Source organism: Soonwooa sp. (assembly GCF_030151385.1).
In the GTDB taxonomy this organism is placed as follows: Bacteria; Bacteroidota; Bacteroidia; order Flavobacteriales; family Weeksellaceae; genus Soonwooa.
The window spans coordinates 57,672-115,342 of record NZ_JASLDS010000049.1 but is presented as its reverse complement, the minus strand read 5'-3'; the positions used below and the strand labels follow the sequence as shown (position 1 = coordinate 115,342).

Annotated in this window: 41 protein-coding genes (2 of these 41 cut by a window edge); 13 read left to right on the top strand and 28 right to left on the bottom strand. The window is 35.0% G+C overall.

Features of this window, described 5'->3' with window-relative positions; genetic code table 11:
• A protein-coding gene (locus Q1V95_RS09310; RefSeq protein ID WP_300673023.1) for a S8/S53 family peptidase crosses the window boundary here: on the top strand, nucleotides 1-726 show its 3' end. Its footprint begins 870 nt before the window's first position; the window shows 726 of its 1,596 coding nt (coding positions 871-1,596); its start codon lies beyond the left edge, outside the window; its stop codon occupies nucleotides 724-726.
• Between the two features lie 36 nt (nucleotides 727-762).
• Here Q1V95_RS09310 and Q1V95_RS09305 read toward each other — a convergent pair whose 3' ends face one another.
• The 3 genes from Q1V95_RS09305 to Q1V95_RS09295 form a co-directional block, all read right to left on the bottom strand.
• Complete coding sequence (locus Q1V95_RS09305) at nucleotides 763-1,134, bottom strand: response regulator (RefSeq protein WP_300673021.1); 372 nt, start codon at nucleotides 1,132-1,134, stop codon at nucleotides 763-765.
• Nucleotides 1,135-1,151: 17 nt separating this feature from the next.
• Nucleotides 1,152-3,365 carry an ATP-binding protein gene (locus Q1V95_RS09300; protein WP_300673019.1) on the bottom strand — a complete coding sequence of 738 codons (2,214 nt, stop codon included), beginning with the start codon at nucleotides 3,363-3,365 and terminating at the stop codon, nucleotides 1,152-1,154.
• 81 nt (nucleotides 3,366-3,446) lie between these two features.
• Nucleotides 3,447-5,996, bottom strand: coding sequence for a phosphoenolpyruvate carboxylase (locus Q1V95_RS09295; protein WP_300673017.1), 2,550 nt, complete (start codon nucleotides 5,994-5,996; stop codon nucleotides 3,447-3,449).
• Nucleotides 5,997-6,098: 102 nt separating this feature from the next.
• Between Q1V95_RS09295 and Q1V95_RS09290 the strand changes: the two genes are divergently transcribed.
• On the top strand, nucleotides 6,099-6,545 hold the full coding sequence (locus Q1V95_RS09290) for a DUF1648 domain-containing protein (RefSeq protein ID WP_300673015.1): 447 nt from the start codon (nucleotides 6,099-6,101) through the stop codon (nucleotides 6,543-6,545).
• Here the strand turns inward: Q1V95_RS09290 and Q1V95_RS09285 are convergent.
• Nucleotides 6,526-8,013 carry an NAD(P)H-hydrate dehydratase gene (locus Q1V95_RS09285; protein WP_300673013.1) on the bottom strand — a complete coding sequence of 496 codons (1,488 nt, stop codon included), beginning with the start codon at nucleotides 8,011-8,013 and terminating at the stop codon, nucleotides 6,526-6,528. The two genes, Q1V95_RS09290 and Q1V95_RS09285, sit on opposite strands and share 20 nt — an antisense overlap.
• 139 nt (nucleotides 8,014-8,152) lie before the next feature.
• Here Q1V95_RS09285 and mscL point away from each other — a divergent pair, with 139 nt between their 5' ends.
• Nucleotides 8,153-8,542: a large conductance mechanosensitive channel protein MscL gene (gene mscL / locus Q1V95_RS09280; protein ID WP_300673011.1), complete on the top strand. Its 390-nt coding sequence runs from the start codon at nucleotides 8,153-8,155 to the stop codon at nucleotides 8,540-8,542.
• A gap of 67 nt (nucleotides 8,543-8,609) precedes the next feature.
• Here mscL and Q1V95_RS09275 read toward each other — a convergent pair whose 3' ends face one another.
• Nucleotides 8,610-11,006: a prolyl oligopeptidase family serine peptidase gene (locus Q1V95_RS09275; protein WP_300673009.1), complete on the bottom strand. Its 2,397-nt coding sequence runs from the start codon at nucleotides 11,004-11,006 to the stop codon at nucleotides 8,610-8,612.
• Nucleotides 11,007-11,342: 336 nt separating this feature from the next.
• Between Q1V95_RS09275 and Q1V95_RS09270 the strand changes: the two genes are divergently transcribed.
• The 3 genes from Q1V95_RS09270 to Q1V95_RS09260 all read left to right on the top strand — a co-directional run bounded on the left by Q1V95_RS09270 (nucleotide 11,343) and on the right by Q1V95_RS09260 (nucleotide 15,732).
• The gene (locus Q1V95_RS09270; RefSeq protein ID WP_300673007.1) at nucleotides 11,343-13,481 is read left to right on the top strand and encodes a S46 family peptidase; all 2,139 of its coding nucleotides are present in this window, start codon (nucleotides 11,343-11,345) and stop codon (nucleotides 13,479-13,481) included.
• A gap of 66 nt (nucleotides 13,482-13,547) precedes the next feature.
• On the top strand, nucleotides 13,548-14,579 hold the full coding sequence (locus Q1V95_RS09265) for a polysaccharide deacetylase family protein (protein WP_300673005.1): 1,032 nt from the start codon (nucleotides 13,548-13,550) through the stop codon (nucleotides 14,577-14,579).
• 79 nt (nucleotides 14,580-14,658) lie between these two features.
• Nucleotides 14,659-15,732, top strand: a complete 1,074-nt coding sequence (locus tag Q1V95_RS09260; protein WP_300673003.1) for a GNAT family N-acetyltransferase — start codon at nucleotides 14,659-14,661, stop codon at nucleotides 15,730-15,732.
• Here Q1V95_RS09260 and Q1V95_RS09255 read toward each other — a convergent pair.
• Complete coding sequence (locus tag Q1V95_RS09255) at nucleotides 15,729-17,174, bottom strand: hypothetical protein (protein ID WP_300673001.1); 1,446 nt, start codon at nucleotides 17,172-17,174, stop codon at nucleotides 15,729-15,731. The two genes, Q1V95_RS09260 and Q1V95_RS09255, sit on opposite strands and share 4 nt — an antisense overlap.
• 347 nt (nucleotides 17,175-17,521) lie before the next feature.
• The gene (locus Q1V95_RS09250; RefSeq protein WP_300672999.1) at nucleotides 17,522-20,437 is read right to left on the bottom strand and encodes a M16 family metallopeptidase; all 2,916 of its coding nucleotides are present in this window, start codon (nucleotides 20,435-20,437) and stop codon (nucleotides 17,522-17,524) included.
• A 451-nt stretch (nucleotides 20,438-20,888) separates the two neighbouring features.
• Here Q1V95_RS09250 and Q1V95_RS09245 point away from each other — a divergent pair, with 451 nt between their 5' ends.
• Nucleotides 20,889-21,947: a DUF5004 domain-containing protein gene (locus Q1V95_RS09245; RefSeq protein WP_300672997.1), complete on the top strand. Its 1,059-nt coding sequence runs from the start codon at nucleotides 20,889-20,891 to the stop codon at nucleotides 21,945-21,947.
• A gap of 77 nt (nucleotides 21,948-22,024) precedes the next feature.
• Here Q1V95_RS09245 and Q1V95_RS09240 read toward each other — a convergent pair whose 3' ends face one another.
• The 4 genes from Q1V95_RS09240 to Q1V95_RS09225 all read right to left on the bottom strand — a co-directional run bounded on the left by Q1V95_RS09240 (nucleotide 22,025) and on the right by Q1V95_RS09225 (nucleotide 32,692).
• Nucleotides 22,025-25,105: a GEVED domain-containing protein gene (locus tag Q1V95_RS09240; protein ID WP_300672995.1), complete on the bottom strand. Its 3,081-nt coding sequence runs from the start codon at nucleotides 25,103-25,105 to the stop codon at nucleotides 22,025-22,027.
• Nucleotides 25,106-25,252: 147 nt separating this feature from the next.
• Nucleotides 25,253-27,694: a T9SS type A sorting domain-containing protein gene (locus Q1V95_RS09235; RefSeq protein ID WP_300672994.1), complete on the bottom strand. Its 2,442-nt coding sequence runs from the start codon at nucleotides 27,692-27,694 to the stop codon at nucleotides 25,253-25,255.
• A 640-nt stretch (nucleotides 27,695-28,334) separates the two neighbouring features.
• Nucleotides 28,335-31,160: a choice-of-anchor Q domain-containing protein gene (locus Q1V95_RS09230; protein WP_300672992.1), complete on the bottom strand. Its 2,826-nt coding sequence runs from the start codon at nucleotides 31,158-31,160 to the stop codon at nucleotides 28,335-28,337.
• Nucleotides 31,161-31,657: 497 nt separating this feature from the next.
• Complete coding sequence (locus tag Q1V95_RS09225; protein ID WP_300672990.1) at nucleotides 31,658-32,692, bottom strand: acyl-CoA reductase; 1,035 nt, start codon at nucleotides 32,690-32,692, stop codon at nucleotides 31,658-31,660.
• Nucleotides 32,693-32,742: 50 nt separating this feature from the next.
• On the opposite strand from Q1V95_RS09225, the gene Q1V95_RS09220 reads away from it, so the two are divergent.
• From Q1V95_RS09220 to Q1V95_RS09205, 4 genes are all read left to right on the top strand, one after another.
• Complete coding sequence (locus Q1V95_RS09220) at nucleotides 32,743-33,093, top strand: 4Fe-4S dicluster domain-containing protein (RefSeq protein ID WP_300672988.1); 351 nt, start codon at nucleotides 32,743-32,745, stop codon at nucleotides 33,091-33,093.
• A gap of 36 nt (nucleotides 33,094-33,129) precedes the next feature.
• Entirely contained in the window at nucleotides 33,130-34,188 is a 1,059-nt protein-coding gene (serC, locus tag Q1V95_RS09215; protein WP_300672986.1) for a 3-phosphoserine/phosphohydroxythreonine transaminase, read from the top strand.
• 179 nt (nucleotides 34,189-34,367) lie between these two features.
• On the top strand, nucleotides 34,368-35,327 hold the full coding sequence (locus Q1V95_RS09210; RefSeq protein ID WP_300672984.1) for a D-2-hydroxyacid dehydrogenase: 960 nt from the start codon (nucleotides 34,368-34,370) through the stop codon (nucleotides 35,325-35,327).
• Nucleotides 35,327-36,571 (top strand): DUF1015 domain-containing protein, encoded by a 1,245-nt coding sequence (locus Q1V95_RS09205; protein ID WP_300672982.1) that lies wholly within the window; start codon nucleotides 35,327-35,329, stop codon nucleotides 36,569-36,571. The genes Q1V95_RS09210 and Q1V95_RS09205 overlap by 1 nt, the downstream gene beginning before the upstream one ends.
• A gap of 226 nt (nucleotides 36,572-36,797) precedes the next feature.
• Here the strand turns inward: Q1V95_RS09205 and Q1V95_RS09200 are convergent, their stop codons facing one another.
• The 8 genes from Q1V95_RS09200 to Q1V95_RS09165 all read right to left on the bottom strand — a co-directional run bounded on the left by Q1V95_RS09200 (nucleotide 36,798) and on the right by Q1V95_RS09165 (nucleotide 47,544).
• Nucleotides 36,798-37,514 (bottom strand): hypothetical protein, encoded by a 717-nt coding sequence (locus tag Q1V95_RS09200; RefSeq protein WP_300672980.1) that lies wholly within the window; start codon nucleotides 37,512-37,514, stop codon nucleotides 36,798-36,800.
• 361 nt (nucleotides 37,515-37,875) lie between these two features.
• A complete protein-coding gene (locus tag Q1V95_RS09195; protein ID WP_300672978.1) occupies nucleotides 37,876-39,927 on the bottom strand; it encodes a M13 family metallopeptidase in 2,052 nt (683 codons plus the stop codon).
• Between the two features lie 425 nt (nucleotides 39,928-40,352).
• Nucleotides 40,353-40,733, bottom strand: coding sequence for a hypothetical protein (locus Q1V95_RS09190; RefSeq protein WP_300672977.1), 381 nt, complete (start codon nucleotides 40,731-40,733; stop codon nucleotides 40,353-40,355).
• A 227-nt stretch (nucleotides 40,734-40,960) separates the two neighbouring features.
• Entirely contained in the window at nucleotides 40,961-44,365 is a 3,405-nt protein-coding gene (locus Q1V95_RS09185) for a glycosyltransferase (protein WP_300672975.1), read from the bottom strand.
• A 146-nt stretch (nucleotides 44,366-44,511) separates the two neighbouring features.
• Nucleotides 44,512-45,180, bottom strand: coding sequence for a superoxide dismutase (locus Q1V95_RS09180; RefSeq protein ID WP_300672973.1), 669 nt, complete (start codon nucleotides 45,178-45,180; stop codon nucleotides 44,512-44,514).
• A gap of 90 nt (nucleotides 45,181-45,270) precedes the next feature.
• On the bottom strand, nucleotides 45,271-45,954 hold the full coding sequence (locus tag Q1V95_RS09175; RefSeq protein WP_300672972.1) for an SCO family protein: 684 nt from the start codon (nucleotides 45,952-45,954) through the stop codon (nucleotides 45,271-45,273).
• A gap of 1 nt (nucleotide 45,955) precedes the next feature.
• On the bottom strand, nucleotides 45,956-46,219 hold the full coding sequence (locus Q1V95_RS09170; RefSeq protein ID WP_300672970.1) for a YHS domain-containing protein: 264 nt from the start codon (nucleotides 46,217-46,219) through the stop codon (nucleotides 45,956-45,958).
• A gap of 71 nt (nucleotides 46,220-46,290) precedes the next feature.
• A complete protein-coding gene (locus tag Q1V95_RS09165) occupies nucleotides 46,291-47,544 on the bottom strand; it encodes a CinA family nicotinamide mononucleotide deamidase-related protein (protein WP_300672968.1) in 1,254 nt (417 codons plus the stop codon).
• A 160-nt stretch (nucleotides 47,545-47,704) separates the two neighbouring features.
• Here Q1V95_RS09165 and Q1V95_RS09160 point away from each other — a divergent pair, with 160 nt between their 5' ends.
• Nucleotides 47,705-48,472, top strand: a complete 768-nt coding sequence (locus Q1V95_RS09160; protein WP_300673086.1) for a methyltransferase domain-containing protein — start codon at nucleotides 47,705-47,707, stop codon at nucleotides 48,470-48,472.
• On the opposite strand, the gene Q1V95_RS09155 is transcribed toward Q1V95_RS09160, so the two are convergent.
• From Q1V95_RS09155 to Q1V95_RS09130, 6 genes are all read right to left on the bottom strand, one after another.
• Nucleotides 48,473-48,685, bottom strand: a complete 213-nt coding sequence (locus Q1V95_RS09155) for a hypothetical protein (protein ID WP_300672966.1) — start codon at nucleotides 48,683-48,685, stop codon at nucleotides 48,473-48,475.
• A gap of 84 nt (nucleotides 48,686-48,769) precedes the next feature.
• Complete coding sequence (locus Q1V95_RS09150; protein ID WP_300672964.1) at nucleotides 48,770-49,144, bottom strand: septal ring lytic transglycosylase RlpA family protein; 375 nt, start codon at nucleotides 49,142-49,144, stop codon at nucleotides 48,770-48,772.
• 535 nt (nucleotides 49,145-49,679) lie between these two features.
• Nucleotides 49,680-50,981 carry a 30S ribosomal protein S12 methylthiotransferase RimO gene (rimO, locus tag Q1V95_RS09145; protein ID WP_300672962.1) on the bottom strand — a complete coding sequence of 434 codons (1,302 nt, stop codon included), beginning with the start codon at nucleotides 50,979-50,981 and terminating at the stop codon, nucleotides 49,680-49,682.
• Nucleotides 50,982-51,045: 64 nt separating this feature from the next.
• On the bottom strand, nucleotides 51,046-51,594 hold the full coding sequence (gene rfbC, locus Q1V95_RS09140; RefSeq protein ID WP_300672960.1) for a dTDP-4-dehydrorhamnose 3,5-epimerase: 549 nt from the start codon (nucleotides 51,592-51,594) through the stop codon (nucleotides 51,046-51,048).
• Nucleotides 51,594-52,037: an adenylyltransferase/cytidyltransferase family protein gene (locus Q1V95_RS09135; RefSeq protein ID WP_300672958.1), complete on the bottom strand. Its 444-nt coding sequence runs from the start codon at nucleotides 52,035-52,037 to the stop codon at nucleotides 51,594-51,596. The genes rfbC and Q1V95_RS09135 overlap by 1 nt, the downstream gene beginning before the upstream one ends.
• 67 nt (nucleotides 52,038-52,104) lie before the next feature.
• Nucleotides 52,105-53,064, bottom strand: a complete 960-nt coding sequence (locus Q1V95_RS09130) for a glycosyltransferase family 4 protein (protein WP_300672956.1) — start codon at nucleotides 53,062-53,064, stop codon at nucleotides 52,105-52,107.
• An 86-nt stretch (nucleotides 53,065-53,150) separates the two neighbouring features.
• Here Q1V95_RS09130 and Q1V95_RS09125 point away from each other — a divergent pair, with 86 nt between their 5' ends.
• Nucleotides 53,151-55,097 carry a hypothetical protein gene (locus tag Q1V95_RS09125; RefSeq protein WP_300672954.1) on the top strand — a complete coding sequence of 649 codons (1,947 nt, stop codon included), beginning with the start codon at nucleotides 53,151-53,153 and terminating at the stop codon, nucleotides 55,095-55,097.
• A gap of 103 nt (nucleotides 55,098-55,200) precedes the next feature.
• On the opposite strand, the gene Q1V95_RS09120 is transcribed toward Q1V95_RS09125, so the two are convergent.
• The 3 genes in view from Q1V95_RS09120 to Q1V95_RS09110 are tightly spaced (at most 5 nt apart) and all read right to left on the bottom strand, a layout consistent with a single transcriptional unit that may run on beyond the window.
• Nucleotides 55,201-56,109 (bottom strand): NAD-dependent epimerase/dehydratase family protein, encoded by a 909-nt coding sequence (locus Q1V95_RS09120; RefSeq protein WP_300672952.1) that lies wholly within the window; start codon nucleotides 56,107-56,109, stop codon nucleotides 55,201-55,203.
• Nucleotides 56,110-56,114: 5 nt separating this feature from the next.
• The gene (locus Q1V95_RS09115) at nucleotides 56,115-57,296 is read right to left on the bottom strand and encodes a glycosyltransferase family 4 protein (protein ID WP_300672950.1); all 1,182 of its coding nucleotides are present in this window, start codon (nucleotides 57,294-57,296) and stop codon (nucleotides 56,115-56,117) included.
• Nucleotides 57,289-57,671, bottom strand: partial view of an SDR family oxidoreductase gene (locus Q1V95_RS09110; RefSeq protein ID WP_300672948.1) — the final stretch only. Its footprint extends 478 nt past the window's final position; 383 of the gene's 861 nt are visible here — the last part of the coding sequence; its start codon lies off the right edge, out of view — the gene reads right to left on this strand; it ends in the stop codon at nucleotides 57,289-57,291. The genes Q1V95_RS09115 and Q1V95_RS09110 overlap by 8 nt, the downstream gene beginning before the upstream one ends.

The window sequence follows — 57,671 nt, the reverse complement described above, 5'->3', positions numbered from 1 at the left end:
AGATACGATTACACCTATGCTGATATGAATGGAACCACAACCTTCATAGCACGAGGAGCACAAATTGCCTATGAGAAAGGAATTTTTGTAAGTTTTGCAGCAGGAAACGAAGCCACATCTGCTTGGCATTATATTACTTCACCAGCAGATAATGCAAAAGTATTTTCCATTGGTGCTGTTGACGAAAGTGGTACAAGTGCTTCCTTTTCTTCTTTCGGACCAAATTCAGTAGGCGTTATAAAGCCCGATGTTGATGCGCGTGGCGTGGCTACAGCAACAGTCTTTGGAAATGGAGTCAATTATGGAAACGGAACATCTTTAGCCAATCCAGTAGCGGCGGGAGGTGTTGCTTCCCTACTCCAAGCGCTTCCAAAAAACATTAACCTCGATGTTGTAAAGTCCAAATTGAGAGCAACTGCCTCTCGAGCGAATGCGCCAACCGACCAACAAGGTTATGGAATTTTGAATTTTGGTTCTGCAATTAATCAACTTTTAAGCGTTAATAATCTGGAGCAGAAAAAAATGACGATTTATCCAAATCCTGCCAAAGATGTTATCGAAATTCAGTCCAATTCTAAAATAGAATCAGTACAGATTTTTGACAATCTTGGACGTTTAATAAAAACAGAAAATGCATCAAAAATAAATGTTTCAAAACTCGAAAAAGGTGTTTATTACTTAAAAATAAATGGCGGCGAAAAGATTGAAAAATTTATAAAAGATTAAACCAAAAAGACTGTCTATGTAGGCAGTCTTTTTTTATTAATTGCAGTACTTTTTTATTTTTTCTAAAACCTCAAAAAGGTCAAAAGGCTTGGCAACAAATTCGTCTGCTCCACTATCAATTGCAGACTTGGCAAGTCCACGACTCGCAGACATAATAATAACGGGAAGACCATCAAGATCTGTATTTCCGCGAATTAAACGACAAATATCACGACCATCTTCACCAGCCAACCACATATCCATTAGTATTAGATTTGGGAGATTATCTTTGTCGAGTTGTTGGTACATTTCTGAGCCTTTTTCAAACAGCTCAACATTGTAACCTTCCAAATCCAACATCATCTGTAGCGAATCCAATATTGCAGTATTGTCATCAACAATGATAATTTTTTTATTTTTTTCCGACATTTGAGTAAAGATTGTAATTAGTTTTTCACGGGAAGTTCAAAACAAAAATTAGACCCTTTTCCTCTTTCAGAATTGACATAAATAGAACCTTTACTTCTTTTAATAATTTCCGACGAAATATAAAGCCCAAGTCCCAAACCTGGAATAGTATGCTCTTTACTACCGCTGACGCGATAATATTGTTTGAAAACATGCTGGATTTTTTCCTCTGGAATTCCGATTCCGTAATCTTGAACACAAAATCTCAGCTTGTCGCCGACACGCTCCGCTGTCACAACAATTTCGTCTGCGTCTGGTGAGTATTTTATGGCGTTTCCGATAAGGTTACTCATCACTTGTGCCAATCGATGACGATCCGCTTCCAGCTCTCCAACGGAATCCGCATTAACAGTAATTTTATGTTTGGTTGCCAGCTGTTGTTCTTCTACCACTTCATTAATCAAATCATTAAAATTAAACGTCATGGTTTTTAATTCGATTTGACCATTTTGGATTTTAGTAACATCTAACAATTCACCAATAAGTTCAGTTAATTTGTTAATCTGTTCATCCATTTTTTGGGCAACATTCGCATTCGCCAAATCGCCTTGGCTACGAAGATTTCGTTCAATATATTGTGAATATAATTTAAGACTTGTCAAAGGCGTTTTTAACTCATGACTGGCAATGCCCAAGAAATCATCTTTCTGTTGCTGAAGTTGCTTGAAGTCGTCAATATCTGTACAAGTCCCAATCCACAAATCGATTTCGTTTTCTTCGTTATAGACAGGAATCGCACGCACCAAAAACCAATGCTTTTTACCCGTTTTTTTATAATTATCAAAAAGCATTTCTTTCTCATAGACTTGCTTTTTTTGGATGCACGCTTCCCACTCTTTTTGGATATGATCTGCTTCGCTTTGAGAAATACCCAAAAGACAAGTTATCTGTCCCCACGGATTTTCGCCTTTTTTAATACTGGTGAACTCATACCAATTGCTATTAAAATAGGTAGCATGTCCATCCTTGTCAGTTGTCCAAACCAATTGTGGCATAGACTCTGCGAGCATTTTGAATTTTTCTTCGTTTTCGCGAAGCTGTCTTTTATGTTTTAAATCTTCCGAAACATCATAACCCAAAGTCATCACATATTTAACAACACCTTCAGAATCTCGAATAGGCTGAAAAATATAATTAATATATTGAAGTTCACCATTGGCGTCGGTATATTCATGCTCTTTTTTCTCCAATAAAATACCTTCCCTAAAGACTTTCTGAAGATCTTCGTAGATAGGACGGTCTTCAATTCCTGGGACTGTATCTTTAACTCGTGTTCCCAATTCGATTTTGAAACCCCAAACTTTTTCAGATGCTTTATTGGAAATTCTATACACGAAATCTTCACCTTCTACAACATTAATTGCTACAGGCACATTCTCGATAAATTGTTTTAACAAAGCTTCTCGATCGTATACTTTTTGTTTTGCAATCTCTAGATCAGTAATATTTAACAATGATAACAGAACAGCCTGAAACTCGCCTGATTCATTAAAAATCGGTTTTAAAGCAACTTTCAGAAAAAAGGTTTTCGGTCCCGTTTTAAAATTAATTTCAACAGGAAGCGATTTTTCAAAAATTTTGACTTTTTCTTCTAAACATCGATTGTAAAGCTCAATAATTTTTTGATTTTTTATTTCGGGAAAAAGCTTAAACATGGACGTTCCCAACACATTATGACCTTTACCAAGTGCCAAAATCATCCTTTCGTTAGCGATAACAATTTTCGCATTTTCGCCTTTCAGAATAGCTTTAGAATGCAAAGTTCCCGCAACTTGCTCACCATATTTATTTTTATATTCTGCTAGTTTTTTTTCAAAATACAATCGCTCTCCAATTTGTCGTAGACTGAGCATTAATGCATACTTATCTTCAAAATCTAGCCTAGAAATTTCTAACACAAAAAAGCGGTCTTCCGTGTTCTCCTCAACTAAATGTATAACATGAGTGTACTTGTCACCAGACGTTATCACCTGTGAAATAGCGTCATGATTTGCCGCAAAAATTTCTTTTGGAAAAACCACGTCCGCCTGCCTTCCAATATCCGTTTCATTAAGATTTAAAAAACTGCTTAGCGCAGGATTAAAAGTTCTAATTCTAAAATCATCAACATTAATCCACGCAAATCCGATGGAAGTATTCATAAAAATACTTTCGAAAAGTTCTCTAGGAACCTGAGTTGTTAAATCCATCATAGCTGATTTTTTCTAAATTAAATGCGACTAAAGAAAAGCGGTGTAAATCTACTTAAAGAAACTTAAATTCGATTAAAAAAATTAAGCAGAATTACGACTTGCATTAATATTACCAAATAAAGACCTGATTACCAACTTTTCATAAAGTTCTTTATTATCAGGATTCTTCTGAATCTGCATTAATGCATACTGCTGGATGCTCAAAAGTGGCAACACAATCTTCTCACGAATCAAAACCGATTTTCTGTTCAGTGGTTCTTCTTGCATCAACACTTTGAAGCCCGTTAATTCTAACATCAAATCTTTCGATAGGTTAAATTCTTCAAACAAAACATTCCAAAATTCGCCGAATTTTTTATTTTCTCTCATATAAAAAGTCAATGGGAAATAAGTCTTATTCATCGACATCATCGAGTTTAGCACCAAAGTTTTGAAGAAATCCGAATGTTGATATAAGAATCTAACGTCATCAAATTTACCTTCGTCTTTCAATATTTTTAACGCAGTTCCAAATCCATAAAAACCAGGAACATTTTGCTTAAGTTGCGACCAAGAACCAACAAATGGGATTGCACGCAAGTCTTCAAATTTCAATTCACCATCTGCGCCACGTTTGCTTGGACGACTTCCAATATTGGTTTTTCCATAATATTCGAGTGTGCTCATCTCTTGCAAATACGGAACAAACATTGGATGCGCTTTTAACTCCGAATATTTTTTATAACTTAATTCAGCCAAGGTATCAATCAGTTGGCGTTCTTTTTCGGTTAAATCTTTTTTAGAATTTTCGAAAACATCATTTTCAATTCCAGCAGTTAAAAGTTGTTCAAAATTGTATTTCGCTTGGTCTTTATTACCAAAAACGCTGGTAATCGTTTGACCTTGTATTGTTAATTCTAACTCGTTATTTGCGATCGTCTTGCCTTGTGAAGCATAGAAATCATGCGTCTTTCCACCACCTCTTGCTGGCGGACCTCCACGACCATCAAAAAATATAACTTTAATGCCAAATTCTTTAGCAACTGCCGTCAATTCTTCTTTGGCGCGGTAGATTTCCCAATTCGCTTTTAGGTAACCGCCATCTTTAGTTCCGTCAGAAAAACCGAGCATGATGTATTGTTGGTTGCCACGATTCTTGAGATGTTGCTGATAAATCGGCGATTGATACAAATCTCGCATAACCTGTTGCGCATTGTCGAGACCTTCCATCGTTTCGAAAAGCGGAACAATATCCATTTTGATGTCACTTTCTTGATAACCGCAAAGTTTAAAAAGCGCATAGACATTCATCACATCTTTAACTTCATCCGAATTCGAAATAATGTAACGATGCAATCCACGTTCGCCATTATGTTTTTGAATTTTAGTAACATTCAAAATATTTTGCAAAGTATCTTTGACAATTTCTTCATCGAAAATCTCTGGTGTCACAACATCATTTGATGCAATTAACTTTTCGAATTTCTGTTGATTAGAAATTTCAGAATTTTCTTCATTTTTAAATAAATGATTAAAGATTGTATCAATTATTTTTTGATGAATACGACTATCTTGTCGAATATCTAAAGTCGCAAAATGTGTCCCAAAAATCCGAACCCGATCGCGATAATCGTCCAACAAATCTCGGAAAAGTCCTTGGTGTGATGTCATTAAGATATGTTCAGCTTCGTCAATTTTAGCAATAATATTCGCTTCCGAAATTTCGAAATCATTTTCAAAAATAGCTTTATACAATTTATGGCTTAAGTCTTCCAAAACCTCCGAAACACCTCTAAAACTCAAGCGTCGTCGAATGTTTTTAAGATGTCCATAATAACATTTTAGGATTGAGCTTCGCAGTTCGTTAGCCACTTCCAAAGTTACATTCGCGGTTACAAATGGATTGCCATCGCGATCGCCACCTGGCCAAAAACCTAACTTAATAACATCAGGATGAAGATGGAAAGACTCTGTACCAAAAGTTTCTTTTAACTTTTTATAAAGGTCGCCAATGCTTTGGTAATAGACATAACGCAAATAATACATAATGCTCATCGCCTCATCCAAAGGTGTTGGACGCTCTTTGTTAACGAATGGCGTTTTGCCCAATTGCTGCAACAACACATCAATTTCTGTCACAGAATCGTCCTGAATGGCATTGCGCAAATCATGAATAATTCTCTGAACAGCATTTGGATAAAACTGTGTTGGATGCGCTGTAAAAACGATTTTCACAGAAAAGTCTTTTAACTTTTTGCGAACTTCCGTCAAACGATGGTCTTGTAAAGCACGTTCGTAAAGATTAACAATTGTCCCCGCATCCGCTTCCGAATGCAAATCCTGAAAAGCTGCATCCTCAATACTATCGAACAAAACAACTTGCCGCTCGATATACTGAACAATTTTAAAAAGTAATTCTAACTTTTGCTCTTCGGTTTGCAAATCGGTATGATTTTTAAAAAACGAATTAATAATCTCTTCCGGAGACAAAGCTTTGTCGTAACCTTCTTTACTTTCTTCGTATAAAAACGGAAGCAACATTCCGATATTGGTCATCTTATCATAAGGCAAACTCATGAAAAGTGAATTGTATATTTGGAATTTATTTTCAACTAATTGTCGAAAAATTTCATTCTTTTTGTCATTTATCATACTAACAAATTTAATAATAATTGGATTCCATTGTTGTTAAAAAAGTTTTAAATTGCTATAAAATTTAGAAAATCATCGACCTCATCCTCTTATTTTATAGAAATGACATTACTTTTAATTCTTATAAACAGCATATTGGTTTTTGCATTGTTACTTTTTAGCGCTTTAACCTATCGCAATCTGCCAAAAAGAATCCCGATTCATTTTGGGATTAGTGGTACAGCTGACGGATATGGTAACAAATTGTTCTATTGGTTGATGCCGATTTTAGGTTTGATATTTTTCGCAACATTCAGTACACAGATTGCAGATTTAAAATCTTTAAAAATAGCTGACATTTATTCGCTTATACAAAACTGGAATTTGGATTTACAAACCTCTTTTGGAATGTTAATCAACACTTTTGTATTGATTTTATTTTTGGAAATCCAATCGAGCATTTACAAAGTTGCATTGGGTCAAAAAACAAAAATGTCCAAATCGATATGGATCTGGACAATATTAATTGTTATAGTAAGTGTAATAATTGCTACTTTGAAAGGTAGTTAAAAACTTTGCCGACGCTTTCGATAACATCTGAAGCCAGAAGGCTTTCTTTGGATTGACCTTTAAGAGCCAAATCCGCAGCCTTACCATGAATCCAAACACCAAAAATCGCAGCTTCTTTTGGACTATATTTTTGAGCTAAAAGTGATGTAATTATTCCTGTCAAAACATCGCCACTTCCGCCTTTAGCCAAACCAGAATTACCTGTCACATTGTAGTATACCTCACCTGTTGACAGAATAATTTGCGAATGATGATCTTTGAGAACGATATTAACTCCATACTTTTTTGCCATTTCTTTTGCTAACTCTAATCTATCAAAAGAATTTAGTGAAGCACCAAAAAGTCGATCAAATTCTTTAGGATGTGGAGTCAGTATCGAATCTTTCGGCACCCATGATAGCAAATTAAAATGACTAGACAAAAGCATTAAAGCATCAGCATCTAATACAATTGGCTTGCTGTGGTTTCGCAAAAAATTCTCCAAAGCAGAACGGGCTATATCACTTTTACCAAAGCCTGGTCCAATTCCATAATCAGCATTTTCTACAGTGTTGATCTGTTCGACTTCACGATTACCACCAAACTCAAACATCGCTTCTGGGATTTGCAATAAACATGCAGAATACGCACATTCTGGGGCGTTAATATAAGTAAGTCCCGCGCCAGTTCTTGCCGCCACACGACCAGCTAATACAATTGCGCCTGTCTTACCATAACTACCACCCACTAGAACTGCTTTACCAAAATTCCCCTTATGACTGAATTCAGGGCGCTTTTTGTAAATATTTTTTATTTCTCTTTCATCAGCAACAAAAGAATCTACTTTTACTTCTTTTATATAAATAGGACTTAAATCAACATTCAAGACATGAATCTTTCCACAATAAACACCAGTTTCTGGATGAAAGAATATTTTTTTGTAAAACTGGAAACTAATCGTATCATTTGCTTTTATGAAAACATCACTATTTCTATCTCCATCTGGACTTAATCCAGAAGGCATATCAAGTGCAATAATTTGATTACTTAGAGTGTTAATTTCATTAATTATAGCTTCCCAAGGTTGTCCAATATTTTTGTTGAGACCTATACCAAAAATAGCATCAATGATAACCGTTGATTGTCTAACTATGTTAGTTGAAAAATCGCTAGCATCAATAATAGGAACATTTTCGGGAATCCTTTGAAGATTGGTTACAGCATCTTTTGAGAATTTTTTGCCATAATTGACAACCACTTTAACTTTTCTATTAAATGTTGACAACAATCTGGCTAATGCTAATCCGTCACCACCATTATTTCCGTTACCACAAAAAATGATAAAATCCTCGTTAACATCCGAGTTTTTGAGAATCCATTCACAACTTACTTTCGCCGCTTTTTCCATAAGATTAATTGAAAAAATAGGCTTATTTTTTATTGTAAATTGATCACATTCCTTTAATTGATTAACATTTAGTATTTTCATCGGCTTGTTTTTGCGTATTTTTTAAAGAAACAATATACAAATATCGTTCAATAAATAAAATATTACAATAATTTTAGAATATATCTATCTATCATTAAGAAATTTTAATATTTTTGTAGCCTATAATAAACAAAACACTATGGGATTTTTTAAAGAATTTAAAGAGTTTGCTGTAAAAGGAAACGTAATTGACTTGGCTGTCGGTGTAGTTATCGGTGGTGCATTTGGAAAAATTGTAACTTCATTAGTAGAAGATATTATTACACCAGCTATCCTAAACCCTGCATTAAAAGCAATACATGCAGATAACCTATCTCAGCTTGTAATTCCAGGAACTGCAATTAAGTATGGTAACTTCATCTCTGCTGCTATTTCTTTTATTGTTGTAGCTTTTGCATTATTCTTAATGATCAAAGGTATCAACAAACTGAAAAAGCCAGAACCTGTTATAGAAGCAGCTCCAGCTGGTCCTACTCAAGAGGAACTTTTAGCTCAAATTAGAGATTTATTAAAAGAAAAGAATTCGTAATTTCTTTTAATATAAAAACATAAAAACCATCGGAATCCGATGGTTTTTTATGTATCAAAATCTAAATTTATTTACTTTTCAAACATTTTTCTAGGAATTGGTCTTGCTCCCAAAGAAGATGTAAGACATTTTCTTTTGCAACATAACCGTGCGATTCTTTGGGTAACAACACCATTCGCACTGGCGCTCCAAGATTCTTTAAGGCTTGGAAATAACGCTCTGTTTGTAGAGTGAAAGTCCCTGGATTGTTATCTGCTTCACCATGAACAAGCAATAATGGTGTTTTCATTTTGTTAGCATTCATAAAAGGTGACATTTCGTTGTAGATATTTGGGATATCCCAATAATTACGTTGCTCACTCTGGAACCCAAAAGGCGTCAAAGTTCTGTTATAAGCTCCACTTCTCGCAATACCGCAAGCGAACAAATCCGAATGTGTCAAAAGATTTGCTGTCATAAAAGCTCCATAAGAATGTCCACCAACTGCAACTTTCTTTCTATCGATGTATCCTAATTTGTCTACAGCGTCAATTGCCGCTTTTCCATCCGCCACCAATTGCGTGATAAAAGTGTCGTTTGGCTCCGTTTTGCCTTCTCCAATAATTGGGAATGAAGCGTCATCCAAAACTGCATAACCTTTGGTTACCCAATAAATGAAAGAACCATAACTTGGGAAGGTAAACTCATTTGGGTTTTTGGAGTTTTGTCCCGCTGTTGCTTTATCTTTAAACTCTTCTGGATAAGCCCAAATCAACAATGGCAACTTGTCTTTTTTGTTATATCCAGCAGGCAGATAAAGCGTCCCTGTCAAATCTACATCGTCATTTCTTTTATAATGAATCACTTCTTTAGTAACATCTTTAATACTTGCAAAAGGATTAGCAAATTGTGTAACTGGCGTTAATTTTCCTGATTTAAAATTTTTGATATAATAATTTGGATACTCGTTTTTGGATTGCTCACGAACAAGGATTTCGTTCTTTTTAATATTAAGAATATCGATTAAATCTTCTTTTTTGTCTTTAACATTAGACGTGTATAGTCTTGTTGATTTCAAAGTGTTCCAATCGAAAGAATCGATAAACGGAAATTGTCCTTCTTTGGTAAAACCTTCACCTAAACGATAAGATTTGTTAGCTTCTATATCGATAATATCGCGACCAAACTCATTTCTTTTGGTTTGGAAATTCCCAGGATCGCTATAGATATCTTGGAAATTTCGCTTCGAAATTAGTTTTGTTTCGCCTGTCGTTGGGTTAAGAAACTGAGTCGTTAGATTTCTCGTGTCATACCAAGAATCACTAATAATCGCATGTTGATCATCTCCCCATTGGATGCCTCCAAAACGATCTTTTATTTTTACTAAAGATTTTGGTTCAGCATTAAATGGTGCTTCCCACGTGAAAACCTCATCGCGAAAATCTACATTTTTTGCAGGATCACCACCATCCAAAGCTTGGACAAAATACAAAACTGCAGGTTTGTCCGAGCGCCAAGTCATATTACGTTTTCCTTCACGTGTTGCAGAAAAACCTTTTGGCATAATCTCCGTTAAAGGCACAGTATTTACTTTTTTAATTTCGTTGCCTGCATCATCATAAACAATACTTGTCATCGGAAATCTAGAATAAGGAACGATGTACGAAAACGGCTTTTGCAATGTTGTAATATTGACATACTTTCCATTAGGAGAAAAACTTTGTCCAACATACAAATCAGCTTTTTTGAATAGGCTAGAACCACCATCAACGCTAACTTTGTACAATTCTGAAGTTACTAGCATTTCAAAATTCTTCTCGTCTTGCGGATTTTTCAAAAGATCTTGATAGGTTCGGTTTTGCGACACTTTCCCGTCACTTGTCGACACTGTTGGACCAGTCGGAAGATTATTTTTATCATCCAAAAGCGCTGGACGATTTGCGACCATCTGATTCACTAATAAAGCTTTGGAATCTCTATACCAAGAATATGGTGATCCCATGTTAGCATTCAAGTTATCTGAAGTCAATTTTTTCGCTGTTGCCGAAGCTAGATCTACAATCCAAAGTTCGACACCTTTAGCTGTGGTATTGGTGAAAGCCAACAACTTTTCGTCTGGTGACAATTGAAAATAAGCTAAACGTGGATTTGCAGGAAGTCCCTTAACTTGGGTTTCGGATTTATCAGTAACTTTTTTAAGTTTTAAGTTGTTAAAATAAGTAATCGTACTCGAAATATTGGTTACTGGATTTATCCTAAGTCCACCCAACTTCATTTCGTCTTGGTTAAGGTCTTCTAAAGTTTTGTAGGTTGAACGATAGGTTAAAATGATATTTTCGCGTTTGCTATCCATCATTATTGTTGGTGGACGATTGTAGTCCGCCAACTGCAATATTTCTTGAGATGGTTTTTGGTAGGTAACATTTTCTTGCGCAAAGCCAAGTGCCGCTACTGCCAAAAACAATAAGGAAAATCTATTCTTCATAAAACTTTTATTTCCTTCGAAAATACGAATAATTGGTTTTTAAAAAAAATGAGGTTGTTTTCATAGAACTTATTCATGAAGATTCTGTGTGAAAATATTGTTTCAAAAATTGTTAAATAGACTTTAAAATGGGAACACGTATTCCCTAGCCCCGATAGAAGCGGCATCCTTTGGGATTGGCGTGAGGCGGCGGAGCGGAGCGGAGCCGTCCGAGCGACAAGACTAAAGATACAGCTGATAGCGGGATTGGCTCCTAAAAAACAAAGCGGTTCTCAAACGACAAAAAATCCCGTTCCGATAAAAATGCGTAAATTGGCTCAATTTTAATGCTAAGAAATGAAAAGTAAACTTCTATTATCAGCAATCTTATTACCTGCTGCAATGGCTTTTGCCCAACAATACGGCGGTATGTGGATGCCTACAGAACTTAATGAAAAGGAAATGAAAGACTTGGGAATGAAAATCTCTGCGAAAGATATTTTTGACCCTAGTAAAGCGAGCATCAAAGATGCTGTGGTACAGTTCGATGGAGGATGTACAGCCGAAATTATTTCGGGACAAGGTCTATTGTTGACCAATCACCACTGTGGTTATGACAATATCCAATCACACTCAACGGTAGAAAATGACCTTTTAACGAATGGTTTTTGGGCAAAAAATATGGAAGGCGAACTTCCAAATCCTGGTGTAACAGTTGATTTTGTGGTTGACATCATGGAGGTAACTCCAGAAATCTTAAAAGGTACCGACAGTCTTACTGGTAAATCTTTAGACGATAAAATCAAACAAAACACAGACAATTACATCGCGACAAGAGAAACGCCAAAAGATCAAAAAATTGTTGTAAAATCGATGTATTACGGTAACAAGTATTATGCTTATGTTATCGAAACCTTCAAAGATATCCGCCTCGTTGGTGCACCACCACAAAGCATTGGTAAATTCGGAAGTGATACTGACAACTGGGTTTGGCCACGTCATACAGGCGATTTTTCGATGTTCAGAATCTATGCGGACAAAAACAACAAGCCTGCAGAATACTCTAAAGATAACGTGCCTTACAAGCCAAAACATTTCTTGCCAGTTTCTATTAAGGATAAACAAGAAAATGATTTCACGTTTGTATTTGGATTCCCAGGAAGAACTACGGAATATCTTCCAGCAATTGCTGTAGAAAAAATTATGAACGAAACCGATCCAGCAATGATTTCGGTGCGTGATGTTACTTTGAAAGTTCTTGACGAAAAAATGAGAACGGACGATGCTACAAGAATTAAATATGCTTCTAAATACGCTCGTATCGCCAACTCTTGGAAAAAATGGATTGGTGAAGTTGAAGGTCTTAAAAAATCAAATGCTGTTGGTAAAAAACAACAATATGAACAATCTTTGATTTCGAAAAACCCTCAAATTAAAGCGACTATTGATGGACTTAATAAAGCTTATAATGAGCAAGCACCTTATGCGTTAAACAGAGCTTACTATTCGGAATTACCTAGAAATGCTGAGACTTTAGCTTTGGCAAGTTTGTTCTCTAGCTATGTTGAAGCTATTGATAATGGTACTTATAATCCAAAATCTTTGGATGCTTTTAAAACCAAACTTACAGACATCTACAAAGATTACGAAAGCAACTTGGATGCGAAAGTTACGGCTCAAGTTTTAGCGCTTTACGCAACGAAGTCAGCGCCTCAGTTTTTGCCAAGTGGTTTAGAAAAATTCAAAGATGCGAAAGCTAATGTTGCGGTTTTGGAAAACTATGCTAAAAACTCTATCATTACTGGGCAAGCAAGCGTAAACGGCGCAACAACATATAGCGACATCAACAAAGTATTTGCAGACCAAGCAAGTCTTGTAAAAGCTTTGAAAAATGATCCGTATGTTCAACTTTGGAACAATATCAAAAATACTTACGTTAGCACAACGCACGGGAAAGTTACGGGTCTACAATCTGACATCGATGCTTTGCAAAAGACCTTTATGGCACAGCAAATGGCAACGGATAAGGATAGAAAATTCTTCCCAGATGCTAACTCAACTTTGCGTGTGACTTATGGTAAAGTAAAAGGGTCTAACCCTCGCGATGCTGTAACTTATGGCTACCAAACGCATCTTGCTGGTGTTATGGAAAAATATGTGCCTGGAGATTACGAATTCGATGTTCCGAAAAAATTGATTAATCTTTACAACACGAAAGATTACGGTATCTACAAAGACAAATCTGGTGATGTACCAGTTAACTTTACGGCAACCAACCACACAACAGGTGGTAACTCTGGTTCGCCAGCTTTGGATGCTTATGGTAACTTGGTTGGTCTTAACTTTGACAGACAGTGGGAAGGTACGATGAGCGACATCAACTACGATCCTAAGTTCAGTCGTAACATTATGGTTGACACAAAGTATATCTTATTCATCATTGATAAATATGCGGATGCTAAATGGCTTCTTAACGAAATGAAGATTATTAAATAATTTTTGAAATACCTTACAAGTATTAAATAATATTTTCTTAACATTGTCAGGGCGAAAGCTCTGACAATGTTTTTTTTTATAGTGAGCGCAAAATCTATCTTTTACAAATCGGCATCAACTTTACTTAATTCTTTTTCGTTAAAGAAACTTGCAAAGTATCTTCCCTACCGAGATGTTGTTATCGTCTACCACAGCGTAAGTGATGAAAAACTAAAACATGCTCAACATCTTTTCCCATATCGAAGTTCGAAGGCATTTGTTAAAGATTTGGACGAGCTTTCCAAGGATTTTGACTTTATTGATTGGAACACATTTTTAGAAAGAAAGAATACTAAAAACAAAACCGGAAAACCAAAATTACTATTAACTTTTGACGATGGTTACAGCGATTTTTATGATGTAATCGCTCCTATTTTAAAACAAAAAGGCATCTACGCAACCAACTTTATCAATCCAAAATTTATTGATAATAAAGATCTCATGTGGCGCTGTAAAGCCAGTCTTTTAATTTCTGAAATTGCAGATGATAAAGATTTCCAACAACAAGTTTTAGGTTTTAAAAATTTAAAATTACATCCTGGCTTATCGAATCTTAAAGAAATTCTTCTTTCTATTAAATTTGAAAATCAACATCTTTTGGATGAACTTGCCACTTTTTTGAACATCGATTTTAAAACTTATTTAGCGCAAAATAAAGTTTATCTCACAACCGACGAATTATTAAAATTAAAACAGGATGGCTTTGGGATTTCGGCGCACGGTTGGGATCATCCTTTGTATCATGAATTAAGTCTTGATGCACAACTTGACAACACTCAAAAAGCTTTGGATTTTCTAGAAAATTTAGGATTGAATAGTGATTCGTTTGCTTTTCCATTCACCGATTTTGGGATCAAAAATGAATTCTTTGAAAAGCTATCAAAAGCCAATCCCCAACTTCAATATGCATTTGGAGCTGCTGGACTCAAACTTGATTCGCGCTTCAAAAACTTGCAAAGAATTCCGCTGGAAGTCGACAATTATTCTGCGAAGCAAGTTATCAAAAATGAAATCGTGTATTTCAACTTGCTAAAATTATTCAACAAACACCGAATTTAATCAGAAAGCATCAGCCTTTTCCGATTTTTAGTTTCGTTTTAAAAATCAAGTTTGTTATATTTGTTTAAAATTGAAAACTGTGATAGAAATTGTCGGACTCAACAAGAAACAACTTAAAGGATTTACAACATCAGAAGCCTTTGGGAAGTTTGAGTTTGCGCCAATTTCTGAACTTCGCGAAATCTCGCACATCGCAAATCCTCGTGCGACGGATGATGACATTCTGTTATTTTTGGCTTATGAAGGCGAAGAACTAACAGGTTATCTTGGGATTTTGCCAGACGACATCGCAAAACCAAACGGCGAAGTTTTTCATTTCGGATGGTTTTCGACTTTGTACGTCAGCGAAAAGCATCGAGGCAAACAGATTGCGCAAAAACTTTTGTATGCCGCCGAAGCAGCTTACAATGGAAGAATGATGATCACCGAATTCACAGATAGTGCGCATGGACTTTATAAAAAAATAGGACTTTTTGACGACCTCGCTCCAAAACAAGCTGTTCGATATTATTTTAAATCCAATCTTGCAGAAATTCTACCTGCTAAAAAAGAAGTTTTTAATCGAAATAAAAAATGGATTTTAAGATTTGATAAGTTAATAAACCCTGTAATTCCCTATCTTTCTAAATCATCAAAATTGAGTTACTCAGTTACATCTGATTGGGATAAAGATTTGCAAAATTTCATTGATAAACAAATCAAGAATCCTTTATACAGAAGCTCACGAGAGTTCGAGTGGATTCTTAGATACCCTTGGTTGTCAACCCAAAAAGAACAGCCAAATTATTTATTTTCATCTTTTTCCAAATCTTATCAAATGTTTTGGGTAAAGCTTTATGAAAATGGAATTTTGACAACTTGCTTTTTATGTTCTATTCGAAATTCGCATCTTAAAGTTCTTTATTATTTTGCGGATGATATTTCGAAAGTTGCAATTTCACTTCCGGCAATTATCAAAAGTTACAAAGTGAAAATGATGACAATCTATGACGATCAACTTAATAACGAATTAGCAAAAGGGAATTCGGTAAAAGCTTTGTATAAGCGATATTTCAAAAGAAATTATCTTATTACGAAAACGCTGAGACAAGAACTTGGCAGTGATTTCCGATATGAATTCGCAGACGGTGATGGCGATTTCAGTTTTACCTAATCACAATTACATTTTTCGCGGCGATGACGCTTGAACTCACTATCCCAAAATGGATAAAGTTTTAATCCTATAAAAAAGTTAGCAGCATGCAATTTTTCGTGCTTGAATAAAAATGGAAACATATTCTCACTTCCCAAAATAAGTGGTCCAAGTCGCAAATAAGCTCCAAACTGCAGATTACGATAATCATACAAAGCGCTTGAAAAGCCATAAGCTATTGTACGTTTCTGAATTGAATAGGTGGCCGAAAGAGCGTTAATACGTTTAAGGCTATTTTCAAAAATTGGCATTCGCTGTATCCAATTAAAACTTAAATATTGATTATCGACAATATTTTTGCTCAAAGCTAAATGAATGCTTGTTGGCAAACCAATTTTGAAACCATCAGAAATGTGGGATTTATTTGGGTCGCCATAAACTTCAGAGCTCAACAAACCTAAATACTGCTTAACAGACTCAAATTTGGTATCATCAAAAGTCGGATTATCATCTAACAAAACTTTTGTATCACCAACAAAAGAGTGATTTTCTCCATTAAATTTGACATAACCAACATCCAATATATTGAAATCAAACTTAAAATCATAGTGCTCGGAATCAGGATATTGATTGATAAAACTTAAGCCAAAATCTAAGCCGACACCGCTACCTTGCTGCTTGAAGTCATATTTTTTCTTATCAAAATTATAATTGGTGGCATAACTCCCTGCAAGATCATAAGAAGTTGCGGTTGTCTGGTCGTTACCTTCCGCATTAACTTCTGTGCTTAGGTGTAATTCTTTGTTATTCTGAAGATTGAAAGCATCAAAACCCATTTCATATTTTAAGTTGATACCCAAAACCCATTTGTAGTCTGACTGACGAAAAACTTGTGTTGCAAAATTAAGTCCTAATTCACCCCAATTCATAAAACTGGTTTTGAAAGGACTTACAGCATATTCTATCGGTCGAGATACATCTTGATCTTGAAATCTAAAATAGTTATCTAAATCCGTTATGGTAGTTTGGGTTCTCAACCTCGTAAAAAGACCAACATTAAAATCTGTATCGCCTATTTTTGATTTAAAAGAAAATGAGGGTCCCATAATATCTGAGCTAAAATACAGATTCGCCAAATCCTTGTTATAGTAATCGAAAACATTGGCTTGATTAGCACCTGTAATTCCTTTTTTAGGCTCTGCTGCAATTATTTTTCCTTTGGTAAGACCTAATAGACTTTGTTTTGAAACATAGCCATAATCGTTATAGACATTGACATCTTCGGAAAAAATCTGAATGTCCCACGGATTTGGATTGATATAAGTTTGTGTCGGCGAAAGTGAACTCGAACTGACTCCACTATAAAGATCGTTAGAAAACATTATGTTTTGTTGTGCCTCAACTTTTTGCAAAGCCAACGTACATCCTACTAAAAACAGTTTTAAGAAAATCCGTTTTTCCACTCGCACACAATTTCACTTTTTAGGAAAACGAATTTAAAACAAATTTCTTTTATTTTTACTAATAATTTAACTTTTATTGATTTTAAGTAAATTTCAATCAAATTGAGAATCTTCCTAATTATCACGACTTTGCGTGAGGGCGAAGCGCATTGTTGGAGCTCGTGATGTGAGGCGGCGGAGCGCAGCGGAGCCGTCCGAGCATCACAGCGACTGCGCGCAGACCGACCTGAAGCGCGAACGTGGGCGACGCGGAGCGTCGAACCAAGTGAGCGTAAAAGGGCACGCCATAAAAAAAAAGCGACTCCTAACCGAATAGAAGTCGCTGTAGTTAAAATACCAAAATAAAATTAGTAACCGAAAATCTCTTCCAAAGTTACCTCTTTGAAGTCGCCCATCTTGTTGATAGCGTCCATATTTAGGTTTTCCTTTTTCCCGATGATTGCGGTGTTATATTTCAATGGTTTGATTTCACCGTTGTAGAAATTAGTCAATTGCGGTAAAGTCAACGACTGAATTTCTGCGTACGTGTCTTTTCTGATGTCGTAGTTAATTCCCAACTTCGCCAACGCCAATTGGTTGAAATAAATGTTGGTTCTGTTGATTCTGTTAGATGCAATCTGCTTAAGCGCTGACCCTTTTGCATTCTCGAACTGTGCCGGAATTTGTGGGAAATCCGCCATCAAATCATTCATCGCACTAACTGCTTGTGGCAATTTGTTAGCCTGTGTCCCGATGTAAGTCGTCACATAATTCGGGTGATTCAACAAGTTACTTGGCGAGTAAGAAACGTAAGCAGAATACGCCAAAGACTTACTTTCTCGAATCTCTTGGAAAACAATTGATGACAATCCACGTCCAAAATATTCGTTAAATACATTGATTTTTCCGAAGTCTTTTGTGTTAACATCACTTCCCTTTCCAATTTTTGACATTTCGGTTTGTACCATATCGTAATTGGTAAAGTATACGTGACCTGCTGTTGCTGGCTCTGGATATTCTTTAGCTTTTGGCGCGGTTAAGCTTGCCATTTGGATGAAAGGTTTAACACCATTTTTCAAAGACTTTTCGTCTTTTCCGTACAAGAAAACTTCGTAAGGATACTTGTTAAGGTTTTTGATTTTTGACATCAAATCAGCAACTTTGATACTTTCTAAATTCTGCTTAGAAATAACATCGCTGAAACGGCTTTCTTTTCCGTATTTCGCGTAGTTGCTAAGAGCAGACATAATTCTTGTTTTGTCCTTTTTCGCCACTTCGCGACCTTCAAGAATTGTTTTAACCGTTTGGTCATAGATAGCTTGGTCTGGCTTAACATCAGAAATCCAATGATTAAGAAGTTCAACACCTTTTTTCATGTTGCTTTCTAGACCTGTCAACGTAATGATAATTTGGTCATTCCCAGTTCTGAAACTGTTAGCAATTCCCAACTTATAGAACTCACCTTTTAACTGCTCAGGTGTATATTTCGAAGTTCCTAAATACTGTAAAACCGAAACTGCTAAAGACATTTCTTTGTCATTATCCGATCCCATTGGATAGACATAACTAACTTGCGCAACTTCATTGTATTTGTTATCAACAAAGCTGATTTTCTTGTCTTTAATTTTGTCAGTTTTTATCGCAGTTTGATAGTCAATAAATACTGGTGCAATATCAGCTACTTTTGAGTTAAGAATATCTTTTAGGAAAGGCGATTGCGCATCTCTATTTAGTTTAATTGGTGTAATACCTGGATTCTCAACACGAACCAATTTATCATTAACACCTTTTTCTTTATAGACAATTGCGTAGTTGTCTTTGAAGAAGTCGTTTGCGAATTTAACAACATCAGCTTTAGTAATTTTTTCGTACTCGTTGATGTCGTTTAGTTCATCTTCCCAATTTACATTTTTGATGTAAGCATTGTAAAGTGTTGTTGCAAGACCATCCGCAGTCTCCCAACCTTTAAGACGCTGAACCTTCATATCATTGATAATCGCTGGCAACATCCAATCTGGGAAATCTCCTTTTTTAACCAAGTCGATTTGATTCAACAATAGTTTTTTAGCATCTTCCATAGATTGTCCTTCTTTCGGAACAATCGCCATGGTCATATTTCCATAATATTTGAAAGGCGATGCATAAGCATAAGCTCCCAAAGCTTTTTGTTGTTGATTGATGTTAAGGTCGATAAGTCCAGCCTCACCATTGTTACTCAAGATATTGGCAACCATATCAGCAAGACGCGCTTCTTTAGTACCGTAAGAATCCGTTCTCCAAGCCATTGTTAAACGTGGCGTAGATGGACTTTTCACAGTTCTAGAAACCACCGAAGTCATTGGCGCTTCTACTGGCAATTGCTTTTTCGGAAGCTCTTTGTATTTGAAACTTCCAAAATATTGATCGACCAACTTAATCGTTTTGTCATAATCGATATCTCCAACCAAAACAACCGCCATATTATTAGGCACATAATAAGTATCAAAATACTTGTGAATAGCCTCCATAGATGGATTCTTCAAGTGTTCTGATGTACCAATTGTTGTTTGTTGTCCGTTAGGATGTTTTGGAAACAAAGCGTCCATTAACTCATAGTTAACCAAACGACCATCGTTATCTTGTGCACGGTTGTATTCTTCATAAACGGCCTCCAACTCGGTGTGAAATAATCTCAACACCAATTCTGAGAAACGCTCTTTTTCAACTTTCAACCACTTTTCTAATTCGTTAGACGGAATATTATTTTTATAAACCGTTTCGTCTAGCCAAGTGTGTGCATTGGTACCAGTCGCTCCCAAAGACGAAATCGCTTTGTCATACTCGTTGGCAATGGCATACTTTGAAGCTTCTTGCGAAACCTCATCGATTTTCTTGTAAAGCGCTTTCTTTTTCTCTGGATCTTTCTCAGCCTTGTGTTGCTCATAAAGGTCCGAAATCTGCTGTAGCAAAGCTTTTTCCTTTACCCAATCTTGCGTCCCCAACTTGGAAGTCCCTTTGAAAACCATGTGCTCCAAATAATGCGCAAGACCTGTGTTGTCCGCAGGATCTTGGTTAGAGCCCGTTCTTACAGGAATGTAAGTTTGGATACGTGGTGCATCTTCGTTTCTCGCAAGATAAACCTTCAAGCCATTTTTTAGGGTATAGATTCGCACGCCGTTGGCGTCATTCTTCACGCTGTCATACTGATATCCGCTAGGATCCGTAAGGTGCTGAAGTTCGTATTTTTGTGCATTAACTGCTGTCATCATTAATAGAATTGAAACGGTAGTAATTAATTTCTTCATACTTTTATTTAGCTTATGTAAAGTTACTTATTTTTTTTGGCGTGTCCCGTTGTTCGCCTTACAAAACCTCATAGGTTTTCCAAAACCTATCAGGTTTCTCCTCCGCCAACAAGCGGGTCGCTACGTCCGCTGCTATCTTTTAGTGTGCCGATCGGACGGCTCCGCTACGCTCCGCCGCCTCGCGCCACCCCAAAAGGATATCCGCTAGCATCGCTCACGCGACTATGCAATAGTCATTGAGCGGCGTCGAAATCAAAATCCAAAAAAGGCACTTCGATTCCGCTCAGCGACCAACAAAACTGAATCACAATACCAAATCATAATTCAAAATTCGTCAGTCGTAAAATAATAAGACGCTTGAAGATGCCTTTTTGTTACATCCTCCAAGAAATATTTTAATCCAGCGAAAAGACAGAAATGCTTATATTTAATTCGATGAAAAAATAACAATATGAAACTCAAGATACTTTTCCGAGTTCTACTTTTTGTCCTACTATTGGGAATAGTTTTATCATGCAGCAAAAAAACTGAAAACAAAACTGAAAATCAAGCCAAGCCAACGCCACAACAAAAAGAAATAAATCCCGACAAACTTGTCGGTACGTGGATACTCTATGGACAATTGCAAACCGACAATACATTCCATATCGAAAAGGATTGGAAAACGAATCAGGAAAATATAATAAGAGGCGATTCTTTAGAAAGTTATTATCTCCTTAGAGGTGATATCTATACAAAGTTGAATCTACAAACAGATAAGCAATTCTCTATGCAGCAATTTCAAATTAACACAAACCAAGCACGTTACACGCCAGTTACTGGAACTTGGAAAATTGAAAATAACCATCTGCAACTTTCAGCAAATGCCAATCCAAATCAAATCAGTGTAGAACAAACTTTTGATATTACTGACAACAATGATAAAATTTTGAAACTTAAATTCATTAAAGAAATAACATCAGACCAAACCAAAATAAATCCAACTTATGATCTTGCAGAACGACAAAAGAAGTTTGACAACATCATCAAAGAAATTGGTATCAACCAAAGTGATTTGACAACAAAAGATTCAGAATATTATTCCGATTTTTGGACCATCATTAATTTTAAAGACTATCAAATTCTTAATCGACAAATAAGAGAACACGATGACCTTTCTAAATATTCAGAGGATGCTCAAAAAATGATGTACGGTCAAGCATGGAATTATCTACCATATTACAACCCTATCGCCGAAAGTCGCAATAGCCGATTTATATTTTTACCAAATGCTAAGCTTAATGTGCGCTATCAAGTTGAAGGTTCTGCTACAGGTTGGTGTGGCACGTTATCACAAGCAGATTATTTAGCAAGCTACCAGTACGACAAAAGCAACAATCTTATGGAGATTGCATTTAGCAATCCTAAAATCCCAATGGAAGTCCAACGCGTTTTTCCATTTGGCACAAAACCTCAAAAGTATAAAATCCTCGCCAAAAACGACTACATTATGATTTGGAAGAAATTGTAAATCTCAACCAAGCTCCTAAATAAAAAAGCAGACCGCCTTGGCGGTCTGCTTCAATAAAATATACTTACAAAAAATCGCTATTGTTTAGTAAACTTAATCGCTTCTGTTTTTGTTTCTGTTTTTACCTGAATGATATAAACACCTTGAGGAAGATTATGGACATTCAGTTGGTTATTAGTATTTACCCGTGCTTTGTTCATTAGTTTTTTACCATCGATACTAAAGATATCTACACTTTCTATTTTTTCATCCGTTTTTAGATTAATAATATCCTTAACTGGATTAGGATATAATATCATTGCTTTAGTCTTATTGTTAGCACCAACTGCTAAGGTCGGATTGTAAGCTTTTACGGCTAGTGCGGCATTAGACTCACATTGTCCAACAGTTTGTGTTGCGTAGTAAGTCGTATCATTAATGATAACTGTTGTGCTTGGTAAAACATTGGTGTGCGATTGAGCATCCGCTTGCGTAGCATACCATTTGATATTTTGACCATTAACTACAAGCGCAGCCAAAGTGTCATTCTGGTTAAAGCTTTGCGTTGCATTACCTGTTGGTGCAGCTACAGCTGCAGGTTGAGTAATCGTTACTGATTTCGTCATACTATTTTGATTAGCATCGGTTACTTTTACACTATAATTGCCAGCTATTAATCCTGTTGCAGTTGCAGTTGTCTGTGCCGCCGCATCATCCCATAGATAAGTATAAGGTGCAACACCTCCACTCGCAGCTACAGTTGCGGTTGCATTATTACCACCATTACAGTTAAGGTTTGTCGAGGACATTGTTATTGACAATGGTGCAACAATATTAATTGTATAATCTTCCATTTCCCCAAAGCTTATATTTGTATTTTTTGGACCACAAGCGTAATCGTTAGTCATCTTTTCAGTTCCTATAAGAACGACACGCATTCTAGTTTCACCAGATAAAGCTGTGGAAGGTATAAGTATGTCTTTTGTTAATACTTGGTCGAGTCCTGTTCCAACGTTAGTAAATTCGCCTTCTGACTCATCCAGAACCCCATTATGATTATAATCTATCCATACACCAACCGACTCATACATCCAACCATCACTAGACGGTCCTACTTTTACCGAAATAGGCACAGTAGATCCTGCAGCAACAATAGCTGGGGCTACAGTTGTTGTATAATTAGAATATCCTGTTGTTGTATTACCACACCCTGAGTTGTTGTTAATATTACCAAAGGTCACATTACCAATAAAGTCTCCTTCTCTACAATTAAGTGGAATGGTGTTAGTACAATAACAATTTTGGGTAGGACTTAAACCAACACTAACAGGTGCTGTAGTAGAAGAATTACCAGATAATGTACAAGTAACAATTGCTTTGTATTGAGAAGCCGTAGCTTGCCCATTAACTGTTAGCACATTTGTAGCTTGACTCGACCCTAGATTTTGCCATGTAACACCATTATCGGTCGATTTTTGCCATTGTACCGCCAAGCCGGTTTGTAATGTAAAGTCTTTTATACTCAAAGTAAAAGAACTTGCAAGACATGTCGTTGGTACGCTAGATTGCGCTATCATGTTGGTTGGTACAGCTGCACAATTGGGCGGTAGAGAGTAGGTAATCCTAATCTCTGATAATCTATTTTCAACCGCTAAAGTCGTACTATCACCAGGATCGGTGTCATCATGGCAACTAAAAGCTTGCCTTCGTAAGACACTTTCTGACTGATTGTACCCCTTCGCACTTCCTTCACCTCCCCAGGCATCATACACCATAATCATTAGATTTCCGTTGCTGCCATCGTAGTTGTAAGCATTTGTAAAGGTCAACATCTTCCAACCAGTTGTATCTCCTTGATCTGTATTAGCATCAAGACACAATTGCGCATTTCCGGTATAGTCTGTAGAATTCCATAGCTTACCCCCTGCCAAAGTATTGGCGGTAGTGGATTTCATATAAACTTTTGTAGGCGTGCTTCCTGCGACACCATTGTCTGTAGAATTATATTCTATCGCTGTTATTATTCCAGAAGAAATACCAAGTTCTGACTGAAGGTATATGTTAGCATAACGTTGATAACCATACCAATGCGTTAGAGGTCCAGCAAAATAACCTTCTGAATTTGGAGGCATAATAGTAACTGTTGGATCAATGGTTACAGGGAAGCTACGGTGAGATACCTTTAACCAATCTACTGGTAACTTCGCTATTACCTTTACACCACCATCTACAAAAATAAGTCTATAAGAAATTTCTAAAACATTGTTCTTATGGTTTAACTTTTGTTGTGCTGTTAATTTATCTGACGGAAGATTAACTAACAAAGCATCTTCTTTAGTTGTATTAGCATCAAAGACTAAGATATTACCAAAATAAATATGATCTGCTGGATCACCTAATTCTATTGAAAACTGCTTGGTATCAAAATCGGATTTCTTCACTTGTCCTTTAGCGTCAATAACTTTGTAAGTATTTCCTAGTGGAATAAATTGACTAAATTCTAAAGTAGCACCTTGTTGTGCATTTTTAATATCAGAAGACAACTTATCAATAATCGTGTTATGCTCTACACCATTATCTAGCATTACAAATTCTTCAGAAATACCGTCATGGACTTGCGGATATACAATGCTTTCACCCTTAGCTTTAGCTTGTTGCACTATAGCTTTTTTAACATCTTTTTGAGAGCCATTACTATTAATACTCAAACTAGGATTTCTCCACCAACTAAAATCTTTTCCACTTTCCAAGTTCATGATGAGACCATCGTTATTGGCATATTGCGGAAAATAGCTTTTCACTTTATTTTTAACGCTTTTGTAAGAATATCCTGTACGCTCTGACACGCCAGATTCAATACTAAGATCTATGTCTTGCCATTGACCCTGTTGATCTTTGTAGTGATAATTACCTCCTATTTGTGCAGTAAAACTACCATCTGGATTTCGGAAATGCTTAACATTCTCAGATCTTTTCGACTGGACTTCGGCTTCACGAGAATATGTACCATAGATACGTTCGAGCCTAGTAGTTTGGTCTTTTTTAGTAGATACTTCAAGAGCTGCAACTTTGTTATTTTCAATTCTGCGTTGTTTAGACATTTGTTGTTGTGCCGAAAATGTAGAGAGCGCAGAACTCCACATTAAAATAAGATAGGCACATAAAACTGAATTTCTCATAGTGTTATTAATTTTAGAAATAGTTGTGTTATTTTTTTTCATCTTTCAACGAAACCGAAAAAGCGTTCTATAATTCAAAGAAAATATTAGACTTAGCAATAAGATAGACTGCTTTCGCAGCCTACCAATTGTTTTACTGCTGATTCATTATTGTTTAATAAACTTAATCGCTTCTGTTTTGGTTTCTGTTTTTACCTGAATGATGTAAGTACCTTGAGCTAGGTTATGCACATCCAGTTGGTTATTAGTAGTTACCCGTGCTTTATTGATTAGTTTTTTACCATCGATACCAAAGACATCTACACTTTCTATTTTTTCATCCGTTTTTAGATTAAGAATATCTTTAACAGGATTAGGAAATAGTTGGATTGCTGCAATCTTATTATTAACACCAACTGCTAAGGTCGCATTGTAAGCCTTTACTGCTAAAGATGAAGTAGACTCACACTGCCCAATTGTTTGAGTTGCATAATAAGTAGTACTATTAACAATAATGGTAGAACTTGGTAAAGCATTAGTATGCGTCTGAGCATTGGTTTGAGAAGCATACCATTTGATATTTTGACCATTAACCACAAGAGCAGCCAAAGTATCATCTTGGTTAAAGCTTTGCGTTGCATCACCTATTGGTGCTGACACCGCTGTTGGTTCCGTTATAGTTACTGATTTTGTAGTTACGCAGCCTTTAGCATCTGTAATAGTACAAGTATAAGTTCCTGCAACTAATCCCGTTGCTGTTGCAGCTGTACCACCACTTGGTGACCAAGAATAAGTATAACCTGAAGTACCACCTGATACTGCTACACTAGCTGTACCATTAGCTCCTCCATTACAACTAACATCTGTCTTTGATGCAGTAGCTGTTAATACTGCAGGTTGCGTTATCGTTACTGATCTTGTAATTGTACAAGCATTAGCATCCGTGACTGTTACAGCATAAGTTCCCGCAACTAATCCTGTTGCTGTTGCAGCTGTACCACCGCTTGGTGACCACAAATAAGTATAACCTGAGGTACCACCTGATACTACTACACTAGCTGTACCATTAGCTCCTCCATTACAACTAACATCTGTCTTTGATGCAGTAGCTGTTAATGCTGTTGGTTGTGTTATCGTTACTGACTTTAGAATTGTACAAGCATTAGCATCCGTTACTGTTACAGCATAAGTTCCCGCAACTAATCCTGTTGCTGTTGCAGCTGTACCACCACTTGGTGACCACAAATAAGTATAACCTGAAGTACCGCCTGATACTGCTACACTAGCTGTACCATTAGCTCCTCCATTACAACTAACATTGGTAGACGATGTTGTAGCAGATAAAGCGGTTGGTTGCGTAATTGTTACTGACCTTGTAATTGCACAAGCATTAGCATCCGTGACTGTTACAGCATAAGTTCCTGCTGCTAATCCTACTGCTGTTGCAGCTGTACCACCACTTGGTGACCACAAATAAGTATAACCTGAGGCACCACCCGATACTACTACACTAGCTGTACCATTAGAACCGCCATTACAACTAACATTGGTAGACGATGTTGTAGCAGATAAAGCGGTTGGTTGCGTTATCGTGACTGACTTTGTAATTGTACAAGAATTAGCGTCCCTTATTGTACAAGTATAAGTTCCTACAGCTAAACCTGTTGCTGTTGCAGCCGTACCACCACTTGGTGACCAAGAATAAGTATAACCTGAAGTACCGCCTGATGCTTGAACACTTGCTGTACCATTAGAACCGCCATTACAACTAACATTAGTCTGAGATGTAGTAGCTGTTAATGCAGTAGGTTGGGTTATAGTATATGACCCACTTCCCTTACCTCCATTAGCATCTGTCACTGTAACAGTATATGTACCAGCTGATAATCCCGTTGCTGTAGCAGATGTTCCTCCACTTGGTGACCAAGAATAAGTATATGGTGTTGGAGTACCAGAAGCACTTACGGTTAATGAACCATTGGTTCCACCATTACAACTGACATTAGTTTGGCTAGTTAAAGAAACCGAAGGGCCCAATATCACATTAGAATCTTTAACCCATGTGAAGGCATCAAAACTTGCATAAGTAAATGCACCACCAATCGTAAGCACCAACTCATCAATAACAATATTAGAATAATTTTGCCCATTAAGATTAGTCAAATCAATTAGACTAAAACCATTAGTACTCCCTAGCGAGGTTGCAAAACCATTAGTCTTTGTCTGGGTAAATTTAGTAACACCACTCAATTTTCCAGTTACTGTTAAAGTTCCGATTACATTCAAGTTAAGATCTCTTGTTGATAGGAACATCCAAAACCTGTTCACTTTAAAAAGATTAGAGGTTGTTTTGATGCTAAAAGTCGGAGCATTTGGTGCCTCATTATTATCAATGTACTGATTGTCATAAGCGGTACCATTCCAACCAGTACCAGGAAATCTTACAATCTTATAATAATTAGACGGCGAAATAATTTTAAAAGTAACACCATTATTAGTAAACGAAGTACTTCCAACAACTCCTTCCTCAAAAGTCTCTGTACTGGCTTGGCTGTAGCCCAATAGACTCATCATCATAAAGATGAGGCTTAAAATGTAGTTTTTTTTCATAGTCTTTTAGATTTTATTGTATTATTATAGAATTTTTAAGTGTGGTTATTAGAGCTTTTATTATGATTGCAAAAATTTTCTAAGCCTATTTTCTTCAAATCAACAATTATTTATTAAAAAAAGAAAAAAATAGGGGTGGACAAAGGGGTGGACAAATTATTTTACAAAAAATAACATATGACAATCAACAACTTACAAAAAAATCACTTTACTGCTTTGGCTTATTTTTTTATTAAGAACATCCTTTTTTGCCTAAAAAAATATCTTTTAACACTAATTATAGACTTAAAAAATACCCAAAAATCATCAGTAAGAGTTTATATTTTAAGTTTATTAACAAAAGCCTTTGTTTTCTCTATCTTCAAAATAAGCACGCTATTAAAGAAGCAAAATTCACCAATCAAACTAAAAAACAATAGAGGTCCTTACCCCATTTTTATTTATAGTAATTACACCTAATACTTAATATTGCCAAGAGATCTTTTAGAATTACATTGTAAGTAACACAGTAATTGAGCGGAGCCGAAATCACACTTCGACACTTCGGCTACGCCAAGTGACCACTTTAACGTCTTATACAACCAACAAAAAAAGCAGACCGCCAAGGCGGTCTGCTTCATCAAAAAAACTAAAAAAACTATTACTGTTTAATAAACTTAACCGATTCGGTTTTGTTTTTGGTTTTCATTTGAAGGATGTAAACGCCATTTGATAAACTTCTAACATCCAGTTGGTTATTGGTATTTAATTTTAGATTCGTCATTGTTTTTTTACCATCGATACTAAAGACATCCACACTTTCTATTTTTTCATCCGTTTTTAGATTAAGAATATCTTTAGCAGGATTTGGAAATAGTTGGATTGCTGCAATCTTATTATTAACACCAACTGCTAAGGTCGCATTATAAGCTTTTACTGCTAGTGAAGTTGCAGATTCGCATTGACCAATAGTCTGTGTAGCATAATAAGTGGTATTATTAACAATAACTGTTGTGCTTGGCAATTCATTGGCATGTGATTGAGCATCTGCTTGTGTAGCATACCATTTGATGTTTTGACCATTAACTACAAGAGCAGCCAAAGTATCATTCTGGTTAAAGCTCTGTGTTGCTTCGCCTGTTGGCGCTGGAGTATTGCATTGGCGTTCAAAGGCGCCCATATCAATATTAGAACCTACTAAACGTGGATTATCGGCTAAATCTTTATCAGTACTAAAATTACCGCCATTGGAAATGTAAAGCTCATTACTTCCTTGGTTAATTGCAGGACTATCAGCTTGTAAACTAAAATCGCGATTCGCAACATCACTAAAGCTTGGGTCAACATCAAGGTTATTACCACCATCTACACCAAAGCTACTTTGCCAATTGCTACTACCACTTTCCTGCATAATGCTATTCGATATCGTTGGTACGGCAGAACTGTTCACCATATTACTAAGACTAACATTATCGACTTTGGTATTCGCCCAAATTATGCTATTGATTATTTGAGGTTTGGACTCAGCAAAAGAGTTAGAAATTCCCCCAGCATTCACATCTCCCATATTCTTTGTAACCGTACTATTGATCAGTGTATAAGAACTACGATCTGTACAGATTGCACCTCCATATTGTTTTGCAATATTATTGGTTAATAAACTGTTGACGATGCTAGGTTTAGAACTTCCTAAATCCATATAAATTCCACCACCATATTTTGCGACATTGTTTTCTATTTTTACATTTTTGAAGACTGGTGAAGAACCAACAATATAAATCCCACCTCCATTATTACGATAGACAATATTATTATTAATACTTACCGAAGCCGTTTGTGTATTATTAATTGCATTTCCTCCAGTAATAGTGAATCCGTTTAGGCTAGCTGTTCCAACATCATTTGCCGAAACAACAACATGATAAGCATTGTCTGTAGCATCATTCGCAACACCAAGGTCACCGCTCAGAATACTAGGATTATGTGCAGGATTACTTTGAGTATTTGCCGTTTCTGTTCCCACAAAACCACCATAGATTTTCACATCTTTTACCAATAAAAATGTATTATCGAAATCATTGACATTGCTATTGTCCATATTATCTCCTCTATAGCTTGGATAATAAGTCCCAGCTGCCACCCAGATTTCTTTGATGTTCGGATTTGTATTTGCTGCCATTAATGCTATTGAAAGTTCAGGCGTTGCATTGTCCCAACTTGTCCCGAAACAATTACCAGCTCCTCCTTTTTTTACATAAACTACATTATTCTGTCCAGCAACAGGAATTGGGTAGAATGGACTTTCGTAAGCGCCTATGTCAATAATATTGTACTGCTTTCTGATGTTGCCAGAAGGATCAAGATCGGTGTTCAAACTACTGCCATAAGAGGCATTATCACCTTTATTAATCAAAATACTTCTTTGCGAAAGCGCCAATCCATCATCTGCGGTTCCCCATATCCCATCATCGCCTAGAGGTTTATTAATATTTACAAAAAGGCTGTTAACATCTACAGTGCTGTAGTCTATATTTCCGTTAGTTGTTGAATTACTTTTGCTAAGTAAACTATATCTAACTGTTGGAGCATTACCATTTTGTACAAAAAAATTATTAATTGCAGTACCGCCAATCATTATTGTGTTAATAATACTCAAATCAGTTTGATTGAGATATAGCATTTCTGACTGTTGTTTGTTATTGTAAAAGCTACAATTAAGCAATGTCAAAGGCTTCACACTACCAAAACTGCTATAAATATCAGCACCTCGAGAAGCGGTATTATTGACGAAAATACAATTGGTAATATTAGTGTTGACATTATTACCTGTCAAATAGATAGCGCCTCCACCATTACCAGTTCCATCTGCTGTCGAATTACTATCAAAAATACAATTTTTGATTACTGCCGAAGAACTTTCATTATAGATTGCACCTCCTTTGTTGGATGAGTTTTGTTTAAAAATACAATTGAAAATAATAGGATCTGAACTATAATTGTTAATTGCTCCGTTAGTATTACTTTCAAAATAACAGTTGGTAATTGTTGGTGACGCTCCATTTGTATTTGAGATTGCAACATTAGCTCCTGTTAAATAAAAACCATCTAAAATACTCTCGCTATTAATAAGAAGATTATTATTAAAAATGGTGTTGCCATTGGCTTTAAGTTTTGTTTGGTTAGTTTTCCAATTTCTATCACTAAAGCTAGGCGTACCAGTTGCGGGAAAACCGCCATAGATTTTAACCCTAACCTTCATCGTAATCGAACTTGTAGCGGCATACTCTCCTGCTGCCACCCAAATTTCATCGTTGCCCTTGGATAAACTAAGTACACTTCCAATACTAGGACTAGCTAGTTCCCACGTACTGCCATCGCCTGTTCCATTGGCTTTTACATAACGTATTGTTGCTTTAGAAAGTTGACTTCCTCCCATAAAAAGGAGTAAAAGCATAAACTTGAGGTAGAATAAGTAATTTGTTTTCATGATTTATTAGTTTTTTGTTAATATTTATCTCAAAATATGACGATAAAATTAAAAACGCTTTCACACAAAAACTTAAAAATGTTCTAAAACCCCTATTTTTTGTTCTTAATTAAATTTCTCTATTTCACTTCGAAAAATCAAGACCAAATATTTTCTAATTCTAGCTTCAAAAAGATTATTGAAATTAAATGGATTATTGATAATGTAAAGTCTTAAACTGGAGTGAATTAACACAGTACAAATTTGAACTAAAAAATAAACTCCCAATTAAAAAAGAATAAAAACTCTTTTTCAACATCTTGGCATTGCTCAAATTTTTCAACTAAAAAAAATTCCCAACATTTATTAATGTTGGGAATCGTTTTTTAAATAGTTTTTTTCGAGGTTTTAAAATGGATAGAAATTTATTCTTCTATCAGCGCCGTAAAAAATATAAACTAAAAGTTATTCATTAATTATGAGCAAGAACTGGGAAGTTGGCAAGCTTTGATTTAGTTTTACAATCCTGCCAAAAATGCCATAGTATCAACATTATCAGCATAAGTATCCAACGAAGGTTGTTGCGCCTCTCCTAGTTTTACCGTATCTGCACCAAGCTCTAGATTAGTAACCACCGCTTGGATATCCGCTTCATTATCGTTTATAAAAGACTTGACCTCATCTAAGTTTTTGTAACGACTAAAATTAACCACAGCTAAAGGACTAAACAGTTTCTCGTCCTCTTTTAACATCACGAAATTATTATCCCAAAAAAGATCTTTATTTAACAAAAAGACCGCGCGATTATAATCGTAGTTATTTGCATATTTGTTATGGTTGATCACAGACTGATGATTGACAAAGTTTTCAAAAAGTCGGTCAAGTTTATAATCTTCTGGAATTAATAATCTTGTCACATTTCGACAACCTAATCCATAATAGACAAAAATATCATTGGCCAATTTTCGGAGATCCTCATCACTATCATTCTCCGATACAACCGCTATCGAAGTTCGGTTCTTTCTGATAATACTGTTATGATCTTTGAAATAATATTCTAGATAACGTGCTGTATTGTTGCTACCTGTCGCAATTACAGCATCAAAATTTTCGAGTTTTTCTACCAACTCATAGCTAATGCCACCTTCAGTATTGTCATTCCATAGTTTTAATAAAAATGGAATTAACCAACGGTCTTTAGATGATAGTTTAATAATCGGAATATTACCAGATAATATCACCGACATCACATCATGCCAGCCTACCATAGGGATATTGCCAGCTAAGATTAATCCAACTTTTTTATCTTTTGATTCAAAATTATATTTCGACAACCAAGTTTCCAAAGCCGAGGTATTAAGCAATGAAGCCCAACTTTCTAAAGCAAATCGCATATTAACCTCATCGAACCAAGGGTTTTCGACCTCCGATCGTTTTAATATCGCTCGCAATTCTTCCTGCTTAGCATCGTAACTATCAGGTGATTGTGTTAAATAATTGTTTAAAAAATCGCCAACTTTTGTGAGGCCATAAATTTTATCTTGATTAATCATTACTTATCTTATTTTTCGTAATTTTGCACAAAATTATAAATAATATAGCAATGGCTATCAAAATAACAGATGAATGTATTAATTGCGGGGCGTGCGAACCAGAATGCCCAAATAACGCAATCTATGAAGGTGCAGTAGACTGGAAAGCTTCCGAAGGAACAACTCTAGAAGGACGCGTAACGCTTACATCAGGTTTAACCATTGATGCAGATGCGCCGCAAGAGCCAGTTAGTGATGATGTGTACTTCATTGTATCCGACAAATGTACTGAGTGTAAAGGCTTCCACGAAGAGCCACAATGTGCTGCAGTTTGCCCTGTAGACTGCTGTGTTCCAGATGACGACCATGTTGAGTCTGAGGAATCTTTATTAGCAAAAAAAGCTTTCTTACATAACGAGTAATCGTTAACTTTAGACACCGAAATCTAATAAAATAAAATGAAAAAACACAATTTCAGTGCTGGGCCAAGTATCCTTCCTCAAGAAGTCTTCAAAAAAGCTTCAGAAGCGATCTTGGATTTTAACGGCATGGGGCTTTCTTTGCTAGAAATCTCACACAGAAGTAAAGAATTTGTTGCCGTAATGGACGAAGCAAGAGCCATCGTAAAAAGATTAATGAATCTTGGCGATGACTACGAAGTGCTATACCTACAAGGTGGCGCTAGTCTTCAGTTCTTAATGACACCAATGAATCTTCTAACAGAAAATGGTAAAGCCGCTTATACCGATACAGGAACTTGGGCAGCTGGCGCCATTAAGGAAGCTAAAAAAGTTGGAAACATCGATGTGGTTGCATCTTCCAAAGACGCTAACTATAGCTACATCCCAAAAGACTACAAAGTTGGTGCAGAATATGACTACTTCCACTGTACGTCTAACAACACCATCTACGGAACACAGATGAAGACTTTCCCAGATGTGGACACATTAATGGTTTGCGATATGTCTTCAGATATTTTTAGTCGCCAATTAGACTTTTCAAAATTTGATTTAATCTATGCTGGTGCTCAAAAAAATATGGGACCTGCAGGCGCTGTTTTAGTTGTTGTTAAAAAAGATATCCTTGGCAAAACTGGGCGTAACCTGCCATCTTACTTAGATTTAGGTTTACACATTGCTAAAGAATCGATGTTAAATACACCTCCTGTATTCCCTGTTTATGTGTCTTATTTAACACTTAAACATCTTGAAGAGAATGGTGGTATCGCTGCTGCTGAAGCTAAAAACGAAGCTAAAGCAAAACTTCTTTATGATGAGATTGACAACAATCCATTATTCGAAGGTTATGCGGCTAAAGAAGATCGTTCTTTAATGAATGTATCTTTCAAATTGACAGACGAGAGCAAAAAAGAAGCTTTTGATGCCGCTTGGAAAGCTGCAGGCATTAGCGGACTTAACGGACACAGAAACCTAGGTGGCTATAGAGCAAGTATCTATAATGCCATGCCAATCGAAAGTGTACAGGTTTTGGTTGATGTTATGAAAAACCTTGCTTAAAATTTTAAAGATAATACAATTAATCGCCCTCTATTTTCAATAATAGAGGGCGTTTTTATATATTAATATGAATTCACAAAAAAATATTGGCTAGTTTTTTAAACTTTCGTATTTTTGTTCAATTTTAAAACTAAACACATTGTATCAGTCAAGTGATACTCACCAACAAATATTAAACAATGAAAGTTCTAGCAAATGATGGGATTTCTCAATCCGCAATTGACAAACTAACTGCAGCAGGCATCGAGGTTCTTAACAACCGTGTTGCACCTGAGCATTTAGCAAAGTTTATCAACGACAACCACATCGACGTATTATTGGTAAGAAGTGCGACACAAGCACGTGCTGAACTTATCGACGAGTGCCCCAGCCTAAAGATTATCGGAAGAGGTGGTATTGGTATGGACAACATCGATGTAGAATATGCCATTGAAAAAGGTCTTTACGTTATCAACACGCCGACAGCTTCTAGCAAGTCTGTAGCAGAGTTGGTATTCGCGCACTTTTTCTCATTAGCAAGAAATCTTCATGAGTCTAACAGACTTATGCCACTAGAAGGTGACACTAAGTTTGAAAGTCTTAAAAAATCTTTTGCTAAAGCTTACGAACTTTCGGGTAAAACATTGGGCGTTGTAGGTCTAGGTAAAATAGGTCTAGAAGTCGCTAAAATCGGGATTGCTCTAGGCATGAACATCGTTGCTTACAACAGAACACCAAAAACTGAAGCTGTAGAACTTAAGTTTTTTGATGGTCAAAGTTTAAAGTTTGAAATAAAATCTGTAACTTTAGATGAAGTCTTACAAAAAGCTGACTATATCACGGTTAACACAAGCAAGCTGAAGTCTTATATTATCGACACGCCACAATTCGAAATGATGAAAGATGGTGTCTTTATAGCCAATGCAGCACGCGGTGGTGTTATCAACGAAGTAGCGCTAGTAGACTTTATAGAGAGTGGAAAAGTAGCAGGTGCGGCTTTGGACGTCTTCGAAAGCGAACCAAAACCAGAACTGCCGCTACTTATGAATCCTGCGCTTTCTCTATCGCCGCATATTGGTGGCAACACGGTAGATGCACAAGAAAGAATAGGACTAGAACTTGCAGACCAAATCATCAACATCAAAAAGGAATTAGAATAATGCCTACTTTTAAAGCTTTCCGAGGTGTAAGACCACGTCCAGAGATTTTGGACATCTTCCCAACACCTTCTCTAGATAACTATTCGCAGGACGAGATTAACAACAAAGCCAATGTTGAGGACTCTTATGTCCAAATGATAAAACCTGCTGTTGTTAGCAAATCCAAAGATGTTGACCGCAACCTGAGGAAGGTGCGCACCAACTTCGAAGAGTTACTAGAAGCTAAAAAGTTAATGCAAGATGATTCTTCTTACTACCTTTACGAGCAAATTATGCCTAATAAGCATAGTTTCCGCGGACTTCTTGGTTTAGTAAGCGTTGATGACTTCTTTAATGGTAAGATTAAAAAACATGAATCTACCATCACAGAACGCAAAATGAAAATGGCACATTATCTTGAAAAAGTACACATCCAAGCAGAGCCTGTACTTTTAACTTATAATGCCAATGCTAAAGTGGAACTTCTAATGTCCCACGAGCAAAAGAATGTGCCAATTCTTAACTATCTTGACGATCGTGGTGTAAGACATAAAATGTGGAAAATAGACAACCGTCTAAAGCTTCAACAATTTAAAGAAGTCTTAGATCCAATTGATTCTTTCTACATTGCTGATGGTCATCACCGTATTGGAAGTGTTGGTGAACACGCGAAGCGCCTTCGCGAAAAGAATAAAAAATATTCTGGTAGCGAGCATTTCAACTTTGTGTATAGCTTTATTGTATCGAACCAATCTATAAAAATCCACGATTACAATAGACTTCTAAAAGATCTAAATGGCGTTAGCAAAGAGACTTTACTAAAAGCTCTGGAAGAGGATTTCCAAATCCACGAAAAAGGTGACGAAATCTACTACCCTTCTCAAAAGTTCCATATTAGTATGTACTTGGATGGTAAATTCTACAGTCTACATGTTAAGCACGAACTTCGCTTAACAGAAAAAGACTCGAATGATATGGATCATTATCTTTTAGAAAAGTATGTTTTCGATAAAATTTTAAAACTAGATACTGAAGAAAAACGCGCCGAAAAAACAGATTACATCAAAGGCAATTCGACGAAAGAAAGCATTGAAAGAATCAAAGAAAAAGTAGATTCTGGTGCTTACAAAGTTGGTTTCGGAGTTTATCCTGTAAGTTTCCAAGACTTGATAAAGATTTCGGATAAAAAGATAAAGATGCCGCCAAAATGCACCTATATCGAACCAAAACTTATCACCGCATTAATGATGTACGATATGAAGTAATTTTACTTTTATTATAAACCTAAAAAGGATAACAGCGTTTGCTGTTATCCTTTTATTTTTTAATAGCACTACATGCTATACTTGAATAATGTGCCCTTTTAGGGATTGTATTATTATAACATAATTTCAAACCAGATTCTTCGCTTCGCGTTGAATGACATTATATTCCGAATTTAGGCAATCGAGCGGACAATCAATTTTACTTATGAATGAAAAAATACTATTTCTATCTTTTTCTTTTGATTTTAAAAAACTGAGGATTATTTTTTAGAAATTTTAGTGGCGACATCCCAGCCTTGAAACTCGAGTAACTCACAACACAAAAGATTGTAATCGACATTATAATAATAAGTGAAAAAAGCGCCTGAGCAAATAATGAATACCTAAAGTTAAACCACGAAGTCAGCAAAAACAGTCGCGATTCTTTAGGATTTTTTTGATTTACGAACAGAACATATTTTCCTGCGTGCATCGTTTTTTCAGTTATGACTTTGGAAGCCGCAACAAGTTCTTTATTACTTTTAAATTGAAAAAAATATTGGATATATTTAATGGCATACTTCGTTTTGTCTTCGTATTTATCATTTCCAAAACTATAACTATACTCAATATCTGTCGTTGGAAAACCACCTTTGGAATTTCTAGCATAATAGGCAACCAAACTATAGCTATCTATATTTTTTACTTTCCAAGTTGGATGCATTAATTTAAACTCTTCAATTTTTAAGGCTGGCGAGACGGAAAAAACAAAGCTTACTAAAAAGAAAGAACATAATAAAGCCATAAGTGATGTTGTTACATCACTTAAGTTTTTCTTGACTGCATATCGGATTACAACATACAAAAGCCAAATACCAAGCGAATAATAAATATAGTTGGGGTTGCTAAGGCTATATATAAACAAGCCAACAGCAAATATCCCGACAACTATGTAAATTATCATTAGCCAGTCTTCCTTATGTTCTGTTTTATCTGAATTCAAATTTTTAGAAAAGGTTAAATAGGTTATACAAAAAACTTTAAAATCTCTTTTTTTGTTTTAAAATTATGAATATCCGGAACAATGCCTAAGTCATTTTTTTAAACAAAGTTTGTCATTCCGACGTAGGAGGAATCTCTGATAATCAATTGTTTGAGATTCTTCGCTTCGCTCTGAATGACAGCATTATACCAATTTAGATAATTATACGGACAATCAATTTTAAAAAAATCAAAAATTGTCTTTTACGAAAATATTAAAACCCAAATGACCAAACAAAAAAACCACCCTAAAAAGAGTGGTTTTAATTATTAAAAAGAACGAATTACCAAATTTTAACTCTTTCTTCTGGTTTTTTATACAATTTATCGCCTGCTTTAACATCGAAAGCTTTGTAGAAAGCATCTGTGTTAACCAACGGTCCAAAACTTCTGAAATAACCTGGAGAGTGTGGGTCTGTTTTCACTTGGTTTGTCATGTATTTTTCACTTGACAAAGTTCTCCAAACTGTAGCCCAGCTCAAGAAGAATCTTTGATCTTGCGTGTAACCGCTGATTGTTCCAGGGTTTCCTTTATCTTTTAAATACATTTGTAAAGCGTCGAAAGCGATATTAACACCACCTAAATCCGCGATGTTTTCACCGTTTGTAAACGTTCCGTTTACGAAAGTTCCTTTTACCGGCTCATACTTGTCGTACTGCGCTGCTAAAGCTTTTGTAGCTTTTTCGAAGTTAGCTTTGTCAGCTGGCGTCCACCAATCTACTAAGTTTCCGTCTGCATCGAATTGCGCTCCAGAATCATCGAATCCATGTGTGATTTCGTGACCGATAACTGCTCCAATTCCACCAAAGTTAACCGCAGCATCAGCATTTGGATTGAAGAAAGGTGGTTGAAGAATAGCAGCAGGGAAAACAATTTCATTGTTTACTGGGTTGTAGTAAGCGTTAACCGTTTGTGGCGTCATTCCCCACTCTGTTTTATCAACTGGTTTTCCGATTTTTGCTAAATCCTTATTATACTGCCATTCTGAAATATTTTGTAGGTTTTTGTACAATGTTCCACCTTGATTTTCAGAAAGGATTGTCAGTTTAGAATAATCTTTCCAAGTGTCTGGATAAGCTACTTTAACGGTGAATTTATTTAATTTTTCTAAAGCTTTAGTTTTAGTAGTTTGAGACATCCAAGAAAGATTTTTGATGTGTACATCGAAGCTCTTTTTAAGATAATCAATCAATTCTACCATTTGCGCTTTCGCAGAAGCTGGGAAGTATTTCTCAACATATAATTTACCAAAAGCTTCACCCAACACACCATTAATTAACTGGTAACCTCTTTTGTTTAAAGCTCTTTGCTCTTGTTGTCCACTTAGATATTTACCATAGAATGCAAACTTCATATCGCCTAATTTTTGGCTTAAATAAGATGCGTTTCCATGAATCATGTGGAACTTCAAATAATCTTTAATTAAAGGTAAATTTTTGTCATTAAAGAATTTATCAAAACTCTTGTAATAACCCAATTCACCGATAATCGCTTTATCAGTTGTTACACCAACACTTTTAAGGTAAGCAGGAATATCTACGTTTTTAACCAAAGCCTTCAATTCTGCCATTGTTTTTGGATTGTATTGAAGCGTATTATCGCGGCTTTGCTCGTTTGTTAAATAAGTTTTAGCGATTTGCTTTTCAAAATCAACAATTTTTTTAGCAACTTCGTCAGCGTTTTTGTAACCGATTTCTTTTAACATTGAAGAAACATATTTCTGATACTCAGCTAAAGTTTCTGTGTTTTTCTCGTTTACTTTTTGGTAATAATCTCTTCCCAATCCCAAAGAAGCGTCACCAAGATAAATGGCATTCATTTTAGAATCCTTCAAATCTGCATCAACGCCCCAACCGTACAATGTATTTTCGCCATCTTTGGTAACTGCAATCATGTATTTTTGCAAATCAGCCATATTTTTGATAGCATCAATTTTGTCTAAGTTAGTTTGGATTGGCTTAATTCCGTCTGCGTTACGCTTATCCATATTCATATAAGTCGCATACAAATCTTGGATTTTTTTACCTTCACTTCCGTCAGCGAATTTATCCTTCAACAATGAATTCAAAATCGTCATCGAGTTGTTATCCGTATCTTCAGCAAGTTTATTAAAACTTCCCCAAGTTGGTTTGTCTGCTGGGATTTTTGCAGTTTTCATCCAAGAACCATTTACATAATTGTAGAAGTCATCCTGTGGACGAACCGACTTGTCCATTGCAGAAAGGTCTAGACCGTTTTCTTGTGTTTGGCTCATCGTAGTTTTATTTTGTGCATGAACTAAAGTCTGTGAACAAACTCCTGCTAACAGAAATAGTGAGATTGTAAGTTTTTTCATTTAATATAATTTGTTGAAATATGTCGTTCAAATTTTGTTTTTGTTACGAAACCAAATGTAATTTTTTTTGAAATATTTTCGGATGTTTTTGACTTGATTTTTATTTTAAAGCCAAAACAAGTCAAATCACAAAAGTTTAACTCATTTTCAAAGCTACAAAAACCGCCATTGGTTCAAGTTGTTTTTGAAAAAATCGTATCGAGAACTTCTCTTAAAAACTTCTCAACACACCTCGTTTTGCTTTACTACGAAGTGACGAAATGTTTAAATTGATTATTTTAAGTGCTTTTCGAAAAAGCTCCGTAGGAGCATACTGTTAGTAGATATGTGAGAGTTAATGCAAAAAGAGCTCCGTAGGAGCGACCTGATAATTTGTAAGTTAGTTCCTACTGAGTTCAGTATAAGTTTTATCAACGCCATTATTTTTATGAGACATAAACAGAGATGATATCAATAACATAATTATTATTTTGCTCTCGAATCTCAAGGTTAAGGATTAAATCACTTAAGCCTTCATTTTTAGTAAAAAGATCAATTATTGCTTCCCAGTAATCGCCATAATAAATATAAACTGAACTATTCCAAGTTTCATCTGGCAAATCGACAAGTTCTTCTCCATAATCATCAATATATTCGCGTATTTGCTCAGCAGTTTCATCAGAAACAAAATTTACATTGTTTAATCCTGAACTTATTTTATAGTCCCGATTTACAAATGACTTTACAATGTCTTTGATAATTGGTCTCCAAATATTGGGTATTGGAAGCTGTTCTTCTCCGTTTTTTTCTACTAAGATTTTATCCATTGCTTTTGAAATTTGATTACTAAAAAAATCAGAACTTCGACTTATAAAAATATCTGATTAAAGTATTTTTTGAATCTCATAAATTTAGAAAAAAAGATAATTTTTTGTAAAAAAAACATTCAATTACTGTTCGATTTGTAACCTTTGTATCTAATTATATGCTTCACAGTGCCAAATAAAAAAAACGAGAAACCACCTTCATGATTCCTCGTTTTATATTTAAAATTCTATTGCGGGTTGGTGGCAATATCTTTTACGTTTCCGGTTCGTTTTAGGAAGCCCCAAGTTTGTAATTCGCCTTGTAAAGCTTTTCTTAAACTTCGGAACAAAACAATGTACATCAACCATCTGTAACCAAATCTCTGCGGAATGATGTAGAATAAATCTGTCCATTTTTCCTTTTGCATAAAGAATGCAATAAAGGCTAAAGCAGCATCCACAATCAAAAACAATAAATAGTAGGTGAAAATCTTACTACCATTCCCTGACAAAATTCCGAAAAACATAATTAAATCTGCCAATGGCGAGAAAAACGGAATAATGTATTGGAACAACAAAATATTTGGCATCGCCCAAAGTCCCAAACCTTTGTATTTTGGATTGAGGAAAGTTTGACGTTGCTTCCAGAACATTTGCATAATGCCATAAGTCCAACGGAAACGCTGTTTCAGGAACTGTTTTACGCTTTCTGGTGCTTCGGTAATCGCAACGGCTTTGTTTTCGTTGGCAATCGTGTAGCCGTTTTTCAAAACTTTAACCGTTAAATCGCAATCTTCCGCCAAAGTATCCGACGAATAGCCTCCCACTTCGTCAATCACAGATTTTCTGAAAGCACCAATCGCACCTGGAATTACCGTAATCGCATTGATGTTGGCATAAGCCAATCTATCAAAATTTTGGCTCGTGGTATATTCAATCGATTGCCATCTTGTAAGCCAATTGACGCGGTTTCCAACTTTTACATTTCCTGCAACAGCGGCGATATTTTCGTCTTCTTTAGCATTTAAAAATCGAGCAATTAAATATTTTACAGCATTTTGCTCCAATTTGGTATCTGCATCGATACAAACCACATATTCGGCGTCAGTTTGCGAGATTCCATAGTTGAGCGCGGTTGCTTTTCCTCCATTTATTTTAGTTAAAATTTTAAGTTTAGATTCATTGGAAAAAGCTTCTTTCACCTTTTCCAAAGTTGCATCTTTACTGCCATCATCTACAAAAACAATATCAAAATTAGGATAAGTTTGATTCAATAAATTTCGAAGTGACGAAACAATATTCACTTCTTCATTATAAGCAGGAACGATAATCGAAACTTTAGGATAGGTTTCCAAAACAGGGAATTCGCTAAGTTTTTTCTCTTTTTTATGTTCACGAATTGCCCAATAAAGCATGAGTAATAATCGGATGATTCCAAGGCCAATAAAAATTGCAAATAATGCCACCAAGAAATGGCTTACACCATAAATAATGGTTGCCAAAACCAAGTTTAGCTGCATAATATAGTAAGCTTTGGTTTTTGGAACTTCGGGCATTAATTCGCTTTTACTTTTGTGCAAAATACTTTCAAGATTCGCAAACTGATAACCTTGCTTTTGCAACATCGGAATTAAAATTTTTAAAGCTTTCACAGTTTCTGCACGCGAATCGCCGCCAGCATCGTGAAGTAAAATGATATTTCCACGTTGGTGTTTTAAACCATCCAAAACTCGGGCTACAATTTGGTCGGCTTTTACGCCTGGTTCCCAATCTTCAGGGTCGATATTTTCGCCAATATCCAAATAATTTTGTTGTCTCGCCAAAGCCACGGGAATAATCTCCTCGGGCGTTGTCGGCTCAGAATCCGCGTTATAAGGCGCACGGAACAAAATCGTGCTATGTCCAGTCACACATTCTATAAGAAGTCGTGTAAGTTTTAATTCCATTAAAGCACGCTCTGGATCCACTTTCGCAATGTTTTCGTGCGTGAAAGTGTGATTCCCAATTTCGTGACCTTCTTTATAAATACGTTTTACGAGCGGTAAATTTTTCTCGGCATTAATTCCCACCAAAAAGAAAGCTGCCGGAACATGATATTTTGACAAAACATCCAAAATCTGTGGTGTATACGTCTCATCTGGACCATCATCAAAGGTTAAAACCAATTGCTTTTGCGGCGCAGCTCCATATTTTTTAACCTCATAAGAACTTGGATAAGTCACATAATTTTCGTCGGTAATAATCTGAAGTGATGGGTCAACTTCCAATTTTATTTTACCATCATGAGGCGTATTTAGAACATCTAAAACCTCGCCATCCCCGATGTAATCGACCATGGTTTGACCTTTCACATTTTGAAGTTTTTGCATATTAAACTTCGTTAAACCTTCCAAAGTCATATCTTGATTGTAGTACAACCAAGTTCTGCTGTCCTCACTTCCCAAACGCCACAAAGCCGTTCCTGCCAACGGATATTCCGAAGCGAAACGCATCGTATTGAACAACGAAGCTGCATCATTAAAATAAACGGTATGTGTATTTTTCTGACTATCCTGATAAGAATAATTGAGGTTAAAAGTATTGTCATCAAAATTAATAGAAGCCTTACTGGCATTGGCTTTTGTAATAGCTTGCATGTAAGTTACCGACGTATTTTGATCTTTGTTAGAACTCCAATCGTAACCATAAGCTCCAAGTCCCAAAATCACTTTTTGAGGACTTGTCTTTTTAATCATTTTGTCGGTTTGCGCTTCAATCCATTTTTGTGAAGAAACTGGTCCAGCATCGCTGCTTGCCGAATATTCATCATAAGCCATCAACACAAAATAATCTACGTAAGGGTCGAGTTTTTGAATGTTATAATCGTCGTTATCCGTCATGACATCCATCGTAATCAAGAGGTTGTTTTTCTTGAAAACTGTACTCAAATCCTTCATAAAATCCACTAAAACTTGGTCTGAATTAAGATTTAAGTCCTCGAAGTCGATATTTATTCCTTTAAAATTATTTTTCACACATTGTGTCGCGACTTTATCAATTAAAGCCATGCGTTTTACAGGGTCGCCCAAAATCTTCCCAATCCCTTCTGAGTGGAATTCCTGATTGGAGTTGTTACTCAAAATTGGCATAACGGCAACGCCAGTTCTTTTGATGACTTTGTAACCTTCGGGGTCCATTTGTGTTTTTAAATCACCTGTTTTTGGGTCGATAAAAAACCATTCTGGAAATACAAGATTTAGGTTTTTGATATTTCTTTTTAGAGACATCAAAGATTGTGGATCCCATGCAACATAGAAAGCCGAGCGAATTCCCGCAGGAAATTGATACCAGTTTTTGCTTTGATTTTGAAGACGTTCTTCACGAGCTTTCGTGATTTTTTCTTCGTTGGTTTGCATTTTTTTAGCATGAATAAAACTTCGGAAACCTTGGTATTCTTTAGAAATTTTGTTCTCTTGTAAAAAAGGCTTGTTCGCTGAAATTACAGCTTTGAAATCTTCATGAAAAGGAAGTTGGGGATTTTTATCTAATTTCATCATTAGCGCTAAAGCCCCGAAAAGTAGCACGATACAGAAGATGATGATTCGACTACTCCATTTTACATTTCTCCAACGTTTTGTATTTTCCGTTTGAAAAATTTGTCTTGATTTGTCCACAGTTGTTCTCTCAATTTTGATGTGCAAAGTTACAAGAAGTGTGAAATAATCGTGTTTTGGAACTTAAAATAAAATTAAATTTTAACAAAAAAACTCGCTTCCTAAATTTGAAAAGCGAGTTGATATTTTTGTTGTGAAAAAATAATTTACTTCACAGCAGTTTCATAACGTTTTGAGATTTCATCCCAATTGACAACATTCCACAATGCCGTTAAATAATCTGCACGTTTATTTTGATATTTTAGATAATAAGCATGCTCCCAAACATCAATTGCAAAAATCGGTGTTCCCTTAACTTCTGCAATATCCATCAACGGATTATCTTGATTTGCCGTTGAAGTAACCACTAATTTTTTGTCTGGTGTAACAATTAACCAAGCCCAGCCAGAACCAAATCTTTCAGCGCCAGCTTTTGCCATTTTTTCTTTAAAAGCATCTATACTTCCGAAATTATCTACAATAGCTTTTGCTAATTTTGCAGAAGCTTTAGTGTCTTTTTTCGGTGTTAAAACTGTCCAAAATAACTCGTGGTTATAATGTCCACCAGCATTATTTCTCACGGCTGGCGACTCTTTAGAAATATGAGAAAGAATAGTAAAAAGACTTTCCTTTTCCATTGGCGTTCCTGCGATAGCTTTGTTGAGATTTGCTGTATATCCTGCAGCATGCTTGCTGTAATGAATTTCCATGGTTTCTGCATCCACAGCAGCTTCCAAAGCATTATAAGCGTAAGGAAGCGGTGCTTGCTTAAACTGCGCCGACATAAAACTTGAAGCCATCAAAAAACCGACAGCTGCTATTTTTAATACTTTCATTTTTAAAATTTTCGATTAAAAGTTAATTAAAAGATGCCTAAAGATAAAGATTGACGGACAATTCAAGGTATCCTTAACATTAATTAACGTCTATTTTAGAAGCTTCTTGATATCTTCAATCAAAAGCTCGCGGTCTGGATGATACTTACCAACCAAACTGGCTTTGGTTCCCGCTTCGTCTTCGTAATTGAGCCCAGAATAATACAAAATCGGCATCCCATCTTTCCCAAAACGACATCTGATATTGCCATCTTTATCCACCAAAGCGATTTCGCCGCTGTGATTAAGACTTTCGGCTTTGTCTTTTTGGTCGCCAACATAAATCTCGAACTTTTTGGCAACATCGCCGATGTAGGTACGATCGCCAGTTAAGAAATGCCAATTCGGAGATTTTGCACCGATTTTTTTGGCGTGTTCTTTTAAAATTTCGGGAGTATCATTTTCGGGGTCGATACTAATTGAAATAATACCAAAATTTGGATCGTTGATTTCCTCTTCGATGTGTCGCATATTGGTATTCATCACTGGACAAATCGTAGGACAACGACTAAAGAAAAACTCCACCAAATAAACTTTCCCAAGCATATCTTTGTCGGTAATCGTTTTGTTATTTTGGTCTTTCAAAGAAAATTCGGGAACTTTCATCACCGTAAAAAGCGACGAACTCATGTATTGTCGAACACCAAAAACCAAAGCAGCAATCAGCAGAATTACCAAAATGGGAATCCACATTTTTTTTGCTTTTGAAGACTGAATGTTTTCGGTTGTTGACATTTTATTTTATGTAAGAATCAGGATTTTTCTTGAATTCATCTTTACAAATGGAACTGCAAAATCCATAAACCTGCGCTTTGTATGTAACGGTATCACTAACGTGTCCCGCGGTTTTCATGTGGCAAACAGGATCTTCTTCATTAACAACTTTTGCCGTTATTTTTGGCTGCGATTCCATGTCGGAAACATGCTTTACTTCAAGATTTTTCTTTTCGCAAGAAGCCAATGCAATAATGGCAATACCAGCTAAAACTAAATTTTTCATGATTGAATTTAAAAACCTATCAAAGCTACAAAAGAAAATATTGATGCAATAATTTCTTATAATGAGAATTATCAATGATTCTGTACCAACATCGCCACCAAATCTTGCAAAATACGTTGTGCGACGAAATTCATGAAATCTGTTCGTTCCATATAAGGTAAATATAAATGTGAAACTTTTTCAACATCATGAATTCGAATTGAATAGAAAACCGTTCCGACATCTTTACCATCTTCTCCTTTGCTTGGTCCTGCAACACCAGTCGTAGAAAGACAAATATCCGTCCCAAAGAGTTTTTGTCCACCTCGCGCCATTTCCAACGCGACTTCTTCGCTTACAACAGTATGTTCTGCAACAGTTTCTTCCGAAACTTTTAAAATATCAATTTTCTTTTGAGTGGCGTAGGTTACAATTCCACCTAAAAAATATTTGGAACTTCCAGAAACCGAAGTAATCAATTTTGAAATTTCGCCGCCAGTACAACTTTCCGTAGAAGAAATTGTAAGATTTCTTTCGGTTAAAATTTCGCCTAAAATCTTTTCGATTTTATCTTCATAAGTTGCGATTACATTTTCGCTAATAATTTTTAATAAAGATTGAATTTGCGTTTCGATATCATTTTCTAATTGCAAAGAATCTTTTCCAGAAGCGGTTATTCTCAGTTTTACACGGTTTCCAATTGGCAAATAAGACAACGTAATGTGCGATGGTAAATTATCTTCCCAATCTGCGATGCGTTCTGCCAAAATACTTTCGGGAACGTTGACCACCGAAACAATTCTCGTAAAAATAGAATCGAGCTCGAATTTCTCTTTTAAATAAGGAATTATTTTATCCTTAATCAAAGGTTTTACTTCATAAGGAACGCCAGGCAACGAGAAAACCATTTTGCCATTTTGTACAATCATCTGACAAGGCGCTGTCCCGAAATCATTTTGAAAAACGACAGCTTTCGATAAGACATCGGCTTGACTTTTATTCAATTCCAACAAATCTTGGCGATTTCTGGAAATCAAATAATCTGACAAATGCTTAAATGTTTTTTCATCTGAAATTAATCTATCATCAAAAAATTCCAAAAAAGCTTTCTTGGTTTTATCATCTCTGGTTGGCCCCAAACCGCCTGTTGTTATCACCAAGTCGCCTAAATCGAAAGCATCTTTAAGTGTAGATTTTATAACTTCTATTTCATCAGAAATCGTGAAAATTTGTTTTACAGATATTCCGATTGATTTTAGTTCTGTTGCGATAAAGTTAGAGTTGGTATCAACAGTGTTTCCAGAAAGGATTTCATCACCGATGGTGATGAGAATGGCGTTTTTCATACTTGAAATTTACAGAACAAATGTCGGTAAAAGTCAGCAATTCTTTTTAAATTTAATGAAGTTTTAAAACAAATTTAAGATTGTTATTTCGTAGCTTAAAATCCTATAGAAACTTTGGCTTAATATCGAAATGGCAAATAATCAACAAAAAAATAAAGATATGCCTTGGAATCCTGACGTTTATAATCAATTCAAAAATATTAGATACAAACCTTTTTTTGACTTGATGGACTTAATTGAAGATAAAAATAACATGAGTGCCATTGATTTGGGTTGCGGAACAGGTGAGCAAACTTCGATTCTTGCTGATAAATTCCCTAATTCCAAATTCTTAGGAATTGACTCGTCACCCGAAATGCTGGAACAATCAAAAGTCTTCAAAAAAGAAAATTTAGATTTTAAAATATCCTCAACCGAAGCGATTTTGGAAGATGATAAAACGTGGGATTTAATCTTTAGTAATGCAGCCTTGCAATGGTCAGATCACCATCAAGAATTGTTTCCGAAAATTATTTCTAAATTAAATAAAGGCGGACAATTGGCTGTACAAATGCCTTATCAACCCGAAAATAAACTTAACCAAATACTTTTCGATTTGGCAGAAGAAGAGCCTTATAAAACGCAACTTAATAATTGGAATCGCAAATCGGAGGTTTTAAGCATTGATGATTACGCGCAAATCTTTTTTGAGAACGGATTGTCCAATTTGAATTTATCGCTCAGAATTTACCCGATTATCGCGGAAAGTCACGATCAGCTTTTCGATTTTATTTCTGGTTCTGCTTTAATTCCGTATTTAGAAAATATGGATGAAGTGCATCACGAGGATTTTATCAAAGAATATAAAAATCGAATTGCCGACAGTTTTCCAAAATTGCCCGCAATCTATGCTTTCAAAAGACTTTTACTTTACGGAAAGAAATCTTAGTTAGGAGTAAGCTTTTTTGAAATCGCCCAACAAATCATCTAGTTTGTGTCTTTCTACAAAAACTTTCTTTTCTTCCTCGTAACGAGGCGATTTGTAGGTAAGCTCGTGGAACGACATGCTTCCGTTACCAACTTTTTGGATTTTGATAACCTGAATGCCCAATTTTTCTAATTCTTGCTTGAAGGCCTGAAATTCGTCTTCGATACTAAACATTTAATAATTTTTAGCAAAAATAAAAAAAGCATCCATAACGCAATTGTTATAGATGCTTTTTCTTACTAACTAAAATTTTTAATCTTAATCGACAATTTCATATTCGATTGGAAGATGTCCTGCTGCAAGGCTTCCAATCTGTGCAAAGGCTGCTTTTGACATATCAAAAGCTCTCCCTTTTGTAAAAGGCCCTCTATCATTAATTCTCACTACTACACTTTTACCATTACGAAGATTCGTAATCTTTACCTTTGTCCCGAAAGGGATTGTTCTGTTAGCTGCTGTATACTCATCGTTATCGAAGATTTCACCGCTAGCTGTTTTTCTACCTTCAAACTTATCGTGGTAGTACGATGCAAAACTTGTTTTAGCATCTGTGGCATCTCCTTTGTATGTAAAAGAGAAAATACCAAGTGTTGAAATCATCATTATGATTGTAAGAATAACTCTTTTGATCATGTTGAATTGTTTAATTGTTTTGACTCCGCAAAGTTATTTCGAAATGACTTCAGCCTACAAATTCGACGCTTCAAAATGTTAAAATTATCTTAAAATTAAATTAACAATCGTTCTAAGTCTTTTATTTACAGCAAACTCCAAAGAATGTTAAAGAATGTTAATTTTATACTTATTTTGTTAATTTTTATTAGAAAAACACATGTTACGAAAAGCTTAAAAATGGCTTAAAATACTGACAAACAATCGTTTTTGATATTTTGACTTAAATTCATTTTTTTACATATCTTCTAAAAACAAGATTCTTTTATAAAAAATTTAAAAACAAAAACAGATGAATTTTTTATCACATTCACAAAAATAAGTTCAATTAAAAACAAATATTGTAAAATATTAAAATTTACAAATCTTAAAAACAAACAACATATTGATTTACAGCGATTTAAATCAAAATCATTGAAATTTTAAGAAAACCCGAAATTTTGACATAAAAAAACCTTGAGAAAATCTCAAGGTTTTGTCTTTATTTGGTTTGAAATTATACTAATTCACCATACAAATCGAACTCTTCTGCCGATGTAATCTTCACATCCGCAAACTCGCCGATAGAAATATAAGTATCGGTAGCCTCGACCAACACAGTATTGTCAACATCTGGAGAATCGAATTCTGTACGACCAACAAAGTAATTGCCTTCTTTACGGTCAAAAATACAACGATAGACTTTACCAATACGTTCTTGGTTTTTCTCCCATGAGATTTGCGATTGCAACTCCATAATTTCTTCTACACGTGCTTCCTTAACTTCCTGTGGAATATCATCTTCTAAAACATGCGCTGTCGTATTTTCTTCGTGAGAATAAGTAAAACATCCCAAACGGTCAAAGCGTTGCTCTCTAACCCAATCTTTTAATTCTTGGAAACGCTCTTCGGTCTCACCAGGGTAACCAACAATTAAAGTGGTGCGAATTGCCATATCAGGCACTTTCTCACGGAACTTTGCTAAAAGCGCATCAGTCTTTTCGTGTGTTGTACCACGCTTCATAGACTTCAACAAGTCTGAATTAATATGTTGCAATGGTATATCTATGTAATTACAGATTTTTGGCTCTTCACGAATAATGTCCAAAACATCTTCTGGAAAACCAGATGGAAATGCATAATGCAATCTAATCCACTCGATACCCTCAACTTTAATTAACTCTTTCAACAATTCGCCAAGTGCACGTTTCTTATAAATATCAAGACCATAATAAGTCAAATCTTGAGCAATAAGAATTAATTCTTTAGTTCCTTTCTTAGCTAATTTAGAAGCTTCTTCAACCAATTTTTCAATTGGAGTTGAAACGTGCCCACCACGCATCAAAGGAATTGCACAAAACGAACAAGGTCTGTCGCAACCTTCAGAAATTTTGAGGTAAGCGTAATGCTTAGGCGTCGTCGTTAATCTTTCGCCAACCAATTCGTGCTTATAATCGGCACCCAGATGCTTCAATAAAATCGGCAAATCACGTGTTCCAAAATATTGGTCAACATCTGGAATTTCGCGAATCAAATCTGGCTTGTAACGTTCTGACAAACATCCTGTCACAAAAACCTTTTCGACTTCGCCTCTACTTTTAGCTTCTACATAATCCAAAATCGTATTGATAGACTCTTCTTTGGCATTGTCAATAAATCCGCAAGTATTGATTACCACAATATCGCCTTTGTCCTCATGAACAACTTCTTTGCCGTTGGCTTGCAATTGTCCCATTAGTACTTCGGAATCATATACATTCTTGGAGCAACCCAATGTTACGATATTTATTTTCTTTTTACCTGTTGATTTTGTACGCATTATTAAGAATTTGAGTTTGCAAATTTAGGAATAAAAAAAGAACCAAAATTTGGTTCTTTAATATTTATAAAAATTGTTCGTCTTTAAAACTAGGAGACAATTTATCTTTTTCTGATAGAATAACATCTTCAATTGGTAGCTGCCAATCAATTCCGAGATCTGGATCATCCCATGCTACTGCACCTTCCGCATCTTTTTGATAAAAATTATCGCACTTGTAAGAAAAAATTGCGGTCTCACTAAGTACAGAAAAACCATGACCAAATCCTCTTGGAACATATAACTGCAACTTATTTTCGGCTGTTAATTCAATTCCGAACCATTTGCCATAAGTTGGAGAATCCTTTCTTAAGTCAACTGCAACATCATAAACTTTTCCTTCAAGACAAGAAACAAGTTTAGCTTGCGCATGTTCTCCCTTTTGTAAATGAAGACCACGAAGCACTCCATAGGATGATTTAGAAATATTATCTTGAACAAAATGTCCATTCATGCCTGTTAGTTCCTTAAATTTATTTTCATTAAATTTTTCAAAAAAATAACCTCTATCGTCCTCAAAAATTGTAGGTTCTATAATATAACAGTCTTTAAGTGGAGTCTCTTTAATTTTCATTATTTCGAAGATTCAAGTTTTTTTAATTCTTGTTCAAAAACAGCTCTTTTTAAACCGGAAGTAGAAAAATTATGATCTCTTTTATTGTAGTAAATCTCAATACCTTTTTCTTCACAATATTGCTTGCCAGTAAAATCTACATTACGATAGTCATCTCCAATGATGCGAACATCAATAACAAAAGATTTTAAAATATCCATTAAATCTTCCTCTGTATTATAAGGGATAATCTCATCTACTGAACGGCATGCCTTTAGTTGAATATAACGTTCGACAATTGATTGGGTTGGTTTATTTTTATGTGGGCGATCCAAAGTTGGATCTAGTTGTAAAGCAACAATTAAATGGTCACATACTGTTTTTGCTTCTTCCAACATTTTTATATGCCCTGCATGCAACAAATCGAAAGCCGAGAATGTAATCCCTATTTTTTGTGTTTTCATTTCAATGATTTTCAACAAAAATATTAAATTATTTTTAATTCCGTAATTATTAAAATAAATCTAGAAACTATGCAATTTTATGTTTTTTAATTAAATTTTGCTTTAATGCTAAATAGAGTAATGTGCCTGAAAACATCAGTGTAGTTGCAATAATCACTTGAAAGCTGACACTCATAGTTGTCGAATAAATAACTAAAAGACCAACCAATAACTGCAAAATACCATAAATTGCGGAAATCATTAATCGATTCGTTTCATTTTCATTGGCGAAAAATTGATAAAGGTGAGAACGATGCGCTTCAAAAATATTTTCCTTTCTTAATAACCTTCTAATAATTGTTAAGATTGTATCTAATCCATAAATTAGTAGAAATAATATGTAAATAATATTTCCAGTTTGCACAATTAGATTAGCAAGAAGAAATAGAATAATAAATGCCATTGCCACTGAACCCACGTCACCTGCGAAACATTTTGCTTTATTTCTAAAATTAAAGAATCCAAAAACCAAGCAAGATAAAATTGTGTAATAAATAAGATTTTGATCAACAAAATTTAAAGAGTTATTGACAATTGCTAATAAAATAAGAACTGCCAAGCTATTAGAAACTGTTATCCCATTTATTCCGTCCATAAAGTTGTACGCATTAATTGTTCCCACAGAAACCACTAAAGCGATTGGAATTAACCACCAAGCCAAAGAAAACATTCCTACTTGGTAAAACATCAACAACATACTGATTAATTGGACAAGTAAACGAATTTTATTGGACAACATCATTACATCATCAATAAAGCTAACTAGTGTAATTAATGTTAATCCTAGGAAAAAATATGGATATTCGAATCCTGAAACCACAAAATAAATCGCTGCTGCCAAATAAAAGATAATGCCACCGCCTCGTAATGTGATCTGAGTATGGGAGCTTCTTTCATTGGGTTTATCTATAATATTATATTTATCAGCAATTTTAAAGTAAAGCAATTCAAGTAAAATAAGACTTACAAAAACTACGAAATAATCCATCTATTTTGATTTTTGTGCAAAAATAATCTTTTTTTCAATCAAAATAAAATGATTATTTTTAACCAAACTTAAAAAGCATTAACGCAATGAAATACTTTTATATTTTAATTTTTAGCTTTTTCCACATCATAATAAATGCTAAGGAAAATAATGCAATTGAAAATCTGCATTATCAAAAAAAGAATACAGTTAATACTATAAGTCCAATAGATTTTGGAGCTAAGGGGGATGGCATATCAGATGATTCACAAGCTTTTCTGAAGGCAATGCAAACTGCGAGTCAATCTTTATCAAAATCGATTTATATTCCTGATGGTTATATATTCAATTTAGCAAATAAAACAATTGATTTTAATCTCAACCCAAATATTATTTTGAATTTTCAAGGTGGACAATTGCTTAATGCAAAACTAATAGGACAACAAACAAAAATTAATGCAGAAAGAATCAAAATATTTGAAAATATTGTTCTTTCTGGTAGTTTTATATCTACATCAGATTATGCTTACCCTGAATGGTTTGGTGTTTTTCCATATAATATTAATGTAGATTTAGTAGATGCTTTACAAAAGTTAGAGCCTGTTTTTTATGATATCTCTTTAGGTGTTGGTGATTATTACACAAAAAAAGGAGAGTACATGGTAAAGGGTCTAAAAGGCACTTCAATGGCGAAAACTAGAGTAATCATGGAAACTGACAGATCAAACACCTATATCTTTTCTTTAGGAAAAGTTGGAGGAATTCTTAAAGAACGCAACTACGATTATAACTATATTAAAGATGTAACTTTAGTTATGTCAACTCCAGGTAAGGTTAGACTAAAAGGAAACAGAGGTCTTATAGTAGGCGCTGCTCATAAACCAATCATAGAAAATGTCAAAATTTTCTTATTTGGTGATAAATTACAATTTTCAAAACAAGATTTAGAACAGTTCTTAGCAAATCCCAACAAAATGAAAGAAGCTAATGTAGGTGTCGAATTTAATGGAGATTCTGAAGTGACAACCATAAATAACTTATTTACACTCTCAGATGTAGGAATTCTATTCTCTAGTTTTTGTGATTTCGTTACAGTTAGAGATTATATGAATTGGTCAGGCACTTATGGTTTAGCAACTGTATATTACAAATCGGTGGCTTTACCTTCACAAAATATTCTCTTCACAGGAGGTCAAAGTTGGTGCCAGGGACTTTATGGTTTGTACGCTGAAAATTCTACAACTTACAACTCATTCGCAAATGCAAAATTTGAAAATATTAGAATTGAACAATTAGTATCAGATATAAGAAAACAGAACAAATTACAAGGCGCAAACATCTGGATTGGCGAAAATGAAACAATTTCGAATCTTCAATTCCAAAATGTTATGTTTGCTGGTGTGAGTAATGGCCTTCATATTGGCAATACCACATACGGACGTGTTTTTTTAGAAAACATTATAACTTGGGGAGACCCGAAAATTAGTAAAGATTTTGCTTTAGATTTAAATTTCAAGATTCCCGATGCTTCACTTCTTATATTTTTAAAAAATGTTTCATTACCACCTGATGTAAATTCTAATTTTAACAATGGCAAAATTATTTACAATGGATACATCCAGCAAAATGTACATGAAGAAAAAAATCTTTTCCCAGATAACTTAATTATGGGTCAAGGTATTAGTTTGAAGAAAGCTAGTTCCCAAAGTGACGAATTAACATCGACACAGCAACTAAATATACCCAATAATAACAAAGACTTTATAGCATTGGCTAATTCAAAACTATCAGAGCTCAAAAAAACGAATACGACTGTTAAATATTCAGTTGAAATTTCGGCAACAGATATTTATGATAATTTTGAATTTGTTTTATTTAGCAACGGAAAAATTCAGATTACTAAAGATAGTAAATACTTTACATTAAATAATGAAAATAGATTTGAGGACAAAAAATTTAATCTTTTACAGGATAAAGATTCAGGAATAATATTTCTATACAATCGACTAGGAATAGATAGTAAAATCAATGTAACTGCTACAGAATCTAAGTAAATAAGCGAGTCACTGTTTTGCTTCGTTTCTAACCTAATCCTAAAACGCCTTAATTTTTTCTTGTGATTGCAAGTATTATATTCGGGTGAAATCAAAAGAAATATTATCTTGCCTTAAAACTTTTAATTGTTATTTCCAATCCTTCTTCAGAGCTTAGAGGCAATTTTTCTATGCCTAATGCTGATTTTATTTCTTTATTGGAAACTAATAAATTACTGGTCATTTTTTTTAACCTTTTTGTATTTAATGGTAAAGGTAAAACATCACCAACCTTAGCTAAAGCTTTCACAACAGATTTTGGAAGACTTAGATTTATTACATTCTTATTCTCAACTTTTTTAATAATCTCTATTATCTGCTTTGTTGAGATTGATTCATCGTCGGATATATGATATATCCCCGATTCTATAAGATTCTGTTTTTCAATGATTTCTTTAATAAAAAACGTAAAATTATCTATTGAAATAAATGATCTCCGATTATCAAATGAAGCTAGTGGGTACGGAATCCCCTTCGAAATTAATTTATATAACAATCCAAGGTTGCCTTTATCTCCTGGACCATGAATCATTGGTGGTCGCAAAATAATTAACTTCTTACATTGTAACAAATCTTGATCTAAAAGCCACTCTTCCGCCGCTCTTTTAGATTTTCCATAAAAAGATTGAGGATTTGGTTTTTGACTCTCATCAAGTGGTATATTACTTTCAAATTCTTCTGTTGCAGCCAACGAGCTTACATGAATAAATAATTTCGCATCTGACCTCATAAATTCAGTAAAGACATCTTTGGCTAAATCTAAGTTTGCAAAATAATAATCTACTTCTGTTGCCACACCTTTATGATCATGTGCTTTACCAACAAGATTAATGACAACATTTGAATCTTTTGTTAGAACTTTCCAATCTTCATTTCTTAAAGAAACAGGATTGACATCATAAATTTTTGACAAAAAAAATGATAAGTTTTGCCCAACAAATCCTGATGCACCTAAAATTGCAATTTTTGTCATTAATATTAGATAAACCTTTGATATTTGTTAAGAATAGTCTCCTCAGAATATATTGTTTCAGCTAATTTCCTAGCTTTTTTTCCCATCTCAATCAATTTGCTTTTATCTTCTGTTCCTAAACTATTAAAAAATAACTTTAAATCCTGATAGTTCTCAAAACTATAACCAATATTATTTTCATTTACAACATGGTCTATTTCACCATCCTTATCTCCAATATACAGGATCGGTTTACCTGCGGCCATAATATTATATGATTTTGAAGGTACACCAAGTCCAAACATCCCTTGTGATAATGTTACAATCGCAATGTCACTATCATTAAGTATTCTTGTTTGTTCCTCTCTTTTGTAACTAGGTTTGAATACTACATTTATTAAACGATTCTCTTTGCAATAATCAATTAGCTCTTGTTTTACCGCGCCATCTCCCACGAAATGGAATTCTAACAAATCATTTTTAACATCCTTAATTACTTCTAAAAGTTCTTTCAAACCTTGAACCCTCCCAATATTGCCTGCAAATTGAAATACTATCTTATCTTTTAAGGGTGATGCGAAATGAGGTAATACATCTGAAGTTTCAGCCCAATTCTCAATGACAATTATTTTTTCTTCATTATTTTCTCCGATTTTATTGAGAATTACTTTACCAACATCCCTTCCGACGACAATGAGTCTATCTGCAAAGGAATATGAGATATTAAAAATTTTTAATAAAAACTTATAAAATGTTGAATTTTTACTTTTAAAAATTCCAGCTGGTATTGTATTCTCTGGAAAAACATCATGAACAATAATAACTAAAAAATTCGATTTAATCTTTTTTAGAATATATGCTAAAACTATTATTGGCGCAGGATTCGTTACAATTACAACTTTATCTTTTGTCTTAACATGCCTTAATAAATAGAAAAACATTTTTAAACTCAAAGAGAAAAAACGGAATGTTCTTAATAAGAGATTATTTTTTGATCCTTTATAAGATTTAATTCCTACTCTTTTAACTTTAGACGCAAGATTATAGTTTTCACTTTTCAGATTTGAGTCGTCATAATTAGAATCGCTACAAATAACCTCTATATCGTCATTAATTTCAGCCAGCTTGTTGACAATTTTTGTCATAACAAAAGCTGTTGAAGTTTCATCAGGATAGAAAAGCTCAGAAACTACAAATAATTTACTCATATTTGTATAAAAAATCGTTAAGTTCCATCCAAGCTTTCACTTCTACAAGCATCTGCTCATATGTAGGAACATCGTATTGATAATCAGTTCTATTACTTTTCAAGCTTTTATCCGACTTATAATCACTTGACTTATTAATTTTCAAATCGTTATTCTTAAATACTTTATTGAATAATTTTAGTAAATCATATTTGGATATCTTTTCTCGAGAAATCTGCTTTAGCCCAACTACATTATATTTTATAACATCTTCAATAACTTTAGCTAACTCCAAGGTTGTTACACCTGACCAAAATACTTGACTAAATCCATTAAGTTCCGAATTATTTGGTTGTGTCAAAAACCAATGTAATAGTCCAATACCATTTTTATTAA

What these genes read in the sequence shown, in the direction of transcription:
- Q1V95_RS09305 (WP_300673021.1), bottom strand. Translation starts at nt 1,134, where the DNA reads ATGTCGGAAAAAAATAAAAAAATTATCATTGTTGATGACAATACTGCA.
- Q1V95_RS09300 (WP_300673019.1), bottom strand. Translation starts at nt 3,365, where the DNA reads ATGATGGATTTAACAACTCAGGTTCCTAGAGAACTTTTCGAAAGTATT.
- Q1V95_RS09295 (WP_300673017.1), bottom strand. Translation starts at nt 5,996, where the DNA reads ATGATAAATGACAAAAAGAATGAAATTTTTCGACAATTAGTTGAAAAT.
- Q1V95_RS09290 (WP_300673015.1), top strand. Translation starts at nt 6,099, where the DNA reads ATGACATTACTTTTAATTCTTATAAACAGCATATTGGTTTTTGCATTG.
- Q1V95_RS09285 (WP_300673013.1), bottom strand. Translation starts at nt 8,013, where the DNA reads ATGAAAATACTAAATGTTAATCAATTAAAGGAATGTGATCAATTTACA.
- mscL (WP_300673011.1), top strand. Translation starts at nt 8,153, where the DNA reads ATGGGATTTTTTAAAGAATTTAAAGAGTTTGCTGTAAAAGGAAACGTA.
- Q1V95_RS09275 (WP_300673009.1), bottom strand. Translation starts at nt 11,006, where the DNA reads ATGAAGAATAGATTTTCCTTATTGTTTTTGGCAGTAGCGGCACTTGGC.
- Q1V95_RS09270 (WP_300673007.1), top strand. Translation starts at nt 11,343, where the DNA reads ATGAAAAGTAAACTTCTATTATCAGCAATCTTATTACCTGCTGCAATG.
- Q1V95_RS09265 (WP_300673005.1), top strand. Translation starts at nt 13,548, where the DNA reads ATGTTTTTTTTTATAGTGAGCGCAAAATCTATCTTTTACAAATCGGCA.
- Q1V95_RS09250 (WP_300672999.1), bottom strand. Translation starts at nt 20,437, where the DNA reads ATGAAGAAATTAATTACTACCGTTTCAATTCTATTAATGATGACAGCA.
- Q1V95_RS09245 (WP_300672997.1), top strand. Translation starts at nt 20,889, where the DNA reads ATGAAACTCAAGATACTTTTCCGAGTTCTACTTTTTGTCCTACTATTG.
- Q1V95_RS09240 (WP_300672995.1), bottom strand. Translation starts at nt 25,105, where the DNA reads ATGAGAAATTCAGTTTTATGTGCCTATCTTATTTTAATGTGGAGTTCT.
- Q1V95_RS09235 (WP_300672994.1), bottom strand. Translation starts at nt 27,694, where the DNA reads ATGAAAAAAAACTACATTTTAAGCCTCATCTTTATGATGATGAGTCTA.
- Q1V95_RS09230 (WP_300672992.1), bottom strand. Translation starts at nt 31,160, where the DNA reads ATGAAAACAAATTACTTATTCTACCTCAAGTTTATGCTTTTACTCCTT.
- Q1V95_RS09225 (WP_300672990.1), bottom strand. Translation starts at nt 32,692, where the DNA reads ATGATTAATCAAGATAAAATTTATGGCCTCACAAAAGTTGGCGATTTT.
- Q1V95_RS09220 (WP_300672988.1), top strand. Translation starts at nt 32,743, where the DNA reads ATGGCTATCAAAATAACAGATGAATGTATTAATTGCGGGGCGTGCGAA.
- serC (WP_300672986.1), top strand. Translation starts at nt 33,130, where the DNA reads ATGAAAAAACACAATTTCAGTGCTGGGCCAAGTATCCTTCCTCAAGAA.
- Q1V95_RS09210 (WP_300672984.1), top strand. Translation starts at nt 34,368, where the DNA reads ATGAAAGTTCTAGCAAATGATGGGATTTCTCAATCCGCAATTGACAAA.
- Q1V95_RS09205 (WP_300672982.1), top strand. Translation starts at nt 35,327, where the DNA reads ATGCCTACTTTTAAAGCTTTCCGAGGTGTAAGACCACGTCCAGAGATT.
- Q1V95_RS09200 (WP_300672980.1), bottom strand. Translation starts at nt 37,514, where the DNA reads ATGATAATTTACATAGTTGTCGGGATATTTGCTGTTGGCTTGTTTATA.
- Q1V95_RS09195 (WP_300672978.1), bottom strand. Translation starts at nt 39,927, where the DNA reads ATGAAAAAACTTACAATCTCACTATTTCTGTTAGCAGGAGTTTGTTCA.
- Q1V95_RS09190 (WP_300672977.1), bottom strand. Translation starts at nt 40,733, where the DNA reads ATGGATAAAATCTTAGTAGAAAAAAACGGAGAAGAACAGCTTCCAATA.
- Q1V95_RS09180 (WP_300672973.1), bottom strand. Translation starts at nt 45,180, where the DNA reads ATGAAAGTATTAAAAATAGCAGCTGTCGGTTTTTTGATGGCTTCAAGT.
- Q1V95_RS09175 (WP_300672972.1), bottom strand. Translation starts at nt 45,954, where the DNA reads ATGTCAACAACCGAAAACATTCAGTCTTCAAAAGCAAAAAAAATGTGG.
- Q1V95_RS09170 (WP_300672970.1), bottom strand. Translation starts at nt 46,219, where the DNA reads ATGAAAAATTTAGTTTTAGCTGGTATTGCCATTATTGCATTGGCTTCT.
- Q1V95_RS09165 (WP_300672968.1), bottom strand. Translation starts at nt 47,544, where the DNA reads ATGAAAAACGCCATTCTCATCACCATCGGTGATGAAATCCTTTCTGGA.
- Q1V95_RS09160 (WP_300673086.1), top strand. Translation starts at nt 47,705, where the DNA reads ATGCCTTGGAATCCTGACGTTTATAATCAATTCAAAAATATTAGATAC.
- Q1V95_RS09155 (WP_300672966.1), bottom strand. Translation starts at nt 48,685, where the DNA reads ATGTTTAGTATCGAAGACGAATTTCAGGCCTTCAAGCAAGAATTAGAA.
- Q1V95_RS09150 (WP_300672964.1), bottom strand. Translation starts at nt 49,144, where the DNA reads ATGATCAAAAGAGTTATTCTTACAATCATAATGATGATTTCAACACTT.
- rimO (WP_300672962.1), bottom strand. Translation starts at nt 50,981, where the DNA reads ATGCGTACAAAATCAACAGGTAAAAAGAAAATAAATATCGTAACATTG.
- rfbC (WP_300672960.1), bottom strand. Translation starts at nt 51,594, where the DNA reads ATGAAAATTAAAGAGACTCCACTTAAAGACTGTTATATTATAGAACCT.
- Q1V95_RS09135 (WP_300672958.1), bottom strand. Translation starts at nt 52,037, where the DNA reads ATGAAAACACAAAAAATAGGGATTACATTCTCGGCTTTCGATTTGTTG.
- Q1V95_RS09130 (WP_300672956.1), bottom strand. Translation starts at nt 53,064, where the DNA reads ATGGATTATTTCGTAGTTTTTGTAAGTCTTATTTTACTTGAATTGCTT.
- Q1V95_RS09125 (WP_300672954.1), top strand. Translation starts at nt 53,151, where the DNA reads ATGAAATACTTTTATATTTTAATTTTTAGCTTTTTCCACATCATAATA.
- Q1V95_RS09120 (WP_300672952.1), bottom strand. Translation starts at nt 56,109, where the DNA reads ATGACAAAAATTGCAATTTTAGGTGCATCAGGATTTGTTGGGCAAAAC.
- Q1V95_RS09115 (WP_300672950.1), bottom strand. Translation starts at nt 57,296, where the DNA reads ATGAGTAAATTATTTGTAGTTTCTGAGCTTTTCTATCCTGATGAAACT.